We start from the raw sequence: 55,821 nt of genomic DNA, 5'->3' as shown, positions 1-55,821 counted from the left end.
AGCCCCTCGACATGGGCAAGACCTACACGGTCGCGTCCAACTCCTTCCTGGTCGGCGGTGGTGACAACTTCACCGCGTTCGAGGCGGCAGACGCGACGCGTAAGGACTCCGGCCTGATCGACCAGTCGCTGTTCGTCGAATGGTTCAAGGACCACAACCCCGCAAGCCCCTCGTTCGCCAAGAACGGTGTGGCCGTCGAAAACCAGCCGAAGGCGGTCACCCAGGGTGAAGAGGTCACGTTCACGGTGTCCGGGCTCGACATGACCAGCGCGGGTGCCCCGACCACGACCGAGGTCGAGGTCTTCCTGGGCACCCAGTCGCTCGGCACTTTCCCGGTGCAGAAGGTGCTGACCACGGCGCCCCCGTTCCCCACGCGTAACGAGACCGCGACGATCACTGTCAAGATCCCGGCCGACGCGATGACCGGAGCACAGCAGCTCTTCGTCAAGGCCGCGCAGACCGGCACGACCGTCACCATGCCGGTCACCGTGGTGGCCGCGGACCAGCCGAGCCCGACGTCGACCCCGACGGCTTCGCCCACCGGCACCGAGTCGCCGACGGCTTCGCCCACCGGCACCGAGTCGCCGACGGCTTCGCCCACCGGCACCGAGTCGCCGACGGCTTCGCCCACCGGCACCCCGACCAGCACGCCGACCAGCACGCCGACCAGCACGCCGACCAGCACGCCGACCAGCACGCCGACCAGCACCGTGACCGGCCCGCCCGTCGTGACCGACGGTGACCAGAGCGGCGGATCGTCATCGAGCAACGGCGGTCTGTTCGCCGGTGCCGGTGCGCTGTTCGCGATGCTCCTCGCCGGAGCCTGGGTGCTCGGACGTCGCCTGAGCTGACTACGCCCGTAGTCCAGGGAACCAGTCGTAACAGCGACCGCTTCCCGAGGACGTCGAAAACGGACGCCGTCGTGGCTCGACCACGGCGGCGTCCGTGCGTCCACAGCGGTTGTGGATACCGTGACCGGGTGAGCGCGCCGACCCGGATCCACACCCGAAATGCGACCTTCCAGCAGTGGCAGGCGTTGCTGACCAACCGCACCAAGCGGCATCGTCAGGCCCAGTTCCTGGTACACGGGGTGCGGCCGATCACGCTCGCGATCGATGGCGGCTGGGAGCTGCTCGCGCTCATCCGCCCGAACGACGGGCACCGATCGAAGTGGGCGGCGCGGGTGTGGGACGAGGCGTTCTGTCAGCGGGTCGAGATGCCCGCCGACATGGTGCGCGAACTTGGCGACCGTGCCGACACCGCACCGGAACTCGTCGCGGTGGTCGCAATGCCGCCGGACGATCTCGACCGACTCCGCGCACCCGATCCGCTGCTCGTCGTGTTCGACCGGCCGACGCAACCAGGCAACATCGGCACCCTGCAACGGTCTATGGACGCCTTCGGTGCGACCGGTCTGATCGTCACCGGGCACGCCACCGACCCGTACGACCCGAAGGCGGTGCGTGCGTCCACGGGTTCGTGCTTCAACATCCCGACCGTCCGGCTCGATTCGGCCGACGTGGTTCTGAACTGGATTGCCGGACAGTCCGATTCATGGCGAGTGCTGGGCACGGACGAGGGCGGCGAGCAGGATCTGCGCGCGGTCGACCTCACCGGACCGACACTGCTGGTCGTGGGCAACGAGACCCGCGGCATCAGCCACGCTTGGCGCGAGGCGTGCGATCAGGTGGTCAGCATCCCGATGGTCGGAGGCACGAGTTCGTTGAACGCAGCAGTTGCCGGTTCGATCGTGCTGCACGAGGCTCTGCGACAGCGGCAGGTCTGAGAGCGAGCATCGGGTCGCCTGGCAGAGTGGGCGTATGGCCATCCTGTTGCAGACCGAAGCGGTCGAACGCGCCCGGCTGATCGCCGGCATCTCCTACACCGTTGACCTCGACCTCACGCTCGGTGACACCGAGTTCGGGTCTCGCACCGTCGTCCGCTTCTCATGCAGCGAACCAGGCGCGTCCACGTTCATCGATCTCAAGGCAGTGTCGGTCGAGTCGATCACGCTGAACGGCAACGATATTCACCCATCCGCGATCTCGGACGGCCGGCTCACCCTCACCCAGCTGCAGCAGGCCAACGAACTCTCGGTCACCGCTCGCATGGCCTATACCCGCGACGCTCAGGGTCTGCACCGTGCGGTCGACCCGGCGGACGAGAAGGCGTACGTGTACGGGATGTCGTTCCTGGACGCGGCACCGCAGATCTTTCCCTGCTTCGACCAACCCGACCTGAAGGCCGGCTACGACCTGACGGTCACCGCGCCGCAGGACTGGGTGGTCGCCGGTAACAGCGCCGCGAAGCAGACATCCCCTGGTCGCTGGGAGTTCGAGACGTCCAAGCCTCTGGCGACGTACTTCTTCACGATCTGCGCCGGACCCTACGAGACGGTGCGTGATGAGCACCGCGGCATTCCGCTCGCGTTGCACGCCCGAGCCTCGCTCGGGCAGGACCTGCGTCGTCATGCCCCGCAGATGCTGGATGTGACCAAGCAGGGGCTGGACTACTTCGAGGACCTCTTCGGCATCGACTACCCGTGGGGCGAGTACCACCAATTCTTCGTGCCCGAGTTCAATGCCGGCGCGATGGAGAACCCCGGCTGCGTGACCTTCCGCGACCAGTACATCTTCCGCGGTTCTGTCGGTCGCGCCGAGATCATGCAACGCAGCAACACGATCCTGCACGAGATGGCACACATGTGGTTCGGCGACCTGGTGAGCATGAAGTGGTGGGACGATCTGTGGCTCAACGAATCGTTCGCCGAGTACATGGCGCACCGAGCATGCTCCGCGGCAACGGAATTCGACGACGCCTGGGTCGATTTTGGGATCAGTCGCAAGAACTGGGGCTACGCCGCCGACCGTGCGCCGTCCACCCATCCCATCGCCGGCAACGCTGCCGACGACACCGACTCCGCGCTCACCAATTTCGACGGCATCTCCTACGCGAAGGGGTGCTCTGCATTGCGTCAGCTCGCGCTGTATGTCGGTGACGACGCATTCGTCGGGGGAGTGCGCGACTACCTGCGTGATCACTCCTACGGCAACGCGACGCTTGCCGACTTCCTGGACGCGATCAGCGCGCACACCGATGTCGATCTGGACGCGTGGTCCAAGGGTTGGCTCGAGACCGCCGGCACGGACGAGATCGCCGTCGTGGTCGACGGTGACCCGATCGGTGTGGTGGAGGCGGTGCGCACGACGCCCGAAGCGCACCCGGCGGACCGACCGCACATGCTCGACATCGCAGGCTTCTGCGGCGGTAAGGAGGTATGGCGCACACCGGTTTTCACCCTCGGTGCCACGTCAGGAGAGCAGACGCCGTTGACCGGGCTGGAGCGTCCGAAGCTGTTGGTGCCGAACGCCTCCGACCTCACCTGGACGATCCCGGTGTTCGACGACAACACCCTTGCCGCGATGCCGGACGAACTGCCGAAGGTCGAAGACCCGCAGGTGAGGCAGGTCGTCTGGGCCGGCCTGCTCAACGGCATGGCCCTGTCCACCGTCGACCCACAAACCGTGCTGGCGGTGTTCGAGGCGTCGTTCCCGACCGAGGAGAACGAGTCGTTGCGGCACTGGACGGCTCGTCTCGTGCGGCGCAGGCTCGGATACTTCCTGCCGGACGCAGAGAGGCAGGAGGCGACCGAGCGCATCGCGGTTGCAGCGACCGTCGCGCTTGATGCGGCCGACGCGGAGCGCGCGGTCACTCCTGGTCGTCTGCTGGCAGCGACCTCGAGTCACGAGGGTCTGCTGCGCCGGTGGGTGGCTGCAGAGGACCTACCCGACGCACTCGCGGGCGACCTGGACGTGAGGTGGACCGCACTGACCCGTCTCGCCCAACTCGGCCATGCGGACGATGCGGCGATCGACGCGTTCGCGGCGCAGGACCGCACGATGGCCGGCGAACAGAATGCGTTGCGGGCCAAGGCTGTTCGCCCGACTCCCGAGGCGAAGGAATGGGCATGGACCCAGTTGGAGTCCAACTCCTCATTGTCGAACTACGAGGCACTCGCGATCGCAGAGACCATCTTCGTCGCGCCGTCGTCAGAACTGGTTCGTCCTCACGTCGAGCGCTACTTCCGCGTGCTGCCGAAGTTGGCCGACCGCCTCGGCGAGTTCGCCTCGCAGAAGATCGCGGCTGCCGCTTTCCCGGTCGGGGTCACCGAGCAGGCGACGTCGGACGCCGCGCAGGAAGCGTTGCGATCCGGGCGCATGACTGCAAACGTCCGACGAGCCATCGTCGACGGCACCGCCGAACTCGACGAGGCACTCGCCTCGCTGCAGCGGTTCGGTCGATGACGTCGAGGACCGAACACACGCTGCTCGTCGTCGACACGGACGGTCGCGAACTGCACCGCGTCGGTGACGTGGATGCGGTGCGTCCGATCGCGTCCGTCGGCAAGCTGCTGCTGCTCGCGTACGTCGCCGCCGAACTGGATGCCGAGCGGTTGGACGGGGCTGAACTGCTCGCCAAGGAATCCGTACTGCGAGTGCAGGACTCGGGCTTGTGGCAGCACCTCGATGCTGCCGCCCTGTCGGTACTGGACTGTTGCCGACTGGTCGCGGTGGTCAGCGACAACCTCGCCACGAACGTCCTGCTGGAGCGGGCGGGGCTCGACCGGGTGCGTGAGTTCGCCACCGGCCTCGACGTCACCCCGTACGAACTGCTCGACTTCATCCGTGACGAGCGCGGGCCGGACACGGCGCCGACCTTCGCCCTCGGCTCGGCTGCGTCGCTGATCCGGTTCATGGGGTTGGTGCACCACGGTGTGGTGTCGGCAAGGGTGCGTGACTGGATGAAGCTGAACGTCGACCTCAGTCTGTCGGCCGGTGTGCTCGCGCTCGATCCGCTCGCCCACATCGACGACGAACCCGGTCTGCTGAACAAGACGGGTTCGGACGACGGAGTGCGGGTGGACCTCGGCTCGATCACCTCGAACGGACGCACCGTGCACTACTGCGCGATGGCCCACTGGCAGCCGGGGGAGCCGTTCACCCGGCGGATCGCCGGGGAGATGCGCTCGCTGGCGCAGCAGACGCTGCTCGCCTGAAGGACGGACGGCGGCCCCGCCGAAGCGGGACCGCCGTCGTGTTCGGCGAACGTCAGGGAACGATCACCGACAGCGTCTCCGCGACGCAGGCCGGCTTGTCCTGGCCCTCGATCTCGATGACGCACTTGGTCGTCACGGTGAAGCCCAGGGACGACGGTTCGACCGACACGATCTCGAAGCCGCCGCGCACCTTCGAACCCACCGGAACGGGGTTGGGGAAGCGCACCTTGTTCGAGCCGTAGTTGACGCCCATCTTCACGCCTTCGACCGTGTAGACCTCCCACGAGAGCATCGGCAACAGCGACAGCGTCATGTACCCGTGGACGATGGTGCCACCGAACGGTCCCGACTTCGCCTTCTCGACGTCGACGTGGATCCACTGGTGGTCACCGGTGGCCTCAGCGAACTGGTTGACCGCGTCTTGGGTGACTTCATGCCACTCGCTGTAGCCGAGGTGTTCGCCCACAGCGGCCTGGAGGTCTTCGATTCCGTTGAAAACACGCATGATTCAGTCCTTCGGTCCACCGGCGACGTACAGCACCTGGCCGCTGACGAAGCCCGCGTCCTCACGGCAGAAGAACGACGCCGCAGCAGCGATGTCGTCCGGACGGCCCACGCGCGCCACCGGGATCTGGGTGGCCGCGGCCTTCTGGAACTCATCGAAGTCCATGCCGACGCGCTCGGCCGTGGCCGCGGTCATGTCGGTCACGATGAATCCCGGGGCGATGGCGTTGGCGGTGATGCCGAACTTGCCGAGTTCGATCGCGAGGGTCTTGGTGAAGCCCTGCAGACCGGCCTTGGCCGCCGCGTAGTTGGCCTGGCCGCGGTTGCCCAGTGCCGAGGTCGACGAGAGGTTCACCACGCGTCCGAACTTCGCCTCGGTCATGTACTTCTGGGTCGCGCGGGTCATCAGGAAGCTGCCGCGAAGGTGCACGTTCATGACGGTGTCCCAGTCGTCCACGCTCATCTTGAACAGCAGGTTGTCGCGCAGCACGCCGGCGTTGTTGATCAGCGCGGTCGGCGCACCGAGTTCGGACGCGATGCGCTCGACGGCGGCGTTGACGGCCTCCTCGTTCGAGACATCGCAACCGACGGCGAGGGCCTCGCCGCCCGATTCCTTGATCTTGTCGACGACGTTCTGGCAGGCGGCCTCGTCAAGGTCGACCACGGCGACCTTGAAGCCGTCCGAGGCCAGGCGCTCGGCCACGGCTGCGCCGATTCCTCGGGCTGCTCCGGTCACGATCGCGGTGCGTGCTTCAGTCACTGCTGTTCCCTTCGTCGGATGCGCTCCTGGGTGGAGCCGAAAACATGTGATCAGTGTCTCTCATCGGGGCGTGACAAAGACGAAAGGTGGGTTGGGTGCCGACGATCGAGTTCACCGGCTACGTTCGCGCCGTCCCGGCGGCGGGTTGGCTCGCGATCCGGCTGCGGTTGGTCGTGCGTGGATGAATTCGGCTGTTGCGCATGGGCCGCGCCCGCGGGATTCGCGGTGCGTGTTCAGCGACGGCAGGTGCCGTCGGTGCGGTTCGTGTCGCGGTGATCGAAGGTGCAACGAAATTCATCGCTATTCGACCACTGCGGGTGTGCCGGTCCGCGTTTGCTCGGTGGTAGCAAACGAAGGTGGCCACCCCATCGGGTGGCCACCTTCGTCATGGTGGGCTCGCTCCTCAGAGACGCTGTCCAGCATCTTGGGTCACGCTCCGCTCCGGCTGGCGCTCAGAGGCCGAGGTCGCGCCCGATGAGCTCCTTCATGATCTCGTTCGAGCCGGCCCAGATCTTCGTCACGCGGGCGTCTCGCCAGGCGCGGGCCACGCGGTACTCGTTCATGAAGCCGTATCCACCGTGCAACTGGACGCACTCGTCCAGCACCTTGTTCTGCACCTCGGCGGAGAACCACTTGGCCTTCGCCGCGTCGATCGGGGTCAGCTTGCCCTCCGCATGGGCGGCGATGCAGTCGTCGACGTACGCCTCGGTGACCTCGATCTGGGTGACCAGCTCGGCGATCTTGAACTTGTTGTGCTGGAAGGAACCGATCGACTGCCCGAACGCCTTGCGCTCCTTGGTGTACTCGATCGTCTCCAGCAGAATCTGCTTGGCGTGCGCGGTGTTCGACACGGCAGCTCCGACGCGTTCCTGCGGCAGGCGCTGCATCATCGAGATGAAGCCCATGCCCTCCTCGCCGATGCGGTTGGCGTCGGGCACGCGGACGTTCTCGAAGAACAGCTCGGACGTGTCGGACTCGACCTGGCCGACCTTGTCCAGCTTGTTGCCCTTGGTGAAGCCGGGCATGTCGGCCTCGAGCATGAACAGCGTGATGCCCTTCGAACCCCTGCTCGGGTCGGTGCGGACGGCGACGATCGCGATGTCGCACTGGTGGCCGTTGGTGATGAAGGTCTTGGAGCCGTTGATGATCCAGTCGTCGCCGTCGCGAACACCGGTGGTCTTCAGTGCGGCGAGGTCGGAACCGCCGGAGGGCTCGGTCATGCCGATCGCGCAGATCAGGTCGCCGGCAGCCATTGCCGGCAACCACTTCTGCTTCTGCTCCTGCGTGCCCAGGTCGACCAGGTAGGGCGGGCAGACATCGGAGTGGATGCCGAAGCAGCTGGAGACGGCGGCATTGAAGGCGGCGATCTCCTCGGCGGCGACCGCATTGAATCGGTAGTCGTCCGCGCCGGCCCCGCCGAACTCCTCGGGGATGTCGAGGCCGAGCAGGCCCTGGCGGCCGGCTTCCTTCCAGATGTCCCGTGGAATCACCTTCTGCTCGAGCATCTCCTCGGCACGCGGCTTGAGGGTGCGGTCGACGAATTCGCGGACGGAGGCGCGGAAGGCCTCGTGGTCCTCGGTGTAGACGTTGCGGGGCATGGCGTACTTCCTTATACACAGGCGGCTCGGGAGCGCTGACTAAGCGCTTGCTTAGCGTCTCATTCCGGGGAATCCTCGTCAATGAGTGGGGCGCACCCTGTGCGGCGAGCGCGTAGGGTTTGGCCGGCGACAAGGAGCTGCAGCGGATGACTGTCGACACGACGACAACGCGTGACCGGTTACTCGATGCTGCTCGGATCTCTTTTGCCCGCAAGGGATTTCACGGGACGACAACGCGTGACATCGCGTCCGCCGCCGGCTTGTCGCCGGCCGGCGTCTACGTACACCACCGCAGCAAAGAGGCGATGCTGTTCGAGATCAGTCGGGCCGGGCACGAACGGATCACCGATCGTGTGGAGGCGGCAGCGGGTGCCGACGGCGACGCCCGGACGCGGCTGCGCGCGATCGTCCACGAACTCGTCCTCACCCACGCGATCGATCATGAGACGGCCCGCGTCGTGAACTACGAACTCGAAGCACTCACGCCCGAGCACCGCGAGGTCATCGAGCGTCTGCGCGGACGCATCCAGCACAGTCTGCGCCGCACCGTCCAGGACGGAGTCGACGCCGGTGTGTTCAGCATCGACCAGGTGGGTATGACCGCCAACGCGATCAGCGGGATGTGCGTGGACGTCGCGCGTTGGTACGAGGCGGACGCGCGGTGGACGCCGGAGCGCATCGCCGACCATTTCGCCGACATCGCACTGCGGATGGTCAGTTCGTCCTGACCGAAGTCAGCGCAGAAACAAGGAGGGTTTTGCTCCGCGAGAAGGAGACTTTCCCTTCTCGCGGAGCAACTGTCTCCTCGCTGAGTCAGCGGTAGTTCGTGTATTGCAGCGCGACGTCCAGGTCGGACGCCTTGAGCAGGCGCTGCACTTCCTGCAGGTCATCGCGTGACTTGCTGCTGACCTTGAGTTCGTCGCCCTCGATGCGTGCCTTGACCGACTTCGGGCCTTCGTCACGGATGATCTTGCTGATCTTCTTCGCGTTCTCCTGCGACAGGCCCTCCTTGAGAGTGCCCTCGAGTCGGTAGATCTTGCCGAACAGCTTCGGCTCGCCGTCGTTGCTGAGCTCGATCGACTTCAGTGACACGCCCCGCTTGACCAGCTTGGTCTGAAACACGTCGAGCACGGCCAGGCAGCGCTCGGTCGCGTTCGCCTCGATCAGGATCTTCTCGCCCGACCACTCGAGTTTGGCGTCGACGTTCTTGAAGTCGTACCGCGTCGAGATCTCCTTGGCGGCCTGGGTCAGAGCGTTGCTGACCTCCTGCTTGTCGACCTTGCTGACGATGTCGAACGATGAGTCGGCCATGGCGGGCTCCTTCGGGTCGGGGCAGTCGTGATCGGCACCGAGCGTACGCGGACGCCTGGTGGTCGTGCAGGCCCGTCGGCCGCCTCGATCCGATACCGTGCTGCGGGCCACCACAACCGAGAGGCTCCGCTCTTGTCAGACAAGACCACGGCCGTCAACGAGCAGGAAAGCAAGCACGGTCACACCGACGACCTGCATCGCGGACTCAAGGCGCGTCACCTGAACATGATCGCCATCGGCGGTGCGATCGGCACCGGTCTGTTTCTCGCGTCCGGTGGCACGATCAGCGAAGCCGGCCCGGGTGGCGCGCTGCTGGCGTACGCCCTCATCGGACTCATGGTCTTCATGCTGATGCAGAGTCTGGGGGAGATGTCGACCTTCCTGCCGGTGGCCGACTCGTTCCAAGCGTACGGCACCCGCTTCGTCTCGCCGTCCTTCGGCTTCGCGCAGGGCTGGAACTACTGGTTCAACTGGGCGATCACCGTCGCGGCCGAACTCGTCGCCGCCGCACTGGTGATGAAGTACTGGCTGCCGGACGTGCCCTCGTGGGTGTGGTCGGCCGTCTTCTTGGCGATTCTGTTCGGACTCAACGCTTTTCACGTGAAGGCGTTCGGCGAGAGCGAGTTCATCTTCTCCGCGATCAAGGTCATCACTGTGATCGTGTTCCTCGGTATCGGCCTGCTGATGATCCTCGGCGTCATGGGTGGCGACTCGCCCGGATTCTCCAACTGGACGCGTGGTGAGGCGCCTTTCGTCGGCGGTATCGGCGGCATCCTCGCGATCTTCATGATCGCCGGCTTCTCGTTCCAGGGCACCGAGATGGTGGCTGTCGCCTCCGGTGAGGCGGAGAACCCCGAGAAGACGATCCCGAAGGCGATCCGCGCGGTGTTCTGGCGGATCCTGCTGTTCTACATCGGTGCGATCGCGATCATCGGCTTCCTCATTCCCTACACCGACAAGCGACTGCTGTCGGCGTCGGAGAACGAGGACATCACCATCGCCCCGTTCACGCTCGTCTTCGACCAGGCCGGTATCGCGTTCGCGGCCGCCGTGATGAACGCGGTCATCCTCACCGCGATCCTGTCCGCCGGTAACTCCGGTCTCTACGTCTCCAGCCGCATGCTGTTCGGCCTGGCGCGCGACGGCAAAGCACCGGCAATCTTCGGTCGGCTCAACAAGCGGGGCATCCCGATGCCGGCTCTGCTCGCGACCACGGCGATCGGTGGACTCTGTTTCATCACCAGTCTCGCCGGTGACGGCGTCGCCTACACCTGGCTGGTGAACGCGTCCGGACTCGCGGGCTTCATCACCTGGTGCGGAATCGCCTGGAGCCACTACAAGTTCCGCCGTGCGTACGTGGCCCAGGGTGGCGACGTGAACGACCTGCCGTTCAAGGCGCTGTGGTTCCCGCTCGGCCCGGTGCTCGCCCTCGGCATGTGTGTGCTCGTCATCATCGGTCAGAACTACGAGGCCTGGCTGACCTCGACGCCCGACATGAAGGGACTGCTGTCCTCCTACCTGGGCCTGCCGTTGTTCCTGGCTCTCTGGTGGGGGCACAAGCTGGCCACCAAGGCACCCAAGGTGAAGCCGGAAGATGCGGATCTCTCCCGTCACTGACCTGGACGGGTTGGTGGCTGAGTGCGGAGTTGGAACTGCGCCGATGGCCACCGACTCAGGCGGTGGCCACCAACTGCTCACCACGACGTCCGGATCCGATTGGCTCGGACGCGGGCGGATTGCTACCCTTACACGCGCACTACGCCAGGTTGCCCGAGCGGCCAATGGGAGCGGACTGTAAATCCGTCGCGAAAGCTACGAAGGTTCGAATCCTTCACCTGGCACCACGTGCAGAAGGCCCCGGCTCCGTCCGGGGCCTTCGCCTTTTCGAACCAGCAGGGGAGTGGACGTGGAGCGGGCGACGAAGAGCAGCATCTGGTTGCTGCTGGTCGTGTTGGCGGCGTTGTCGATGCTCGGCCCGTTCTCGATCGACACTCCTTTCCCGGCGTTCAGCAGGATGGGGCGCGAGTTCTCCGTCAGCACCGACGACATGCAGTTGGTCGTGACCGCCTACATGCTCGCTTTCGCATTGATGAGTCCCTTCCACGGTCCCATCTCGGACGCGGTCGGTCGCCGCCCGGTCATGCTCGCCGGCCTGTCGATGTACGCCGTCGCGTCGGTCGGTTGTGCCCTCTCGACCAGCTTGCCGATGCTGCTCGGTTTCCGTGTGTTGCAAGGGCTTTCGGCCGGTGGGGGAGTGATCGTCTCTCGTGCCGTGATCCGCGACATGTTCGAGGGCGCCGAGGCGCAGCGGCTGATGAGCCGAGTCACGATGATCTTCGGTGTGGCCCCGGCCGTCGCGCCGATCGTGGGTGGCTGGTTGCTGACGATGGGGTCGTGGCGCGCGATCTTCTACTTCCTGGTGGGCGTCGCTGTCGTGCTGATGGCGTTGGTGATCTTCGTACTGCCGGAGTCGCACCCGCGTGAGCGGCGGACGGCGTTCACCCCCTCGGCGATCTTCGGCGGCCTGGTGGAAGCCGGACGTTCGCCTGCCTTTCACCGGGTGTCCTGGGCCGCATCGCTGAGCTTCGCCGGCCAGTTCCTCTACATCGGCGCCGCGCCGATCTTCGTGATGGACCTGCTCGGCAAGGGCGAGCAGGACTTCTGGATGTTCTTCGTGCCGATGATCTCAGGGGTCGTGCTCGGTTCGTGGATCAGTTCGCGAACGAGTGGCCACGTCACGATCAACCGATTGGTCAGTGCCGCAATGGCATTCGCGTTGTTCGGCGCACTCGTGAACCTGGCGTTCGCGGTCATCCCGGCGACCCAGGGTCTGCCCTACGCGGTCATCGGCCCGGCCCTGATCGCAGTGGGAACCGGCGCGTCCTACCCGGCACTGCAACTGACCCTGCTCGACATGTTTCCCGGCAGCCGCGGGGCGACGGTGTCCCTGTTCACTTTCTTCACCCTGGTGCTGAACGGCTCCATGGCGGGGTTCGTCGCACCACATGTCACGGGCTCGTTCGCGCAGATGGCCCTCATGGCGCTCGCTCTGGAGATCGTCGCGGTCTTGTTCTGGATGAGCCACCTGCGCCACAGGCCGGGTGCGGGAGGCAAGCTGATGCGCCCCAAGGTGCATCCCGTTCCGACTCCGTCGGGCCAGTGAGCAGCTACCTGACTCTCTCCTCGCGCACCGACCGGGTAGCCGCGATCGAGATCAAGCGCTCCCGCTTCCTCGCGGTGGTCCGCCGGGTGGGCGACGAGGACGCCGCCCGCGCATTGGTGGCCGACCTGCGCAAGCAGCACCACGACGCCCGACATCACTGCAGCGCATTCATCCTCGGGCCGACACCCTCGATCGAGCGGTCGAACGACGACGGCGAGCCTGCCGGTACTGCGGGTGGCCCGATGCTCGACGTGCTGCGTGGACGCGAACTCAGCGACGTCGCAGCGGTTGTCGTCCGATGGTTCGGCGGCACGCTGCTCGGAGCCGGCGGTCTCGTCCGCGCGTACGGCGATGCGGTCGCGGCGGCGCTCGACGGTGCACCGCTCGTCCGGCGGGCTCAGGACGACCTTTTCGACCTGTCGGTCTCCCATGCGGACGCCGGCAAGGTCGAGTCGGATCTGCGGGCCCGGGGCGTCGGTGTGCTCGGCGTCGACTACCTCGACCGGGCGTTGCTGCACCTGGCCGGAGACCTCGACGACCTGGCTCCCGCGGTCGCCGAGATCACCTCGGGCGCAGGCATATTGCAACCGGCCGGCACACGTTGGGTGGACCGCCCGACGTGACAGGCGCTCAGTTGCCGGCGTCGGTGACACCCTCGTAGAGTCCGACATCGTTGCCGTCGGGGTCACGGAAGATCGCCCACCAACTCGTCTCGGAGATGGGGTTCTTCTCCATCACGACCTCGCCGCCGGTCTCCTTCACCTTCGCGAGGGTCTGCTCGATCGAGTCGACCTCGACGTACGAGCGCGGCTGGGTGAAACCGTCGCTGCGAGGCGCGAGGCCGCCGCCGCTGATCTTGTTGGGTGCCTGCCACATCGGGTAGCCCTCGTAGCCGGGCACTTCCGCGATCTGCCAGCCGAAGAGGTTGCCGTAGAACTCCGAGGCCTTCTTCGTGTCGGCCACCGGGATGTCGATGTGCGTGATGTCGCCGTGGGGCATGTCGATCCCTCCGCTGAATGGACGCGCCGGTCGGCGACGCCCGAGCCTGCCGATCCAAGGGTACGCGCTCCTTGCTGCGCCCGCTCTCATCATCGGTTCGTCGGTGATGCTGTTGTCCGGCGCGGACGCAGACGGTCAGGGCGGGAGCGTCCGGAACGCCCGGACGGTGCCGGTGGAGTTCGCGTTCGGCTGCCCGCTCTCGATCTACCTGTGCGCGTGTGCCCTGCGCGCACTGCTTCACCAGGACCGTCCGCTACACCCGTAGTCGATGAAGGCGGTCGCACCAACGGCCGCTGCACGGCCGGTCTACGGTGCTTCGGTGTCCACTTCGCTGCGCCTGACCGATCCCGCCGGACGACGGCTGCTCGCGACCGCTGTGACTGGTTCCGGGCTCGTGTTCCTCGACGGCACGGTCGCCAATGTCGCGCTCCCGAGGATCGGCACCGAGCTCGACGCCGAACTCGCCGGACTGCAGTGGGTGGTCAACGGCTACACGCTGGCGCTCGCCTCGCTCATCCTGGTCGGCGGGTCGCTGGGTGACCGACTCGGACGCAAACGTGTCTTCGGCTGGGGCACAGTCGGAATCACCTGGGCGCTGACGGCATGGCCGGGGCAGGGCGCACTCGCCGCAGCGGTGGTGGGTGTGGTCGCGGGGGTCGCGTTCGTGGTGGCGCAGCGGCACGCGTCCCACCCGATGACTCCGCCGCAGTTGTTCGCCAGTCGTGTGTTCACGGTAATCAACGTCGTCACGTTGTTCGTCTACGCGGCGCTCGCGGGAAGCATGTTCTTCCTCGCCGTCTACCTGCAGGTGACCGCCGGGTGGACGCCGCTCGAAGCCGGGGCCGCGACCGTTCCGGTGTCGGTCGTGATGCTGTTCCTCGCCTCCTGGTTCGGCGGGTACGCCGCGAGGCACGGAGCTCGGACGCCGATGGTCGACGGCGCCCTGGTGCTCGCCGCCGGACTCGCACTGCTCGCCCTCGCCCCCGACCGACCGAACTTTCTGCTGCACATCCTCCCCGGCGTCCTGCTGCAGGGCTTCGGACTGTCGATGCTGGTCGCGCCACTCACCGGCACGGTGCTCGCCGCCGTTCCCGACAGCCGGTCCGGGGTCGCGTCCGGCATCAACAACGCGGTCTCGCGGACCGCGGGGCTCCTCGCGATCGCGGCGCTGCCACTCCTGGTCGGACTGTCCGGGGATGATTACCGCATCCCGCACAAGGTGGCGGACGCCTACCGCGCGTCGATGTGGTGGTGCGCCGGGTGGGTGCTCGTCGGCGCTGCACTGACGTTCGTCGGCTTGCGTCCGGACGGGCAGCGCCGATGACGGATCCCGGCCGCTGTTGCGACCGGGATCCTTTACTACGGGTGTAGTCAGCAGTCACTGTCGGGCGCGTAGGCGAACCAACCTGCACCGCCCGGCTCTCCATCGAACCGTGCACGACCGTCGAGGTTCTGGATGCCGGGGAAGTACTCCTTCTGGACCTCGTCGTCGGAGTCGCGGATGTGCTCGTCACCGGCTCCCAGCAACGCACGGGTGACACCCTGGGAGGAGTCGAGCAGATCCGCCAGCGCGGATCGGACGTCGTCGGCAGAGACGGACGGCAAGGACGAATCCCGCTGTGCTGCAGTCAGAACACTGCGGCGAACGAGCTCCTTCAGGAAAGAAGCGGTGACGCCCTCGGTCGCTTCGCTGACCTCGTCCGCAAGTTTCGTCGTCACTTCCAGCGGTGCGTTCGCGGCATACAGGCGGAACAGTTGGGCGCGGGCCTGCGCGTCGGGACGGTCGATGTGCACCGCCACATCGATACGTCCGGGACGCGCGACAAGCGCTTCTTCTCAGGCGTAGCTGGTGGTCTGCTCGCCGGTGGCGATAGGGGCGGTGATGAGTTCTTCGGGAATGCCCATGCCGTCGACGAGGGTGTGCACGTGCGGACGCAGCTCCTTGCACAGGTCGTTGACCGCGGAGGTCACCGCGCGCGATCGGACGGTGTTGAGGCGTCCGTGCTCGAGGAACCATGCCTTGTCGTCCTCGATCGAGGATAGGGCGTAGAGCGAGAGCACCTTGCCCATGAGGTCCTTCGCCTCGCCGTCGGGCATCTGCTCCATCGACTCCAGCGCGTCCTCGAGGATGCACCGGTCGATGTGCGCGCGGGCTGCGAACAGCACGTGGTCCTGGGCGTCGTTGAACAGCTCGAAACCGTTCTCCTTGTTCGCTCGGCGCAGCCGCTTGCCGACCGTCTCGAGCGCGTGGTCGGCGCGCTGCTCGAACATCGACAGGTGCCAGCCGGAGTCGTCCATCGCGGACTCGTGACCCCGACCCTTGGCGATGTCGCGCAGGCGCTGGATTCCGGCGCGGCCGGCGGTGCGCTCGACGAGGCCCTCGGCGACCTGCTTGGTGACCAGACCGGCGAGCTCGGCCATCGCGAGGTCGCCGAACATCTCCTTGTACTCGGTCAGCAGACCCTTGGCGACCAACTGCAGCAGCACGGTGTTGTCGCCCTCGAAGGTCGCGAAGACGTCCACGTCGGCCCGGGCCTGGGTGAGCTGGTTCTCGGAGATGAAACCGGCGCCACCACAGGCTTCGCGCGCCGCCTGCAGCGCGTCGACCGCGTGCCAGGTGCTGATCGCCTTGAGGCCGGCCGCGCGGGTTTCCAGCTCGCGGATATCTTCCTTCGCCGGCGCATCACCGTCGGCGCGGGTGTCACCGTGCAGTTCCTGCAGCGACTCGGTGATCGCGTTCTGCGCGAAGCTCAACGCGTACGCCTTGGCCAGGCGCGGGAACAGCTTGCGCTGGTGGGCCAGGTAGTCCAGGACGACGATCTCCTGGTCGTGGCCCGGCGCCTCGAACTGGCGGCGTCGTGCGCCGTACCGCAGCGCGATCGCCAAGCCCTTCTTCGCGGCGCTCGCGGCCCCGCCACCCACGCAGATGCGTCCGCGAACCAGGGTGCCGATCGTGGTGAAGAAGCGGGCGTTCTCGTTCTCGATGTCGGACTGGTAGTTGCCCTCGTCGTCGATGTCGGCGAACTTGTTGAGCAGCGCCGAGCGGGGGATGCGGACGTTGTCGAACGCGAACGTGCCGTTGTCGACTCCGGGTAGGCCGCCCTTGACACCGTTGTCCTCGATCGTGACGCCGTCGACGACCTTGCCGGATTCGTCACGCACGTCCATCAGCACGGCATGGACGCCGTGCCCGACGAACTCATTGTTTGCCGGAGCGCCTGCGGGAGTGAGCAGTTGACCGAAGACGACAGCCATCCGGGCGTCCTTGGCGGCGTTGCCGATGTAGGTCTTGACCGAACTCGGGGTGGGGGAGTTGACGACGAGCTCGTTCGTCTCGGGGTCGAAGGTGATCGTGGTCTCCAGGCGCTGGACGTTGGAGCCGTGGCCGATCTCGGTCATCGCGAACGAGCCGAGGATCTTTGCGTCCATGATGTCGGTGAGCACCTCGTCGTGGTGGCGCTCGGTGCCCAGGCGCGACACCGCGCCGCCGAACAGGCCGAACTGGACGCCGAGTTTCACCAGCAACGACAGGTCACCGTAACCCTGCATCTCGAACAGTGCGCACGATGCGCCGTAGTCGTAGGTGCCGCCGTACGCCTGCGGGAAGCCCACCCGGCCATGGCCCAGCGACGCCAACCGAACCAGCTGACTGGTCACCCGATCACGCTGAGCCTCAATGGATTCCCCGGGCGTGCCGAGCAGCATGTCGGGTTCGATCTGGTCGCGGAAGTCCTGCCGGACCTGCTGCCACGGACCGTCGAGGGCCTTGCGCAGTTCGAGTGCGATCGGGTCGTTCATGAAAGTGCTCCGTTCATTTCGAGGAGTCTCAGAGGGAAGACTTGGGGGCGGTGTCTTGCGGGGAGCCGAGGACGCCGGCAAGTCCGACGGACGCGAATTCAGCGAGGTGCTGGACGACGTCCGCGCGAGGCGGACGATCGGGGTCGGCGAGCCAGCGGTCAGCTGCTTCGCGCACGTAGCCGACAAGGGCGTGACCCCAGGTCGCGGCGGGGGCCGGGTCGCGATCAGCCGCGATCAATGCGGCGGAGAAGATCTCTGACAGGCGGCCCGCGATGGCGTCGGTCAGGCCGGCGACGGGGTCGGAGTCGGCGTCCAGATCGACCAGCGGACGCCGGACCACGAAGCGGTAGAGCTCCGGGTCGCTCTCGACGAGTGAGAGATAGCTGTCGATCACCGCGACGAGCACTGCATGCGGGTCACTGCTGCGCAGGGACGCCGGATCGTCGAGGTCGACACCGGTCGAGATGGCCTTGTCGAAGTCGTTGAGGATCAGCGAGTCGACCGCTTCGACGACGGCGAGATAGAGCCCGAGCCGGTCGCCCAGGTGGCGGTAGATGACGGTCTTCGAGGTGCCGGCGGTCGCTGCGATCTCGTCCATGCCCACGGTCGCACCGTGCTTGCGGATCGCCTTGATCGCCGATTCGACCAACTGACGACGCCGCTGGACGCGGTGCGTGGTCCAGCGGGTGTCGCGGCCGTCGAGGCGCTCGGTGTGCGAACTCATGATGCTTCGACAGTATCCGAAACTCGGCGTACCTGCTACTGTCGGTATCGGTAAATTTAGGCGAGTTCGACACTCGCCTCCTCGATCGAACCACGGGAGAGTCCTCCATGAGCCTCACCGCAGGCCCGCGTGACGTTTTCGTCCTCGGCGGCAACCGCATTCCGTTCGCCCGCTCGGGCGGCAAGTACCTGAAGGCCTCCAACCAGGACATGCTGACCGCCGTCGTCGACGGCCTTGTCGCACGTTTCGGCCTGGGTGGCGAGCGCCTCGGTGAGGTCGCTGCCGGCGCCGTCATCAAGCACTCGCGCGACTTCAACCTGACCCGCGAGTGCGTGCTCGGTTCGCACCTCGACCCGACCACCCCTGCGTACGACGTCCAGCAGGCGTGCGGCACCGGTCTCCAGGCAGTTGTGTTGGTGGCCAACAAGATTGCGCTCGGTCAAATCGACTCCGGCATCGCCGGTGGTACCGACACCACCTCCGACGCACCGCTCGCGGTGAACGACAACCTGCGCAAGACGCTGATGAAGGCCAACTACGCCAAGACCCCGCAGCAGCGCATCCAGGCGCTGCTCAAGGTGCGCCCCAACCAGCTGACGCCGGAGCAGCCGAAGAACGGTGAGCCGCGTACCGGTCTGTCGATGGGTGACCACATGGCGATCACCGCCAAGGAGTGGGGCATCAGCCGCGAGGCGCAGGACGAACTGACGGTCAAGAGCCACCAGAACCTTGCCGCTGCCTACGACCGCGGGTTCTTCGACGACCTGGTCACCCCCTACCTCGGCGTCACTCGCGACAACAACCTGCGTCCGGACTCCTCGGTCGAGAAGCTCGCCACCCTCAAGCCGGTGTTCGGAAAGGGCGAGGGGGCCACCATGACCGCCGGTAACTCCACCCCTCTCACCGACGGTGCGTCCGCGGTGCTGCTGGGGTCCAAGGAGTGGGCGGCCGAGCACAAGCTCACGCCGCTGGCGCGGTTCGTCGACGCAGAGACCGCTGCGGTCGACTACGTGCACGGCAACGAGGGTCTGCTGATGGCTCCGCCGTACGCCATCGCGCGACTGCTCGAGCGCAACAACCTCACCCTTCAGGACTTCGACTTCTACGAGATCCACGAGGCGTTCGCGTCCACCGTGCTGTGCCACCTGGCCGCCATGGAGGACCCGGAGTTCTGCAAGAACAAGCTCGGTCTCGACACCCCGCTGGGTTCGATCGACCGCAGCAAGCTCAATGTCAACGGTTCGTCGCTCGCGGCCGGCCACCCCTTCGCCGCCACCGGCGGACGCATCGTCGCCTCGCTGGCGAAGATGCTGCACGAGAAGGGGGAGGGCCGCGGCCTGATCTCCATCTGCGCTGCCGGTGGCCAGGGCGTCGTCGCGATTCTGGAGGCTGCCAAGTGAGCGGTATCGACGGTTACACCAAGTTCGTGAACGGCGGGTTCGGCAAGAAGATCGCCGGCACCGTGGGCCTACCGCAGCCGACCGTGTTGCGCCGCTACGCGGTCGGGCAGCAACTGATCGAGGGCCCGGCCGCGATCGCCGGCATCGGCGATGCTCCGGCGCTCGACGCCGTCCGCTCCGTCCTCTCGGATGCGGGTGCGAATGTCGTTGATGCGCAGTCCGACTCGGAGTACAACGAGAAGCTGTCCGCGGTCGTGTTCGACGCCACCGCGGCCCGCACGCTCGACCAGCTCCAGCAGCTGCGTGCCACCGTCGGACCCGCGATGAAGAAGCTCGGCAAGAACGGTCGCATCGTCGTCCTGTCCGCCGTGCCGGCCGAGGAGACCGACGTCGAAGCAGCGGCCACTCAGCAGGCGCTCGAAGGCATCACCCGCAGCCTGGGCAAGGAGATGCGGGCCGGCGGCACCGCCAACCTCCTGCGCATCAGCCAGGACGCGTCCGACGAAGCTCTGAAGGGGCCGCTGCGGTTCTTCCTGTCCAGCCGTTCGGCCTATGTGTCCGGTCAGCCCGTCGCGATCGGCGCCGGCGACGTGCCCACGATCGCTGATGTCCACGTCCCGCTCAAGGGTGAGGTCGCGGTGATCACCGGCGCTGCTCGCGGTATCGGCGCGGAGATCGCCAAGGTCTTCGCCCGTGCGGGCGCGAAGGTGATCGCGGTCGACATCCCGGCCGCGGGCGATTCGCTTGCGAAGGTCGCCAACTCCATCGGTGCGGTTGCGCTCCAACTCGACATCACCGCGCCAGATGCCGGTGAGCGCATCGCGAAGGCCGTGGCTCAGCACGCCGACAAACTGGACGTCATCGTCCACAACGCCGGTATCACCCGCGACAAGTTGTTCGTCAACACTGATGAAAACCGTTGGGGCTCAGTGCTGGACGTCAACCTGCAGTCGCAGTTCCGGATGAACAGGGTGCTGCTCGACCCCTCCGTCCAGGGCGGGCTCAAGGACGGCGGCCGCATCGTGTCCGTCGCATCCATCAGTGGCATCGGCGGCAACCGCGGCCAGTCGAACTACGCCGCGTCGAAGGCCGGTGTCATCGGAATGGTGCGCCAACTCGCCAAGGAGCTCGAGGGACGCAACATCACCGTCAATGCCGTCGCCCCCGGCTTCATCGAGACCGAGATGACCGCGAAGATCCCGATGGGGACCCGCGAGGTCGGCCGACGCCTCAACTCCCTGCTCCAGGGTGGCCAACCCGTCGACGTGGCCGAGGCCATCGCCTTCTTCGCCGAGCCCGCATCCGCCGGTGTCACCGGTCAGGTGCTGCGGGTCTGCGGCCAGTCCCAGCTGGGAGCATGAGTCCATGACGCGCACCATCGAGCTCGACGCCACGCCGACCCTCGGGCCGGTGCTGGCGAAGGCCGCGGCCACTGGGTTCGCCCGCAAGGGCCGCACGCTGCCTGACGTCCGCGTCGTCCAGCGCGGGGTGAAGGTCGACCAGGGCGCGCTCGCCGCCTACGACCAGGTGTGCGGCTTCCCGGTCACACACCTGCTGCCGGCGACCTACCTGCACGTGCTGGTGTTCCCGCTGCAGGTCACGCTCATGGCGGACAAGGAGTTCCCCTTCCCGCTGATGGGCAGCGTGCACCTATCCAACACGATCACCCAGCACCGTCGGGTCGGAGCCCTAGAGGTGCTCGAACTGGAGGTGGGCATCGAGAACCTCCGGCCACACTTCCGCGGCGCGCAGGCCGACCTCGTGTCCACGATCAAAGTGGGGGACGAGGTCGTATGGGCCGAGACGTCCACCTACCTGTTCCGCGGGCAGAAAGTTCCGGGCGAGGTGCCGTCGAAGTCGGACGAGCCGGAGCCGGCCGACGGAGCGGGCGTCACCTGGGCGCTGACTGCCGACCTGGGACGCCGCTACGCCGCCGTCTCCGGTGACGTGAACCCGATCCACATGCACCCGTTGGCCGCGAAGGCGTTGGGCTTCCCGACGACCATCGTCCACGGCATGTGGAGCAAGTCGAAGATGCTCGCCGCCGTCGAGAACCGGCTGCCGGAGAAGTACACCGTCAGCGTCGAGTTCAAGAAGCCGGTGCTCATCCCCGGCAAGGTCCGCTTCATCGCGGACGAGGCCGAGAACGGCTGGGATCTGGTGCTTCGCGCGGCCCGCAAGGGCACCGTGCACGCCGTCGGATCAGTGGTCGTGGAACACATCGGGGAGCACGGGCCCGACTCGATTTCGTGAATCGAAGAGGTGTCCGGTAACCTCTTCGCTGCGCTACCGAACGGTTCGAAACGCAAGGTTTCGACGGTCGGTGGAGGCAGGCCCCTATAGCTCAGTCGGTAGAGCGTCTCCATGGTAAGGAGAAGGTCAACGGTTCGATTCCGTTTGGGGGCTCTGGTCCACGTCAGGGCCTGGAATGATTTTCAGGCGAGACGTGTTCCCCAAGGCGGGGTAGCTCAGCTGGTTAGAGCGCACGACTCATAATCGTGAGGTCGCGGGATCGAGCCCCGCTCCCGCTACCAATCCCAAAGTAGTACCCACATTCATCGTTTCGAGAGCAGGTTGCCCCGTGGCTAGCAAGAGCGCAGACATCCGTCCCAAGATCACCTTGGCGTGCGTGGACTGCAAGGAGCGCAACTACATCACCAAGAAGAACCGCCGCAACAACCCCGACCGGGTCGAGCTGGCCAAGTTCTGCCCGCGCTGCGGCAAGCACACCGCGCACCGCGAGACGCGCTGATTGCATCCGCGGCTCCTTCGCAGTTCGAGACCCCCTGGCGCTTGCGCCCGGGGGTCTCGTGCGCTCTGACGGGGTCGGACGCGGTGACCGCACCCTGTTTCGCGTATCACAGGTGCGCGTCCACGAAGATACCTGTACTATCGGCGCGGGGGGTTGTGACTTACTGCAAACCCTCGTGTAAGTGGGCCCGCGCGGGGCTTGCTGGCACTGCTCGGCCACGGTGACTTCGGCTTCGGCCGGCGAACCCCGAATCACCGCGCGGAAACTTCGGGAAAGTTCAGGGGATAACAACATGGCTGACACTCGTACACCCGGTCGCTCGATCTCACGACGCACGCTCGCCAAGGGGGCCGGGTGGAGCGTCCCGACCGTTGCCCTCGCGTCCGCTGCGCCGGCGCTGGCCAGCTCCCTCCAGACGCCGCCCACCTTCAAGTTGAACGGCTACTGCAAGAGCCCGGGCAAGAGCTGCAAGACCTTCCCGAAGGGGTATGAGTTCCGGTTCACCGTGTGCAACAACTCGCCGGTGCCGATCTGGATCCACGGCGTCAGCTACACGACGGTTGGCACAAACCTCACCCTGACTCACGCTAGTCCGAGCTTGCCGATCGCGCTGGCTGCGAACCAATGCCGCGATGTCGTCTTCCGTGCCGACAGCAGCAACAGTTCAAACCAGGTGTTCGACTTCACGATGACGATCATCTGGAACCACTCGTCGTCGCCGACTGGTGACCCCAATACGCACTTGCCGTACACGACGCCAACCTTCCGTATCCCCGGCACCCCGCCCGACTGCGCCTGCCCTGATGGCATGCCGCCGGCGAGCGCGGCGGCCGAGAGCAGCTCGACGTCGTCCAGCTCGTCCTCGTTGAGCACCTCGAGCGCGAAGTCTGCTTCGGCGACCTCGACCAGCGAGGCACCGGCCTCGACCCAGGCACCCGCTGCGACGTCGAAGTCGGCGGCCCCGGCGTCCGAGGCGCCGACGAGCACCGCCGCCCCGTCGGGTTCCTGATCGACCCCGCACCAAACGCAACACGCACGAAGGGCACCGGCCACGGCCGGTGCCCTTCGGCGTCCGCGGCCATCAAGCGACGGTTGTCGCAGGCGGGGGATAGGGTCGGCATATGCCGGTCAACCACGAAGTCGAGGGCCGCACCTACCCGGCCATCCCGACCTACTCCGTGTCCCGCACGAAGATCGCCGAGTTCGCCGCAGCCGTCGGCGCGAACGATCCCGTGCACACCGATGTCGAGCACGCCCGTTCGCTCGGTTACGCCGGCGTCGTGGCGCCGCCGACCTTCGCCGTGATCATCGCCCAGCAGGCCGAGGGCGCCGCGATCGCCGACCCCGAGGCCGGCATCGACTTCAGCCGGTTGGTGCACGGCGAAGAGAGCTTCGTCCACCACCGCCCGTTGGTCGCGGGCGACGAGGTCATCGCGGCCACGACCGTCGACCGGGTGCGGTCGGCCGGCGGCCACTCGATGGTCACCCTGAAGACCGCCATCACCACCGTCGACGGCGCGGCCGTGTGCGACGTCAACTGTGTCGTGGTCATTCGAGGAGGAGACGACGCATGAGCCCCAAGGCTTCCGAACTCGAGGTCGGCCAGGAGATCGGCCGCACCCAGATCACCGTCGACCGCGCCACCTTCGTGCGCTACGCCGGCGCGTCCGGTGACTTCAACCCGATCCACTGGGACGAAAAGTTCGCGACGTCGGTGGGCCTGCCGAGCGTGATCGGTCACGGCATGTGGACGATGGGCGCCGCGGTCTCGCTGGTCGGCGAGTGGGTGGGCGACCCGGGACGAGTCGTCGAGTACGGAGTGCGCTTCAGCGCACCGGTCGTCGTCGAGTACGACTCGGCCACCCCGCTCGCGGTGACCGGCACGATCAAGAAGATCGACGGCGACCGCGTCACGGTCGAACTCACCGCCACCCAGGGCGGGACGAAGGTGCTCAGCCGCGCGCTGGCCACCGTCGACCTGAGCGGGCGCTGATGCAGGATGCACACGACGTCGCGCTCGCGACGCTCACCACCATGCGCGTCGGTGGGCCGGCGCGCCGGCTGGTCACTGCGGAATCCATCGACGACATCGTCGATGCCGTGCGTGAGGTCGACGACGCCGACGAACCCCTCCTCATCATCTCGGGGGGCTCGAACCTCGTGATCAGCGACGACGGTTTCGCCGGCACGGTCGTCCACATCGCCAACAGCGGTATCCAGGTCGAGTCGAGCGACTCCTGTGGGGGCGCGATGGTGCGGGTCGCAGCGGGGGAGAACTGGGACGAGTTCGTCGCGCGTGCGTGCGCCGAGGGCTGGTCGGGCATCGAAGCGCTCTCCGGCATTCCCGGTCTGGTCGGCGCGACGCCGGTGCAGAACGTCGGCGCGTACGGACAAGAGGTCGCGCAGACGATCGCCCAGGTGCGCACTTTCGACCGCGACACCCAGCAGATCCGCACCTTCACCAACCAGCGCTGCGACTTCACCTACCGGCACTCTGTCTTCAAGCAGACCGGACGCTTCGTCGTCCTCGACGTGCTCTTCCAGTTGACGGTTGCCGACCTGTCGCAGCCGGTCGCGTACGCCGACCTGGCCGCCCAGCTCGGGGTCGACCAGGGCGCTCGGGTGTCGCTCGCCGATGCACGCGAGGCCGTGCTGGCCCAGCGCCGCAAGCGCGGCATGGTGCTGGACACGTCCGATCACGACACCTGGTCCTGCGGTTCGTTCTTCACCAACCCGATCCTGTCCCCGAAACGGTTCGCGGACCTGGAGAAGCGCGCCGCAGAGCGGCTCGGTGCCGACGGCCCGAAGCCGCCGCAGTTCCCGGCCCCCGACGGCATGGTCAAGACGAGCGCGGCATGGCTGATCGACAAGGGCGGCTTCGGCAAGGGCTTCGGGATGCCCGGCCCCGCTGCGCTGTCGACCAAGCACACGCTCGCGGTGACCAACCGCGGGAAGGCGACTGCTCACGACGTCGCCGAGTTGGCACGCACGGTGCGCGACGGCGTCCGGGAGGCGTTCGGCGTGGAACTGGTCAACGAACCCGTCTTCGTCGGCCACGACCTCTGACTCGAGAGTCCGCAGAACTGGCGCGTCAACGCGGCCACCTTGCGGACATTCAGGAGCGGGTGTCCGCAGAACGCGCGGGTCAGCGTGTCAGTTCTGCGGGCTTTCGATGAGCCAGGCGTCGACCTCGGCGAACATCTCGCGCTTGCTGTCGTCCGGTGCGAGTGATGCGCGGATCGAGTGCCGGGCGAGTTCGGCGAGTTCCTCGTCACTGAAGCCGTGCACCGTCCGAGCCGTCTCGTACTGCGCGGCGAGCCGGTTGTCGAACAGCAGTGGGTCGTCGGCCCCGAGCGCGATGGTCGCGCCCGCGTCGAACAATTGGCGAAGTGGCACGTCCTCGGGGCAGGAGTAGACGCCGAGGGCGAGGTTCGATCCCGGGCAGACCTCGAGTGCGATGTCGTTGTTGAGCACCCGCTCCAGCACCACGTCCGACTCCGCTGCCCGGACGCCGTGACCCAGCCGCTGCGGGCCGAGTGAGTCGATGGTCTCGCTGATCGCCTGCGGTCCGAGAAGCTCGCCCGAATGGGGTACGGACGCCAAGCCGCCGGCATGGGCGATGCGGAACGCCGGGGCGAAGTCCTCGGTGTTGCCGCGGCGCTCGTCGTTGGAAAGACCGAATGCCAGGACGTCGCCGGCGTGCTGCACGGCCAGGCGGGCAAGGGTCCGGGCGTCGTAGGGGTGCTTGATGCGGGACGCGGCCACCAGCACTCCGACGCCGATACCGAGATCGCTCGAGGCGGCCTTGGCCTCGTCGATCACGATCTCTAGCATCGGCGTGATGCCACCGACGAATCCGGCGTACGAGGTCGGGTCGACCTGGATCTCCAACCATTTCGAGCCCTCGGCAGCGTCGTCCTGCGCAGCCTCCCGGACGATGCGTCGCATGTCCTGCTCGTCGCGAACGCACGCGCGGGCGGCGTCGTACAGTCGCTGGAACCGGAACCAGCCGCGATCGTCCACCCCGGACAGCTGAGGCGGGTAGTCACGGGTGAGTGCGTTCGGCAGCCGCAGACCGTGCTTGTCGGCCATCTCGCGCACCGTCTCGATGCGCATCGAGCCGGTGAAATGCAGGTGCAGATGCGCCTTCGGCAACGTGAGCAGCGAGCGTCCGCGAGTGGTGTCGTCCGTCGTCGCATCCTTCGTTGCAGCCATGGCGGAACGCTAGTGGCCGAGCCGGGTTGGCTTCCGTAGCGGGGTCTGACGTAGACTCGTCCTTCGGTTGACTGTCAGCCACGCTCAGTCGTGTCCGCAGGCGGCCACCCGGTCAGGATTTCCAACATCCCGACCACAGGGCACTAGCTCAATTGGTAGAGCACCGGTCTCCAAAACCGGGGGTTGGGGGTTCGAGTCCCTCGTGCCCTGCGCATACGTGATCGATCAGGAGAGAGGCGACACCGTGGCCGACACGAGCACCGCGAGCGCTCGCGACACGGAGCAGTCCTCCAAGGGATTCTTCGGTCGGATTCTGCTGTACATCCGGCAGGTCATCGCCGAGATCCGCAAGGTGGTCCGTCCCACCCGCGACGAACTCACCCAGTACACCATCGTGGTACTGGCTTTCATCGTGTTCATCATGTTGTTCGTCCTCGGCCTCGACTGGGTCTTCAGCCGTGCCGTGTCGTTCGTGTTTGGCACCAGCTGACCCGCCGCGACGTCCGCACCGACGCAAACGAAAACGAATCAAGGAAGCAGGTCCATGACTGAGCAGCACAGCCCTGACGTCGACGCACAGGAGACGGCCGAGTCCGTCGAACTGCCCGACGCTGCCCAGGACGTGACCTCGCCGGCACCGGGTGCCGACGCCGACGACGACCTGCGCGTGGCCGATGCCGAGGACGAGGGCATGCCCGCGTACGCCGACGACGTCGACGGCGAGGGCACCCAGGTTGACGCAGAGGCCGAGGACGCTGCCGTCAAGGCTGACGATGTCGCGGATGCCGAGTCCGAGACTTCCGAGGACGAAGGCGCGGCCGAGGCTACGAAGCCGGCCGTCGACCCGCGCGAGGAGTACATGCGCGAACTGCGTTCGCAGTTCGGCGACTGGTACGTCATCCACTCGTACGCCGGATACGAGAAGAAGGTCAAGGCGAACCTGGAGAACCGCATTCAGAACCTGTCGATGGAGGACTACATCTTCCAGATCGAGGTTCCGATGGAAGACTTCACCGAGATCAAGAACGGCCAGAAGAAGATGGGCACCCGTGTCCGGATGCCCGGATACGTGCTGGTGCGTATGGACCTCACCGACGAGAGCTGGGGCGCGGTGCGCCACACCCCAGGTGTCACCGGGTTCGTCGGCAACGCGCACGCGCCGTCGCCGCTGAACCTCGACGAGGTCGTGACGATGCTGAACCCGACCTTCGAGGAGCCCGAGACCGAGGCCGCCGCAGGTCAGAAGACCGGTGGTGCTGCGAAGAAGGCTGCCACGCCGGCCGAGGTCGACTTCAACGTCGGAGAGTCCGTCACCGTCATGGAAGGTCCCTTCGAGACGCTTCCGGCGACGATCTCCGAAATCAACACCGACACCCAGAAGCTCAAGGTGTTGGTCTCCATCTTCGGCCGCGAAACGCCGGTCGAGCTGGGCTTCAACCAGGTCGCCAAGATCTGAGTCGTCGCTCAACCCCTTGCCCGGGCCTCGGGTGAGGACATGCAACCGGGTCATCGCCCACGGCGTAGGCCCACACTGAAAAGAGAGAGGAAGCTACATGCCTCCCAAGAAGAAGGTCTCCGGCTTCATCAAGCTGCAGATCCAGGCCGGTGCGGCCACCCCGGCTCCGCCCGTCGGCCCGGCCCTCGGTCAGCACGGCGTCAACATCATGGAGTTCGTCAAGGCCTACAACGCCGCGACCGAATCCCAGCGTGGCAACGTCATCCCGGTCGAGATCACGGTCTACGAAGATCGCTCGTTCACCTTCATCACCAAGACCCCGCCCGCCGCTGAGCTGATCAAGAAGGCTGCCGGCGTCGCCAAGGGTTCGGGTGAGCCGCACAAGACCAAGGTCGCCAAGCTGTCCAAGGACCAGGTGCGCGCCATCGCCGAGCAGAAGATGCAGGACCTCAACGCCAACGACATCGACATGGCGTCGCGCATCATCGCCGGCACCGCCCGTTCGATGGGTATCGACGTCGAGTCCTGATCGACCAGCAATAACGTTGTGCAGCAACGGGGCTGACGCGATTTCGCGTCAGCCCCGTTCATGCGCGACAATGGACAGGTTGCCTACTGGCAACAGGTGGTTGGGCCGGCGCTGGTCCGCAGAACCACAACTCCCACATCATTCACGAGGAGCACTCATGAAGCGCAGCAAGAACTACCGCGCGTCCGCGGAGAAGATCGGCGAAGGCTCGGTCTACGCGCCGCTGCAGGCCGTCCGTCTGGCCAAGGACTCGGCGAACACCAAGTACGACTCGACCGTCGAGGTCGCGTTCCGCCTCGGTGTCGACCCGCGCAAGGCCGACCAGATGGTCCGCGGCACCGTCAACCTGCCGCACGGCACCGGTAAGACCGCCCGCGTGCTGGTCTTCGCCAACGGTGACAAGGCGGCCGCTGCTGAGGCTGCAGGCGCCGACTTCGTCGGTTCCGACGACCTCATCGAGAAGGTCGCCGGCGGTTGGACCGACTTCGACGCCGTCGTCGCCACCCCCGACCTGATGGGCAAGGTCGGTCGTCTCGGTAAGGTCCTCGGCCCGCGTGGTCTGATGCCGAACCCGAAGACCGGCACCGTCACCATGGACACCGCGAAGGCTGTCAGCGACATCAAGGGCGGAAAGATCGAGTTCCGCGTCGACAAGCACAGCAACCTGCACTTCATCATCGGCAAGGCATCCTTCGACGAGAAGTCGCTCGTCGAGAACTACGCCGCCGCGCTGGAGGAGATCCTGCGTCTGAAGCCGGCCTCGTCGAAGGGTCGCTACATCACCAAGGCGACCATGTCGACGACGATGGGCCCCGGTATCCCGCTGGACTTCACCAAGACCCGCAACCTCACCTCCGAGGAAGCCACCTCCGAAGAGGCCTGAGCCTGCTTCGATCGCGCGACGGCCGTCCACCCGCAGGGTGGGCGGCCGTGTCGTTGTGCGGGGTGTGCTGGACATATGACTGAACTGATGGTGTTGGATAGCGCTGATATCTTACGTGGTCGTTGCCACCCGAACGGAGCCGGGCGAGTTCTTCCGCGTCAACATCGCGATGGAGTTCACCGGTGACGGGCCCGTGGAAGGACACCGCGCGCATCACCGCGGACGGGCGGACGTGGGAGTCGCACCTCACGCTCACCACGTACGACATCGGTGGCGGAGCGACGGTGCTCAGCTTTCGAGGGTTGCCAGCAGCCGCTGCAGGCTGGACGCGAGTTGGGTGCGTTCGCGAGCCGGGAGTGCTGCAAGTAGTGCGCGTTCCTGGCGGAGAAGGTCCTCGAAAGCTGCGTCGACGACTTGGCGGCCACGTTCGGTCAGCCGCACCAGGACACCGCGGCGGTCGTTCGGTGCGGGGCGTCGTTCGACGTAACCGCGCCCGGCGAGCCGGTCGACCCGGTTGGTCATCGTGCCGCTGGTGACCAGTGTTTGCTGGCCGAGGGCGCCGGGGGAGAGTTCGTAGGGTTCCCCCACTCGGCGCAGCGCCGACAACACGTCGAACTCCCACGCTTCCAGCTGGTGAGTGCTGAAAGCAGACGATCGAGCCTGATCGAGGCGGCGTGCCAGGCGCGTGACGCGGGACAGGACAAGAAGCGGGTCGACGTCCAGATCCGGACGCTCGCGACGCCAGGCGTCGACGATGACATCGACCTCGTCGGTGCGCTGGTTGCCCATGGTGCCACCATACTTGATGTAAAGTATCTTGATATCAAGAGATCTGCGAGGGAAGCCGATGCGCTGGGACGCTGTGCAGTACGAGAAGTTCGATGATCACCGCACTCGCCCGTTCGTCGATCTGTTGAGTCGGATCCCGCTCGCTGACCCGGGTTCCATCGTCGACCTCGGCTGCGGGAACGGGCTGGCCACATTGTCGATGCTCGAACGCTGGCCGGACGCAAGGATCATCGGGATCGACTCCAGTTCGGACATGCTCGAGCAGGCGCGGGCGCATGACGGCGACGGTCGAGTGTCGTGGCTGAATGCCGATGTTGTGCAATGGGATCCGGATGTGTCTGTCGATCTGATCGTCACCAACGCCACGCTTCAGTGGGTGCCGGATCATGCATCTTTGATCGAGCGTTGGCTTGACGCTGCGTCGCAGGGAGCGGTGTTCGCGATGCAGGTGCCCGGGAACTTTGCTGCTGACTCGCATCGGATCATCCGGGAGGTCGTCTCGTCGCATTCACGAGCGCAGGAGCTGACGCCGCTCCTGCGGCACGACCCGGTACTCGAACCCGAGGAGTATGCGGATCTGCTCTCGACGCGCTGTGGTCACGTGGACGCGTGGGAGACCACCTATGTGCAGATCCTGGATCCCGCTGGAACGCAGGAGAATCCGGTGCTCGAGTGGGTGAAGGGCACGGCGCTGCGTCCGATCCTCGGTGCGCTTCGACCCGACGAGGTCGACCCGTTCCTCGCGAGCCTGGGTAACGAGTTGGCAGTCGCCTACCCGCGTCGCCCGTACGGTGTGCTGTTCCCTTTCCGACGCATCTTCGCGGTCGGCGCGAAAGGCGGTACACGATGACCGTTCTAGGCCTTCATCACGTGCAGATCGCTTGCCCCGCAGGGGCGGAGGATCGTCTGCGCGCGTTCTACGGCACCGTGCTGGGTCTGCCCGAGATCCCCAAGCCCCCGGTGCTCGCTGCGCGCGGGGGAGTGTGGTTCCAGGTGGGACCACAGGAGTTGCATTGCGGCGTCGAGGACGGCTTCATTCCCGCGCGCAAAGCGCACCCGTGCTTCCTGGTCGACGACCTGGACGCGGTTGCCGCCCGGATCGAAGAGTCCGGCGGCCCAGTGCGGCCGGACACGAACGTCCCGAACGTTCGCCGTTTTCATACCGACGATCCATGCGGCAATCGGATCGAGATTCAGCAGGTCTGACCTCGTCGGATACCCTGGACGCCGCGCCCGCTCGGGCGCATTCCCCGGTTGCTCTGCTGGCAGGGGCCGCCTGACTTTGAATCAGGATTAGCGACGAAGGTTCGATTCCTTCCCGGGGAGCGCGCGCAGCCAGCGCCGTACACGCCTCACGAGCCCCGCGAGCAATGCACGCGCCGTCCGCGAGATGTGCACGCCTACCCGTGGAGTAGTCCTACTTCGCCGAGCTCGGCACCACGACGGAAGATCCCGACGACGGCCAGCAGCTGAATCCGGCCGGCGGGGTGAACTTGCCCGACTCCAGCAGGTCGAAGCACTTGCTCACCAACACGTTCGGGTCCTTGCTCACCGAGTCGGCGAGCGTCTTGTTCGCCTGAGCCTGTTGCTTGCTGGTCTGCACCGACTGCGCCGCGATGCGCGTCTGAGCCACCTGCGAGAGCAGCGCGTTGACCTTCGACTGGGTATTGGCATCGAAGTGCATCACCGGGATGATCACCGACAACACCTCCACTTGGTCGCCGATCGTGCCACTCATCTCCTTCTGCACCTGCTGCGACAACGCTGCGAGTGCCGGAGCCTGCGAGACGCCGTTCTCGTCGACGGCCAGCGGGTCGTAGGAGTCCATCGCGGTGTTCAGCGCCGAACGCAACTCGCGCACGATGAGCGAGCCGCGAATGTTGCCGAAGTCGCGGTAGTCCTTGAACAACGCCTCCGTCGCCTGCTGCTTGATCCGCCAACGGATCGACACGTCGACGCACGCGGTCGCCTGGTGCGCAATGCGCACCTGCACGCAGGTCGAACCCTTGTCGGACTGTTCGTAGCTGTCGGTCTGGATCGCCGCGTCGATATCAGTGACCTTGTGCCAGGGCGCCTTGAGGTGCAGGCCGTTCGGCAACACGTTGACGGGTTTGCCGAAGCTGGTGACAACGCCGTACTCCTTGGTCGGCACCTGCACCAGGCACGACGAACCTGCCACCAGGAGAGTCAGCAATCCGCACACCGTGCTCGCCGCGAAAGCCATCCGGCTACGGCTGCGGAGCATTGCGCGTTCGCTGGGCGACTGGTGCTTGATCGGCAGGCTCTTTCGCCGTTCGCCGGCGGCGCGCGGAGCATCGTCCGAACCGTCGACCTCATCGGACGCCGATTTCGCTCGCCGACGCAAGCTCAGCCCGACGGCGAGCGCGATGACGGTCAGCAGCGCGAACAGGACGATGAAGATGGTGCTGCCCATCGAAGCCCCCTTGGTGTGTGGATCTCAGCTGAATCCTGCCTCACTGCGGAGGCAGATCAGTGCTCCCGTGCGGACGAAGGTGGCTGCGCTAGGTCGGGGGGCGGGGATTGGGTGCGAATCCCGCTGCGCGAGAAGCTGATCGGGTGACGCACCTGGCGCGGGTGGTCAGGACCGAGATGGACGGTGGGGTTGAGGCCCAGTTGCTCAGCGAGCTCGATCGCGGAGCCGATGTCGCCGACCTCGCCGGCCGGCACCCCGGCAGCCGTCAGACGCCTCACCCAACCGGATGCAGTGTCGCCTGCGAGTCCGGCTTCAAGTTCGGCAACCAGCTCAGCCCGGTGCGCTACCCGGGCGGGGTTGCTCGCAAACCGCGGATCGGTCGCCAGCTCCGGTCGGCCGATCTGCGCCGCCAACCGCGCGAACTGTCCGTCGTTCCCGCACGCAATCGCGATCGAACCGTCCGTGCACCGCAGCGATTCGTACGGGGCGATCGAGGGGTGGGCGTTGCCCATGCGGCCGGGTGAGCGGCCGGTCGTCAGGTAGGAGGACGTTTGGTTCACCAGCGAGCCGAGCAGGCTGGTCAGCAGACTGACCTCCACGAGTTGGCCCCGCCCGCTACGGTGGCGCTCCTGAAGCGCGGCGAGCACTCCGATCACCGCGTCCTTGCCGGTGAGCACGTCGACGAGTGCGACACCGACCTTCGTCGGTTCTCCGTCAGCCGCACCGGTGATGCTCATCAACCCGCCCACGGCCTGCACCAGAAAGTCGTAGCCCGCCATGCGAGCGCCTGCGCCCGAACCGAATCCGGTGATCGAGCAGTAGATCAAACCTGGGTTTTCGGCAGCCAACTGCTCGTACCCGAGACCGAGTCGATCCATCGTCCCGGTCGTGAAATTTTCCACCACAACGTCTGCTTCAAGAGCGAGTTGCCGTGCGATCTCCAGATGAGAGGGGTTCTTCAGATCGAGCGCGACGCTCCGCTTGCTGCGATTGACGCTCTCGAAATACGCCGAACCACGTGGCGTCCACGGCGGCCCCCACTGGCGCGTGTCGTCGCCCGTGCCCGGATGCTCTATCTTCACCACCTCGGCGCCGAGGTCGGCGAGCATCATCGTGGCCAGCGGTCCAGCAAGCACCCGGCTGAAGTCGGCGACCTTGATGCCCTCGAGCGGTGGGGTGGCGTCGAGCGCGGTCGTCGGCCTGGGGGAATCGTCCAACTCACTCATGCTGTCCTCCACGCGTTCGGTCTCGGAATGTCAGCCTGCCGCAGCCATGCCGGTCGACGCGAACCGGCGGAGGGTGGCCGAAGTGCCACCCGGACGGGTGCCTCATCCGGCCGACGCGGCCTGCGCCGCGCCAATAGGCTCGGGAGCGACCGGACGCGTGAGCCGGGCAGGTAGTGGCAGGTGGTGGCAATGAACTCGAAATCTTCCGGGCGCGCGCTCGACCAAGATCCGCCCGATGACCGAAGCGGCGGCGAGCACCGCATCCCACCGGCGCTCGCGGTCGTGCTCGCGGCGGTCGCTTACGCCACCTTGCCCAGTGAAATCCGCTTCGGGCCGCGCTTGGTCGTGCCCGGCCTCGAACTGCTGCTGCTCATGGCGCTGCTTTGGACCAATCCGTTGCGGATGAACCGGCACACCCGCTTGTCCAGAGCCGTCTCGGTGGTCCTTGCCTGCCTGATCATCGCCGCGAATTTGACCGGCCTCGGTCTGCTGCTCGCCACGCTGCCCGACGAAAAGGCGTCCGGCACTGCGCTGCTCATCGGCGGCATGCAGGTGTGGTTGACCGGCGTCATCGGCTTCGCCCTTTTGTACTGGGAACTCGACCGCGGTGGGCCGGTAGCGAGACGGCGGGTGACGCGCGAGGAACTCCCGCCCGCCGACTGGCGCTTCTCTCAGGACGAGAACCGGGAGACGGTCGCTGAAGTGCGCGCCTCGTCGAGCGAGACCGCAGGTTGGATGCCTACCTTCGTCGACTACGCCTACATGTCCCTCACCAACTCCAGCGCATTCAGCCCGACCGACACGATGCCGTTGTCGGCGCGGGCAAATGTCTGATGGGTCTGCAGGCATCGGCCGCGTTGTTCACCAGCCTGCTGGTCGTGGCCCGGGCCGTCGGATCACTCGGCGGCGGGGGCGGCTGAGCGGGGTCACCGTCTGCTTCGGGGAGGAAGAGAGCACAGGCTGTCACGCCATAGCATCGTCGCTCGGAGGCCTGGCCTCGAGCCGGCTCCCCGAACCCCAGGAGTTGTCGCGTGACTGCTGTGCCCGTAGCCGTGATCGTGCTCGCCGCCGGTGACAGCACCCGCATGAAGTCCGACCTCAACAAGATGCTGCACGCATCGTGCATGACCTCGACCCGGCATCGCTCGGCCTGTCGACGTGCTCGTATCCCGACCCCGCCACGGGTCGACCCTGAGCCGCTGACCGGCCGCCCGTCTCCTCCCGGTGCGCGGCCGGTCATCCAACCGAAGGAACCACCCATGACCGACCCGACCGCAGCCGCTGAACTCGCAGCGTTGCCGTACTACGTCCGAGCGCACGTCCAGATAATGCGCGGGTACTTCGTGTGGACGGGTGCCATGACCGGGCCCGACGCGTCGCAGCCCCGTGCATGGGATCCCGAGCTTCGCCGGCTCGTGACCGTCTCGCGCCACGTCTTCGAAATCACCCGGGGCCGACCCGTCGACCGCGCCCGTGTCGTCCTCCGACGTTGCGGGAACCCGCGATGCGTCCGACCTAGGCACCTCGTGACCGCTTGGCGTGGCGAGCACCGGGCACCGATCATCGTCGGTCGTGCGTTGGCCCGACGGTGGCCGTCGTGACCGCATCGACGCTGACCGAGTCGCAGCAACGCGCCGCCGAGATGCTTGCCGTTGGTGGCGACCCGGGATCCGCTGCCGTCGCCGTGGGCGTGTCCGCGCGGACGCTGCGACGGTGGCGGGCCATGCCCGAGTTCGCCGAAGCGATCGGAACCGCTGCCGCTGACACGTTCGCCGAAGCCCGAACGGCCGTGCTCGGTGCCGCCGTTGCCGCAGCGACAACCGCCCGCGCGCAATCGAACTGATCCTGGCGACGAGAACCCACCCGGTGGCCAGGCTCAGGGTCAGCGAGACCGACCTGCTCCCGCGGGACGGAATGCGTGGTGTTCCGGCGGTGGTCCACGGTCCGGTCGCCGACGGCGGCTGGCGAATCGGTCCGCCGGGTGCTGACCTGGCGGCGTCGACCGTCCGGACGGCATGCTGTCGGTGGGGCTCAGTAGCCCTGGTCGCCGACTGCCAGCTGAGATGCGTATCTCGAAATGTGAGCGTAATGGCCTCCTCGACGCACGCACGTCTGTCTGAATACCACTGGCATACAACAGTATTCGACTGATCAGGTAAGCCTTCGTGACGTCGACGACTTCGGCATCGACCTGAAACAACGACTTGGAGTAGTAGTTGGTTTGTCAACTACTATCGAACGTAGGAACATAGTGATCAGCCCCGAGAACAACCTGGGATCACTTTGAAGAAGGAAACTCCCATGCGCAGTGCGCTCGATCGTCTCGTCTCCTGGTTCGGCTTCGCCCTCGCCGCCGTCCTGCTCGTCGCTGGTGCCCTGCTGGCCTACGGCTCCTCGTTCATCAACAACAACGTGGAGGAGCAGCTGAGCCAGCAGAACATCACCATGCCGGCGAAGGACCGCCTCGAGACCCCCGAGCAGAAGGCCGCCCTGGAGAAGTTCGCCGGTCAGAAGATGACCACCGGCGACCAGGCCAAGGCTTTCGCCGACCAGTACATCCTCGTCCACATGAACACTCAGTCGAACAACAAGACCTACGAAGAGGTCAGCAGCGAGTACATGAAGGCCAACAAGTCGGCCCCGAACGCCGAAGAGACCAAGAAGCTCGGCGAACTGCGCCAGTCGCTGTTCATGGGCAACACCCTGCGCGGCATGCTGCTGAACGCCTACGCCTTCGGCACCATGGCCAAGGTCGCTCTGTGGGCCGCGATCGGCGCCTTCCTCGGAGCGCTCGTTTTCCTGGTGCTGGCCCTGATGGGTCTGCGTCACGCCAAGCGCGTCGCGCGTCCGGCCACCGCCTGATCAGCAGCACTCCGAACGGTCCGGCCCCCACTCGGGGGGCCGGACCGTTACTCATTGTTCGAGGATGCCTGGTCCGTCTCTTCACCTGATGCAGTGCGGTCCGTGCTTGCGTAGTCTCGCGGACCTTCGTGCGGCTCGTGTCCCGAGTCGGCTGCTGACGGGGTACCTTCCTCGGTTCCCGGAGTCTGGTCGGCGCCGGCGTCCGGCACCGCCATCGAGGTCTCCGAGATCTGGCCATCGTTGTCGCTGGACACCATGTCTGCTCCTGTTCGTCGGTCGGTCCAGCCAACTACATCGACCGGCACAGATGTGCTCGCGGAGACACTTCGATCGCTGCCTGGCTGCAGAATCGGGGAAGTCCTTGCACCTACGACCGGGATGCCGACTCCACTCGCTGCGTGATCGGGCATGACCCGACCGACCGAGCGCGAACGAACGGCAGGTGACGGAGCGGTAGCATCGGCCTCGGAACGAGACCACCCTCCCGACCGCATTCAGGAGTCTCCGCGTGCGCGCACCCCTTGCAGCCGTCATTGTCATGTCCGCCGGTGACGGCACTCGGATGAAGTCGAACATCAACAAGGCTCTGCACCGCATCGGTGGACGGACCCTCGTCGGTCACGCGGTGAGCGCGGCTTCCGGTGCGGGCGCCGAGCACGTCGCCGTCGTGGTCCGGGCGCAGGGCGAGAAGGTCGCCGCCGCAGCTCGGGAGGCTCTGCCCGAGATCGTGGTCGCGTTCCAGGACGACATCTACGGCACGGGGCGCGCAGCCGAGTGTGGTCTGCTGGCGCTCCCGGAACACCTGCACGGCACCGTCATCGTGACCACCGGTGACACCCCGTTGCTCGAGGCCGGCACGCTCCGCCACCTGGCCGAAACCCACGCCGACAACGACGCCGCCGTCACCGTGATCTCCGGAATCCTCAGCGACGCAGCGGGATACGGGCGAATCGTGCGCGATGAGTCCGGCGACGTCGTCGCGATCGTCGAGCACAAGCAGTGCACCCCGGAGCAGTTGGAGATCCGTGAGTTCAACTCGGGCATCTTCGCCTTCGACGCCGATCTGCTGCGAGAGGCGCTCGCGAGCCTCGGGATCAACGAAGCCGCGGGGGAGAAGTACCTGACCGACGTCGTCGAGTTCGCCGTCTCCCGGGGGCGGCGCGTGATCGCCGATGTGCTGACCGACCTCGTTCAGGCCGAAGGCGTCAACGACAAGGCCCAGCTGGCCAAGCTCGGCCGCGAACTCAACCGCCGCCTGCTCGACAAGCTGATGCGCGAGTCGGGTGCGATCGTGGTCGATCCCGAGTCCACCTGGATCGACGCGGACGTCACCGTCGGACGCGACACCGTGATTCACCCCGGCTGTCAGTTGCAGGGCGCCACCACCGTCGGCGAGAACTGCGAGATCGGTCCGGACACCACGCTCAAGGACGCCGAGGTCGGTGACGGCGCCAGCGTCGTCCGTGCGCATGTCGACCTCGCGGTGATCGGCGCGGACGCCACCGTCGGTCCGTACTCCTACCTGCGTCCGGGCACCGAACTGGGCACCGGCGGCAAGATCGGCGGGTTCGTGGAGACCAAGAACGCCAAGATCGGTGACGGCGCCAAGGTGCCGCACCTGACCTACTGCGGCGACGCGACGATCGGTGAGGGCGCCAACATCGGGGCGGGCACGATCTTCGCCAACTACGACGGGGTGGCCAAGCACCACACGAACGTCGGGGCGCACAGCTTCGTCGGATCCGACTCGGTGCTGATCGCGCCGGTCACCATCGGCGACGGCGCGTACGTCGGTGCCGGTTCCGCGGTCGAGAAGGACGTCGAGCCCGGACAGATCGCGGTGGCCCGCGGGCGCCAGCGCAATATCGACGGTTGGGTGGAGCGCCGCCGTGCCGGAACCAAGACGGACGAGGCTGCCAGGGCCGCCCGTGCACGCAGCACCACTGAAGGGAACTGAACACATGAGCGGAATGAAGGCCACCACCGAGAAGAACCTGATGGTCTTCTCCGGCCGTGCTCACCCCGCGCTGGCGCAGGCGGTCGCCGACTCGCTCGGCACGACGCTCGTGCCGACCGAGGCGCGCGACTTCGCCAACTCCGAGACCTACGTGCGATTCGACGAATCGGTCCGTGGCTGTGACGCGTTCGTCATCCAGTCGCACACCGCACCGATCAACCACAACATCATGGAGCAGCTGATCATGGTGGACGCGCTCAAGCGCGCCTCCGCCAAGCGCATCACCGTGATCACGCCGTTCTACGGCTACGCCCGCCAGGACAAGAAGTCCCGGGGTCGTGAGCCGATCAGTGCGCGTCTGATGGCCGACATGTTCAAGGTCGCCGGAGCGCACCGCCTCATGGCGGTCGACCTGCACACCGACCAGATCCAGGGCTTCTTCGACGGTCCGGTCGACCATCTGCAGGCGCTGCCGATCCTCACCGATTACGTCGGCAAGAAGTACGAGGGCGAGGATCTCGCGGTCGTCTCCCCGGACGCCGGCCGCATCAAGGTCGCCGAACAGTGGAGCAAGCGTCTCAACGGGGCGCCGCTGGCGTTCATCCACAAGACGCGCGACGTCACGCGTCCGAACCAGAGTGTCGCCAACCGGGTGATCGGAAATGTCGAGGGCCGCACCTGCGTGCTGGTCGACGACATGATCGACTCCGGCGGCACCATCTGCAACGCGGCCGAGGCTCTCATGAACGACGGGGCGGCCGGCGTGATCATCGCGGCTACGCACGCCATCTTCTCCGGTCCCGCGGTGGAGCGACTGCGGGACTCGGTGGCCCGCGAGGTCGTCGTCACCGACACCCTGCCGATCACCCCGGAGAAGCAGTTCGACAAGCTCACCGCGCTGTCGATCGCGCCGCTGCTGTCCGAGGCGATCCACCAGGTGTTCGAGGACGGCTCGGTCACCTCGATGTTCGACGGACTCGGCTGACCGATCGTATTTGGGCGTATTTGGCGGGTGCGGGCCGCGCCCGTAGGATGGTCGGCGTTGCCTCGGCGAGGGACGTCGCGTGCGTATGCAGGCGGTCCGTGATCGACGCGGTGGAATCAGCTCCATCGAGCAGTGCTCGACGTCGAGCCTTCTACCCGTAGCGTCACGGAACCCACCTGTGTCCCGCGCGAGCTTCCCGTGCCGAGGGGACGACCCTCATCCCGACTCCCGCTAAGGAACAGATCATGGCCAAGGAAATCAGCCTCCGCCTCGAGGCGAAGGACCGTACCGAGTTCGGCAAGGGCGCGGCTCGCCGCATCCGTCGCGCCGACCAGATCCCGGCCGTTATCTACGGCCACGGCGCCGACCCCGTGCACATCACCCTTCCGGGCCACGCCACGATGCTCGCGCTGAAGAACCCGAACGCCGTTCTGACCATCGTGATGCCGAACGGTGAGGAGCAGCTCGCTCTCGCCAAGGACGTCCAGCGTGAGGTGCTGCGTCCGTTCATCGAGCACATCGATCTGGTCACCGTCCGCAGGGGCGAGAAGGTCACCATCGACGTCCCCGTGCACGTCGAGGGCGAGGCTGCTGTCGAGACCAACGTCATCGTCGAGAACAGCGTCCTGTCTGTCGAGGCAGACGCGCTGGCCATCCCGGAGTCGTTCACCGTCTCCGTCGAGGGTCTCGAGGCCGGCTCGCAGATCCTGGCCAAGGACGTCGAGCTCGGTTCGGGCGTCACCCTGATCGCCGACGAGGAACTGCTCGTCGTCAACGTCACTCAGCAGGTCTCCGCCGAAGCGCTGGAAGCCGAGCTTGCCGAGGCCGAGGCCGAGGCCGGCATCGAGCACGAGGAGTCCGACGAGGAGGCCGCCGAGGACGAGTCCACCGCGGGCGAGGGCGACGGCGAAGAGAAGTCCGAGGGCGAGGGCGACAAGGGCGAGGACGCCTGACCTTCACCTCATCGGTTGCGGCCCGGGTATCCACTGGATGCCCGGGCCGCAGTGCATTTCGGGTGCACGTTCGGCGCTCCCCACCCACCGGGCATACTGACTGCCCGTGGAACCTTGGCTCATCGTCGGACTCGGCAACCCCGGCCCCGAATACGCCGGCAACCGGCACAACGTCGGCGTCATGGTGATCGAGGAGATCGCTCGACGCACCGGTTCCACCCTCAAGGCGCACAAGGCGCAGGCCCTCGGTGCGTCCGTGCGTCTCCCGCAGCCCTCCGGTGCTCCCGGTGGTCCGGCCGCGATCATCGCCCGTCCGACGACGTACATGAACGTGTCCGGCGGCCCGGTGAAGTCACTGATGAACTTCTTCAAGGTGCCGGTCGAGAAGCTGATCGTGATCCACGACGAACTGGACATCGACTTCGCCGACGTGCGCCTGAAGAAGGGTGGCGGTGAAGGCGGGCACAACGGATTGCGTTCGATATCAAGCGCATTGGGCACCAAGGACTACCTGCGGGTGCGCGTCGGTATCGGCCGACCGTCCGGACGACAGGATGTCGCCGGCTTCGTGCTGAAAGATTTCAACGCCACCGAGAAGAAGGAACTGCCCTTCCTCATCGACGATGCAGCGGACGCCACACAGACCTTGGTCGACCTCGGGCTCGCCGACGCGCAGAACAAGGTCCACGCACGCTGAGCCGGCCGTTCCGGGCTGTCTGTTCACCCGGCTGACAGGCGTAGAATGGGTGCTCAACCCCTGGTCATTTCCTGATCCGGGGCGTTCTGTGTTGTCTGCCCGAAGGGTCCCTACGCTGTGAGTGCGCTGCAACCGATGCTCGACCTGCTCGCTCAGGACGAGGGGGTCAAGCGAGTTCTGGGTCATCGCGGCAACGCGAACATGGTCGACATCGCATCGGCACCCGGCCTGCGCCCGCCGTTGCTCGCGCTGATGAACACGATCGGCGCGCGGACGCCGCTGCTCGTCGTGACCGCCACCGGCCGTGACGCGGGCGACATGGTGACCGCGCTGCGCGGCCTGATCGGCGAGGACAAGGTCGCAGAGTTCCCCAGTTGGGAGACCCTCCCGCACGAGCGGCTGAGCCCACGCTCTGACACCGTCGGACGCCGATTGGCCGTTCTGCGCCGGCTCTCGCACCCCGACCAGAACGACGTCACTCACGGAGCCCTCGACGTCGTGGTCGCGAGCGTGCGGGCGGTCATGCAACCCATCGCCAAGGGCCTGGGCGACCTCGTGCCGGTGAGCCTTGTCGCCGGTCAGGACGCCGAACTCGAGGACGTCGTCAAGGCGCTCGTCGACGCCGCGTACACCCGCACCGACCTGGTCGAACGCCGTGGCGAGTTCGCGGTGCGCGGAGGCATCCTGGACGTCTTCCCGCCCACCGAACAGCACCCGTTGCGCGTCGACTTCTTCGGGGACACGGTCGATGAGATCCGTTGGTTCAAGGTCGCCGACCAGCGTTCGATGGAGATCGCCGAACAAGGACTGTGGGCACCGCCGTGCCGTGAACTGCTGCTCACCGACGACGTACGCAAGCGGGCCGCGGTGCTCGCCAAGCAGTTGCCCGGTGTTGCCGACATGCTGCACAAGGTCGCCGAGGGCATCTCGGTCGAGGGCATGGAGTCACTGTCCCCGATCCTGCTGGGCGACAAGATGGAGACCATGCTCGACGTGCTGCCGCAGGGCACTCACGTCGTGCTGTCCGACCCCGAACGCGTCCGTACCCGTGCACACGACCTCGTCGCGACCAGCAACGAGTTCCTGGAGGCCAGCTGGTCCAACGCCGCTGCCGGCAATGTGATCCCGGTCGACCTGCAGAGCGTGCTCGGCACCGCCTCCTACTGGTCCTTGGTCGAACTGCGCGACCACGCCCTCGATCACGGACTGCCGTGGTGGTCCATGTCGTCGTTCGCGACGGATGAGGAACTCATCGAGTTCAGCGAGGACGAGATGCCGGGGGAGCGGGTCACGATCCGCACCGAGGAGGTGCCGCAGTACCGCAGCGACACCGAGGCCGCCATCGCCGACATCCGCACCTGGGCGGCAGCGGGTCTGCGGACACTGATCCTCACCGACGGTCCGGGTCTTGCCAAACGCGTTCGCGAATTGCTGATCGAACACGAGGTGCCGCTCGACGAGCACCTCACCGAGGGACGCGTCACGACCGCCGTGGCTACCCTCGGGCGTGGATTCGCGCTGCCGTCAAGCGAATTCGTGTTGGTCACCGAGTCCGACCTGATCGGTTCGAACCAGCCCGGAGGCGGTTCCACCAAGGACATGCGCCGCATGCCGTCGCGTCGACGCAACCAGGTCGACCCGCTGCAACTTCGCCCAGGAGACTTCGTCGTCCACGAACAACACGGTGTCGGCAAGTTCGTCGAGATGATGCAGCGCACTGTCGGCGGCGCGACCCGCGAGTACCTCGTGCTGGAGTACGCGCCGTCCAAGCGCAACCAGCCCGGGGACCGGTTGTTCGTCCCGACCGACCAACTCGACCAGATCACCCGGTACGTCGGCGGCGAGGCGCCCACCCTCAACAAGATGGGCGGATCCGACTGGCAGACAACCAAATCCAGGGCGCGTCGACACGTCCGCCAGATCGCCGGCGAACTGATCCGGCTCTACTCGGCACGCATGGCCACCCCCGGCCACGCATTCGCCACGGACACCCCGTGGCAGCGCGAACTGGAGGACGCGTTCGCGTTCGTCGAGACGCCCGACCAGCTGTCGTCGATCGACGAGGTCAAGGCCGATATGGAGAAGACCGTGCCGATGGACCGCCTGATCTGCGGCGACGTCGGCTACGGAAAGACCGAGATCGCCGTCCGCGCCGCGTTCAAGGCGATCCAGGACGGCAAGCAGGTCGCTGTGCTCGTCCCGACGACGCTGTTGGTCAAGCAGCACTTCAGCACCTTCTCCGAGCGGTACGCCGGCTTCCCGGTCACCGTCAAGGCACTCTCGCGTTTCCAGAGCGACAAAGAAGCGCGCGAGGTCATCGACGGATTGGCAAGTGGCGCAGTCGATCTCGTGATCGGTACACACCGGTTGCTCAGCAAGGAGATCCAGTTCAAGGATCTCGGGCTGGTTGTGGTCGACGAGGAGCAGCGCTTCGGGGTCGAGCACAAGGAGCAGCTCAAGCAGATGCGGACGGCGGTCGACGTGCTCGCGATGTCGGCCACGCCGATCCCCCGAACGCTCGAGATGGCGGTCACCGGGATCCGTGAGATGTCCACGCTCGCAACACCGCCCGAGGAGCGGCACCCGGTGCTGACCTTCGTCGGTGCCTACGACGAGAAGCAGATCGTCGCCGCGATCCGACGTGAACTGATGCGCGAGGGACAGGTCTTCCTGGTCCACAACAAGGTGCAGACGATCGAGAAGACCGCCTCTCGACTGCGCGAACTCGTGCCCGAGGCCCGCATCGGTACCGCCCACGGAAAAATGTCCGAGAACCGTCTGGAGGACGTCGTCGTCGACTTCTGGGAGCGGCGCCTCGACGTACTCGTCTGCACCACGATCGTCGAGACCGGGCTCGACATCTCCAACGCCAACACCCTGATCGTCGAACGCTCCGACGTTCTCGGTCTGTCCCAGCTGCACCAGTTGCGTGGACGCGTCGGACGCGGGCGCGAGCGCGCGTACGCCTACTTCCTCTACCCGACAGAGAAGCCGCTCACCGAAACTGCGCACGACCGGTTGCAGACCATCGCACAGCACACCGACCTCGGGGCGGGCATGCAGGTGGCGATGAAGGACCTCGAGATCCGTGGCGCGGGAAACCTGCTCGGCGGCGAACAGTCGGGCCACATCGCGGGCGTCGGGTTCGACCTGTACGTCCGCATGGTCGGTGAGGCCGTCGCCGATTTCCGCGGGGACGAACCCGATCGCGGCCCGGCCGAGATCAAGATCGAACTCCCGGTCGATGCCCACCTGCCGCACGACTACGTGCCCGGGGAGCGGCTGCGTCTGGAGGCGTACAAGAAGCTCGCGACGGTCACCACCGAGGACGAACTCGCCGAGATCGCAGAGGAACTCCTCGACCGTTACGGTGCACCGCCCGAGCCCGTGCAGCACCTGCTCGAGGTCGCACGACTGCGCGTGCTGGCCCGTCAGGCAGGTATCGGCGACGTAGGGACGCAGGGCAAGTTCATCCGGTTCGGTCCGGTGGAGTCTCTTCCGGAGAGCCGGCAGCTGCGGCTCGAGCGGCTGTACAAGGGCGCGAAGCTCAACCCGGCACTGAAGACCATCCTGGTGCCGGCGCCGATGACCAGCCCGGTCGGCGGCAAGCCGGTGCGCAACACCGAAGTGCTGCAGTGGGCGGCGCACTTCATCCGCAGCATCCTGCTGGACGACCCCAAGGGCTGATCGGTGCAGTCACACCTTCGTGGCAAGATGAAGCCGCTCGATCATCCCGGAGAGGAACCCATGTCCCGTCGCACGATGCGCGTCACCACCGCTGTTGCAGCTCTGGCTGTCGCGACCGCACTTTCCGGGTGCGGCACGTCCCCCGGCACCGCCGCCAGTTACCGGGGCGAGAAGGTCACCACCGAACAGGTGCAGGACGCGGTCACCGACATCACCAAGGAAGCACCGAGCTCCAACTTCGACGGCACGTCCGCCGCTGTGTTCATGGTGCTCGGTCCGCAGATGGAACAGATCGCCAAGAAGTACGGCGTCTACTCCTCGGTCGATGCCGCGAAGGCAGCGTTCAAGACCGTCAAGGACCCTTCGCAGTCCGCGATCCGCACCGTCCAGGGAAGCATGCACTTCTCCAATCTGCGCGAGTCTCAGCAGGGCGGCCCCGCGCTGCAGAAGCTGTTCAAGGACGCCGACGTGAAGCTCAACCCGCGCTACGGCACGTGGAAGAAGGGCGAGGGTCCGGTCTCCCAGACCGGCAACTGGATCAAGCAGGGCGCACCGCAGGAGCAGGCGCGCTGATCGGGCAACCCGGTGCCCGGTGACAACGCCGGCAGCCTGACGCTGCTGGTCACGAGTCCGCGTGTCCCGGCCGGCGTGCTGACGCGAGACGCCTGGCGTGCACTCGACGAGGCCGACCTCGTGCTGGCCGGCTCGGTCGACGACCCGGTGGCCAGCGCGATCGCGAGCTCCGGTGTCGCCGTCGAGGATTCACAGGCCGCATCGACGATGGAGCTCGGTCGCGAGCTCGCGCAGCGCGCAGTCGGGCAGAAGGTCGTCTGGATCGTCTCCCCGGACGGAGATCCCGGGCTCACCGATGCGCTCGCCGGCGAACTGACCCGGGCGGCCGATCCTGCCCCGGTCGAGATGCTCGTCGGCTCGTGGGACCAACCCGGCGCTCGCCTTGCCGACGCCGTGGCCGTGATGGACACCCTTCGCTCGCCCGGCGGTTGTCCCTGGGATGCGCAGCAGACCCATGAGTCCCTGGCCAAATACCTGCTCGAGGAAGCTCACGAGACCGTCGAGGCCATCGACTCCGCGGATCGAACGCATCTGCGCGAGGAACTCGGCGACGTCCTGCTGCAGGTGCTGTTCCACTCCCGTATCGCCGCCGACGACCCGGACGACCCTTGGGACATCGACGACGTCGCAGCAGCCTTGGTGGACAAGCTGATTCGGCGTCACCCCCACGTTTTCGCCGACGGGGACGCGTCCACGCCCGAAGAGGTCGAGGCGGCCTGGGAGCAGATCAAGGCGGCGGAGAAGGCCGAGCGTGCGGACAGTGAGACGCCGCTGCTCGAAGGCGTCCCCAAGTCGCTGTCGACCCTCATCGTGGCCGACAAGGTGCTCGCGCGTCGCGAGCGCGCCGGTCACCAGGATGTGCCCACGGGGGACGGAATCGGCGACCGGCTGCTCGCTCTCGTGGCTCGGGCGCGCGCCGAGGGCGTCGACGCCGACCAGGCTCTGCGGAACGCCGTCCGCCGCCTCGCTTCCGGCTGAGCCGGCTGCCACAGGCATCGAGCCTGTCGCTACCTGCCCGTAGAACCGCACGCCGTTAGGGTGGAGTCGTATCCGTGACTTCCATAGTTCAGGAGCCTGTCTTGGCCAGCATTGACGCCATCATCGCCCGCGAGATCCTCGATTCCCGCGGTAACCCGACCGTCGAGGTGGAGGTCGTCCTGGACGACGGCGCCCTCGGCCGCGCGGCGGTTCCGTCCGGAGCGTCCACCGGTCAGTTCGAGGCCGTCGAGCGCCGCGACGGGGACAAGAAGCGTTACCTCGGCAAGGGTGTCGAGGACGCCGTCGACTCCGTCGTCGAGCAGCTTGCGCCGGCCCTGCTCGGTTACGACGCCGACGAGCAGCGCCTCATCGACACCGAGATGATCGAACTGGACGGCACCCCCAACAAGGGCAAGGTCGGCGCGAACGCCATCCTCGGCGTCTCGCTCGCGGTCGCCAAGGCGGCAGCGGAGTCGGCCGGCCTGCCACTGTTCCGTTACGTGGGCGGCCCGAACGCCCACGTGCTGCCGGTCCCGATGATGAACATCCTCAACGGTGGAGCGCACGCCGACTCCAATGTCGACATCCAGGAGTTCATGATCGCCCCGATCGGCGCCGACTCCTTCCGTGAAGGTCTGCGCTGGGGCACCGAGGTCTACCACGCCCTCAAGAAGGTGCTGCACGACAAGGGGCTGTCCACCGGCCTCGGCGACGAGGGTGGCTTCGCCCCCAACCTGGAGTCCAACCGCGCCGCACTCGACCTCATCATCGAGGCGATCAAGGCCGCCGGTTACGAGCCGGGCAAGGACATCGGGCTCGCGCTCGACGTCGCGGCCAGCGAGTTCGGCGACAAGAAGGGCTACACCTTCGAGGGCAAGAAGAAGTCCTCGAAGGACATGATCAAGTACTACGCCGAGTTGGTCGACGCGTACCCGCTGGTCTCGATCGAGGACCCGCTGGACGAGGAGGACTGGGACGGCTGGGCGGCCATGACCGCCGAACTCGGCGACAAGGTGCAGCTGGTCGGCGATGACCTGTTCGTCACCAACCCCGAGCGCCTGCAGCGCGGTATCGACACCGACACCGCGAACGCGCTGCTGGTGAAGGTCAATCAGATCGGCTCGCTCACCGAGACGCTGGATGCCGTCGACCTGGCCCACCGCAGCGGCTACCGCTGCATGATGAGCCACCGCAGCGGTGAGACCGAGGACGTCACGATCGCCGACCTCGCCGTCGCCACCAACTGCGGCCAGATCAAGACCGGCGCTCCGGCCCGTTCCGACCGCGTCGCGAAGTACAACCAGCTGTTGCGCATCGAGGAGGAGCTGGACGACGCCGCGAAGTACGCCGGCGGCGCCGCCTTCCCACGTTTCGCCAAGAAGAAGTGATGAACCGGCTCGGGCGTCGTTCGCGGCGCCCGAGCCGAGTCACACCCTGACCCGACCGATCCACAGATTCGACGAAAGTTGTTCCGATGACTCGCGATTCGCGACCCGCCGGTCGAAACACCGGCCGTGACCGCGGTAGGTCGACGTCTCGTCCTGCCGCCGCGCGACGGGGCAGCACGCGTCCGGAACACCGCGACGCCTCGCGCGGCAGTTCGGCCACCGGTCGTCTCGCCGCGATGCGCGAGCGCACTCGTCGGCGTCCGCAGTCGATGAAGAGGATGACGATCCTCGGTGTCCTGCTGCTATTCCTTACCGTGATCATCACGCCCACGCTGAACAGTTACCTGCAGCAGAAGCACCAGATCAACGAGCTCGGTGCGCAGGTCACCCAGAAGCAGAAGGACGTCTCCACCAAGGAGACCGAACTGAAGAAGTGGACGAACGACCCAAAGTTCGTCAAGCAGCAGGCACGTGACCGCCTCGGCTTCGTCAGCCCGGGAGAGACGCTGACCGTCCTCGTCGACGAGAACGGCAAGCCGGTCGGCACCGTCGACCCGTCGGGAAAGAAGGTCTCCACCAACCCCTGGTACGGCCAGGTGTGGCAGTCGACACTCGCGGCCAACCGGGGCGACAAGAAGTGACCGCAGAGAGCCACCCCGACATCGACCGAGCGGATCTGGACGCCGTCGAACGCCAACTCGGACGCCTGCCGCGGGGTGTCGTCGAGATCGCCGGGCGCTGCCCGTGCGGCTGCCCGACCGTCGTCCGCACCCTGCCGCGGCTGCCGGACGGCACGCCGTTCCCGACCTCGTTCTACGCGACTTGCCCGCGCCTGACCGGAGCGATCAGCACGCTCGAGGCGAACGGGATGATGCGCGAGATGACGCAGGAACTCAAGGACGATCCCGAACTCGCCGCCGCCTACCGCGCGGCCCACGACGACTACCTGCGTCGCCGCACCGAGCTCGGTCAGGTCGAGGAGATCGACGGCATCTCCGCCGGCGGGATGCCCGACCGGGTGAAGTGCCTGCACGTGCTGGTCGCTCACTCGATCGCCGTCGGACCCGGCGTGAATCCATTGGGGGACAAGGCTCTTGCCGCACTGCCGAACTGGTGGGAGAACGGCTGCTGTTCCAACATCGACCACCGGGAGAACGCATGAGGGTCGGCGCCGTCGACTGTGGCACGAACTCGATCCGACTGCTGGTCGCCGACATCGACGACGGCGTGCTGACCGATGTCGAGCGCACGATGCGCATCGTGCGCCTGGGGCAGGGCGTCGACATCACCGGTCGCATCACCGATGACGCGATGGAACGCACCCTCGACGCCGCGAACGACTACGCCAAGGTCTGCGAACAACTCGACGTGGAGGCGGTGCGCTTCGTCGCGACGTCCGCCTCCCGTGATGCGTCCAACGCGCAGGACTTCATCGCCGGAGTGCGCGCGGCCTTCGCCGTGTATGGCATCGCCCCGGAGGTCGTCTCCGGGCTCGAAGAAGCCTCGCTGTCCTTCCGTGGCGCCACCGGCGATCTCATCGCCCAGGACGCTGCGTCGCCATACCTCGTCGTCGACCTCGGCGGCGGCTCGACCGAGTTCGTGCGCGGCACCGACGAGGTGGAGCGTTCGATCTCGATGGACATCGGATGCGTCCGGATGACCGAACGCCACCTGAAGTCCGACCCGCCCACCCCGGACGAGATCGAGGGCGCGTTGCGCGACATCAACACCGCGATCGACGAGGCGCAGGACGCGGTCGGATTCGACGGCATCGGGTCGCTGGTCGGTCTCGCCGGGTCCATCACCACGATCACCGCGAACGCATTGCACCTGCCGACCTATGACAAGTCAGCGATCCACGGCGCACGTATCCCGATCGGGGACGTCGAACGCTCTGCCACCGAACTGCTGACCGCGACCCGGGAGCAGCGGGCGGCCATGCCGTTCATGCATCCCGGCCGGGTCGACGTCATCGGCGCCGGGTCCCTGATCTGGCGCACCATCGTCCAGCGGGTCAGTGAGCACAGCGCGATCGAGCACACGGTCACCAGCGAGAAGGACATCCTCGACGGAATCGCCCTCTCCATCGCGAACAACTGAGTGCCCCGACCGGACTCGAACCGGGATGTTTTCTACCGGCTCCTGCGCCGGTCGTGGTCGGAGCTCGTTCCTCGCGCCGACCACGAGGCGCCCCGCCTGCGCGAGCCTGGCCGTGTGGTCATCCAGGTGCCACCACTGGCATGGCAGGGCAGCTCGCACTGACCGTCTAATCTGTGTCTGCCCCCGTAGCCCAATGGCAGAGGCAGGCGCCTTAAAAGCGCTTCAGTGCGGGTTCGAGTCCCGTCGGGGGCACTGTCTCGAGGCGGTCACAATCCACAATCGCGGTGTGCGTGGGGATGATTTCGCACATCCGAACGCTTTACTTGTGTAGAGAACTGAGCCCACACCCCGTGGGACGCGATCATCGACGGAGGAGAGCGATGGCAACCAACCCGGTGTTCGACCGGTTCGAGAAAGACATGCAGCGCGGTGAGTATGCCGGTTTCGGCAACCGCCAGCAGCCGCAGTACGGACAGTACGGCCAGGGCGACCCCTATGCGGGTCCGCAGAACAGCCAGCAGGCTTACGGAACGCCGGGCCAGTACGGACAGATCAACCCGAACGCGATGCAGCAACCGCAGGCTCCCGGCTACGGCAGCCCTGAGTTCGGAGCGCCGATGGCACCGGAGGCCACCGGTCGGCGGATGACGCTCGACGACGTCGTCGCCAAGTCGCTCGGCCTGTTCGGTCTGCTGTTGATCAGCGCCGGTGCGGGTTGGATGGTCGCGGCCAACAACCGTCCGGCCGGCATGGCGATCTGGATGGGCGGCATGATCGCCGGCATCGTCCTGGGCTTCGTGATCAGTTTCAAGAAGACGATCTCGGTGCCCCTGATCGTGGCCTACGCGGTCATCGAAGGCGCCTTCCTCGGTGCGATCAGCCAGTTCTTCAACACGATGTTCGACGGCGTCGTCCCGCAGGCGGTGCTGGCGACCCTGTGCGTGTTCGCCGGCATGTTCGCCGGCTGGAAGTTCGGCCTGATCAAGGTCAACGACCGCACCCGCAAGATCTTCGGCTTCGCCGCGCTCGGCTACTTCCTGTTCGCCATGGTCAACCTGGTGCTGCAGTTCACCGGTGTCCTCGACCAGTTCGGGTTCTTCAGCATGGGCACCTTCGGCATGATCCTGTGCCTGTTCGCTGTCGCCCTTGCGTCGTACTCGCTGGCGATCGCGTTCGACACCATCCAGTACGCCGCCAATGCCGGTGTGCCGGAGAAGACCTCGTGGCTGCTGGCTCACGGTCTGATCGTGTCGATCGCGTGGCTCTACCTGGAGTTGCTGCGGCTGCTCGCGATCAGCCGCGACTGATCACCACCGCATCAAGAAGGCCCGCACCATTTTTGGTGCGGGCCTTCTTCGTCGGTGCGTTCAGCCGATGGCGTGACGCAGTCGGAGGAGTTCCTGCGCCGCCGCGTCGCCGTGCCCGGACGCGGACGCGTCGTACGCCGCGACCTTCAACTGGTCCATGGTCGCGACCGGTCCCAGCTCCGCGAAGTCGTCGGTCGGGCCGCTGAGGTCGAACAACGCACGTGCCGACGCACGAACCCGCGGACACAGCGCGGACGCGCGGTCCAACGGCAGCTGTTGCCACCGTCGGACCACGCGTCCGAGTTCGAGGCGTACCGCCTCGGGTCTGGGGTCGATCAGGACAGACGCTCGTAGATGATCGCCATGCCCTGGCCGCCACCGACACACATGGTCTCCAGACCGTAGGTGCCGTCGACGGTCTGCAGGCCGTTGAGCAGCGTCGTCGTGATGCGGGCGCCGGTGGAGCCGAACGGGTGGCCGAGGGCGATCGCGCCACCGAACTTGTTCAGCTTGTCGAAATCCATGCCTAGGTCGTCGGCCGAGGGCAGCACCTGAGCGGCGAACGCCTCGTTGATCTCGTAGAGGTCCATGTCGCCGATCGTCATACCGGCGCGCTTCAGCGCCTGCTTGGACGCCTCGACCGGGCCGAGGCCCATGATCTCGGGGGAGAGGCCCGAGACGCCGGTGGAGATGACGCGAGCGAGCGGCGTCAGACCCAGTTCCTTGGCCTTGGTGTCACTCATGACGACGACCGCTGCGGCGCCGTCGTTCAGCGGGCAGCAGTTACCTGCGGTGACGGTGCCGTTCTCCCGGAACACCGGCTGCAGGCTCGAGACCTTCTCCAGGGTGACGCCGGCACGTGGACCGTCGTCGGTGGAGACGACGGTGCCGTCAGCCAGGGTCACCGGCGCGATCTCGCGCTCGAAGAAGCCGTCCTTGATGGCCTGCTCTGCACGGTTCTGGCTCGAGACGCCCCACTCGTCCTGGCGCTCCCGGCTGATGCCGCGGGAGGTCGCGACGTTCTCGGCGGTCTGGCCCATCGCGATGTAGACGTCGGGCAGCATGCCCTCGTCGCGCGGGTCGGTCCAGGGGGTGTTCTCGGCTGCGATCTTCGCCGTGCGAGCCACGGAGTCCTTGAACTTGGAGTTCTGGATGTCCTCGCGCGACGAACCGGCGCTGGAGAAGTCGAGGTAACGGCTCACGCACTCGACGCCCGCGGAGACGAAGATGTCACCTTCGCCGGCCTTGATCGCGTGGTACGCCATGCGCGTGGTCTGCACCGATGAGGAGCAGAAGCGGTTGACGGTCGCACCGGGGACGGTGTCGAGGCCGGCCAGCACCGCGACGACGCGTGCCATGTTGTTGCCGTGCTCGCCCCAGGGCTCGGCGCAACCGAGGTAGAGGTCGTCGATCAACGTCGGGTCGAGATTCGGCACCTTGGCCAGTGCGGCCTGGACGACCTGGGTCGCGAGGTCGTCCGGGCGGACGTCCTTCAACGAACCCTTGAATGCGCGACCGATCGGCGTGCGGGCGGTCGAGACGATGACTGCTTCGGGCATGGGTCCTCCGATGTCGGTGGGTTCACGGCACGCGCGGGCGCGGTGGTGCCGGGGCTTCCTCCGAGTCTACGACTCGGTAACGTCCGATGTGACGGGCGTCTCGTGGTCGCTCATCCCGGTCACGGATGCGTCCGGCGCAGGCGGTTCGACGGCGGCCGGAAGCGGTTCATGGTGGCGTCGCAACAGCACCGCCCAGCGTCCGCGGTGGCCCGACTCCTGTCCGCCGATCGCGGTGGCGCTGACCTCGGTTCCCGGATCTCGCACGGCTCGCATCGCCGCGACGGAGACCGGACCGATGCTCTCTCCGCGGCGGCGATCGGGCGCACGGCCGGTGTCGGTCGAGGCCTGGCCGAGCGCGTCCAACACGGAGGGGATCAACGCCGATGCCGCGCGCGCGTAGCCGGCTGCGGAGGGATGGAAGCGGTCCTTGCTGAACATCACCGACGGCGTCTGCTCGAACTCGTGACCGAGCAGGTCGCCGAGGGACACCGTGCGGCCGCCGTGCTCGACGACCGCGACGGTCTGGGCTGCGGCGAGGTCACGCGACCACTTGCGGGTCAGGAAGCGCAACGGCTGGGGGACGGGTTCGATCACTCCGAGGTCGGGACAGGTGCCTACGACGACCTCGCACCCGACCGCGCGCAAGGCTGCGACGGCCGCGGCGAGGTGGCGTATCGAGGTGGCGCGCTGGACACTGCGCGTGACGTCGTTCGCGCCGATCATGATCAGCGCGACGTGCGGTCGGTCGACAAGTTCGAGGGCGCGCTCCACCTGGGCGCCGAGGTCGGTCGAGATCGCTCCGACGGACGCGACGTTGGTCAAGTGCACCGGACGTCCCGCAATGGCGGCAACCGCGGTGGCGACGATCGCACCGACGGTCTGGGTCGACCGGTCGGCACCCATCCCCTTGGCGGTGGAGTCGCCGACCACGAGCAACTCGACCGGCGCGCCGGGTGCGTGCCCGTAGGTGCCGGAGTCCTCCGGCGCTCCTTCGAAGGGCTGGCCGACGACCCGACGGGCGATCATCGCCTCGATCCGCAGCAGCCCGTACGCGCCAAGACCGACACCTGCCAGGCCGGCGGCCCCGATCGATCCTGCGTACGCCGCAGTGGAAGCGATCTTGCGTGCCCCGGTCATGCCTCACCCCGTTCGATTCGGTTGCTTCGCTTTCGGTGGATCCTCTCACCACGGGTCCCCGGACGCGTGCTCACAGGTCAACGTCCCGCAGCCGGGCGACGTGACCGCTACTTCGTATTCCGACCACGATGTGAGACATTCGCGGCATGAAGTATGCGGAGCACATCGTGGACCTCGTCGGCGGCACACCCCTCGTCAAGCTCAACAGCGTCACCGACGGCGTCGCGTGCACGGTGCTGGCCAAGGTCGAGTACATGAACCCGGGCGGGTCGGTGAAGGACCGCATCGCGCTCAAGATGGTCGAGGCTGCCGAGGCGTCGGGAGAGTTGCAGCCGGGTGGCACCATCGTCGAGCCCACCTCAGGCAACACGGGGGTCGGTCTGGCCCTCGTCGCACAGCGCAAGGGCTACAAGTGCATCTTCGTCTGCCCGGACAAGGTCAGCGAGGACAAGCGCAACGTGCTGCGCGCCTACGGGGCGGAGGTCATCGTCACCCCCACGTCAGTGGCGCCTGAGCACCCGGACTCCTACTACAGCGTGTCGGACCGCATCGCCCAGGAGACCGAGGGTGGTTGGAAGCCGGATCAGTACTCCAACCTGAACGGGCCCGCGTCGCACTACGAGACGACCGGCCCGGAGATCTGGAACGACACCGACGGCAGGATCACCTCCTTCGTCGCCGGCATCGGCACCGGAGGCACGATCACCGGCACCGGCCGCTACCTGCGTGAGATCTCCGCCGATCGGGAAGGCGGACGGGTCCGGATCATCGGCGCGGACCCCGAGGGCTCGGTGTACTCCGGGGGCACCGGACGGCCCTACCTGGTGGAGGGCGTGGGTGAGGACATGTGGCCGCGTGCCTACGACCCGAAGGTGGTCGACGACGTGATCGCCGTGAGCGACGCCGAATCCTTCGAGATGACGCGCCGGTTGGCCCTGGAGGAGGGCCTGCTGGTCGGCGGGTCGTGCGGCATGGCCGTCGTGGCCGCGTTGCGTCACGCGAAGGACTTGCCCTCCGACGCGGTCGTGGTCGTCCTGCTTCCCGACTCCGGGCGGGGATACATGTCGAAGATCTTCGACGACAACTGGATGTCCTCGTACGGCTTCATGCGGGGGCAGGAGAGCCGCACGGCCGGCGATGTGCTGGCGGCCAAGAGCGGCGACATGCCTGCGCTCGTCCACACCCACCCGAACGAAACCGTGCGGGACGCCATCGAGATCCTGCGCGAGTACGGCGTCTCGCAGATGCCGGTCGTGAAGGCCGAGCCGCCCATTATGGCCGGAGAGGTCGCCGGCTCCGTGAGCGAGCGTGCACTGCTGGATGCGATCTACGCCGGCAAGGCCCACCTCGCCGACTCCGTCGAGAAACACATGGAGCCGGCGCTTGCGTTGGTCGGTGCTGGCGAACCGGTCGAGCACATGCGCGCACAGCTGGCCGAGAGCGACGCCCTGATGGTCGTGGACGGCGGTAAACCGATCGGCGTGCTGACCCGTGCGGATCTGCTGGGCATCCTGGCCGCCTGACGTACTGGTTTCGTCGGGGTGCGCCCAGGTGCGATCAAGCGAAAACAGCCTCTGACCTGCGGATTTGGAAGTTTCCGCGATGGTCACCTAATGTTTACGACGTCAGCCCGACAGGGAGGCGGGAACACCGGAAGGTGGGGCCGCACCGCAGGCTGGCAGGCCGGTTTGACTCTCGCCTAGAGCGGAGCTAAGCTGGACACTCCTTCCGGAGCCAAGCGCGCGAGGATCCACGGATCTGACGCCCAAGATTCGGAAGAACCAGAAAATCAGCTTGAAAGAAGATGCTTCATCGCATTTTCGACGATGTCTGATCGTTTCTTGAGAACTCAACAGCGTGTCGAGTGATTGATGCCAAATGTTTGTTTGGTTGAGATTGTACTCAGTAGCATTTTTTATGGATGCTCTTGATCAATTTCGGCCAGGATGGTTTTTCTGTTTTTTACGGAGAGTTTGATCCTGGCTCAGGACGAACGCTGGCGGCGTGCTTAACACATGCAAGTCGAACGATGAAGCTCCAG

56 protein-coding genes, 6 tRNA genes and 1 rRNA gene (1 of these 63 only partly in view) are annotated in these 55,821 nt (G+C 66.5%); 47 read left to right on the top strand and 16 right to left on the bottom strand.

Features of this window, described 5'->3' with window-relative positions:
- The 4 genes from EU513_RS03735 to EU513_RS03720 all read left to right on the top strand — a co-directional run.
- Nucleotides 1–851 carry the end of a bifunctional UDP-sugar hydrolase/5'-nucleotidase gene (locus tag EU513_RS03735; RefSeq protein WP_129624562.1) on the top strand. The gene continues 1,459 nt to the left of window position 1, outside the view, so 851 of the gene's 2,310 nt are visible here — the last part of the coding sequence; its start codon lies beyond the left edge, outside the window; its stop codon occupies nt 849–851.
- Nucleotides 852–979: 128 nt separating this feature from the next.
- Nucleotides 980–1,786: an RNA methyltransferase gene (locus EU513_RS03730; protein ID WP_205744663.1), complete on the top strand. Its 807-nt coding sequence runs from the start codon at nt 980–982 to the stop codon at nt 1,784–1,786.
- Nucleotides 1,787–1,820: 34 nt separating this feature from the next.
- Nucleotides 1,821–4,304, top strand: coding sequence for an aminopeptidase N (gene pepN / locus EU513_RS03725; protein ID WP_129624561.1), 2,484 nt, complete (start codon nt 1,821–1,823; stop codon nt 4,302–4,304).
- Nucleotides 4,301–5,056, top strand: coding sequence for a serine hydrolase (locus tag EU513_RS03720; protein WP_129624560.1), 756 nt, complete (start codon nt 4,301–4,303; stop codon nt 5,054–5,056). Before pepN ends, EU513_RS03720 begins: the two co-directional genes overlap by 4 nt.
- Nucleotides 5,057–5,108: 52 nt before the next feature.
- Here the strand turns inward: EU513_RS03720 and EU513_RS03715 are convergent, their stop codons facing one another.
- From EU513_RS03715 to EU513_RS03705, 3 genes are all read right to left on the bottom strand, one after another.
- Entirely contained in the window at nt 5,109–5,561 is a 453-nt protein-coding gene (locus tag EU513_RS03715; RefSeq protein WP_129624559.1) for a MaoC family dehydratase, read from the bottom strand.
- A gap of 3 nt (nt 5,562–5,564) precedes the next feature.
- On the bottom strand, nt 5,565–6,320 hold the full coding sequence (gene fabG / locus EU513_RS03710) for a 3-oxoacyl-ACP reductase FabG (protein ID WP_205744662.1): 756 nt from the start codon (nt 6,318–6,320) through the stop codon (nt 5,565–5,567).
- A 452-nt stretch (nt 6,321–6,772) separates the two neighbouring features.
- Nucleotides 6,773–7,918, bottom strand: coding sequence for an acyl-CoA dehydrogenase family protein (locus EU513_RS03705; RefSeq protein WP_129624557.1), 1,146 nt, complete (start codon nt 7,916–7,918; stop codon nt 6,773–6,775).
- Nucleotides 7,919–8,064: 146 nt separating this feature from the next.
- Here EU513_RS03705 and EU513_RS03700 point away from each other — a divergent pair, with 146 nt between their 5' ends.
- A complete protein-coding gene (locus tag EU513_RS03700) occupies nt 8,065–8,646 on the top strand; it encodes a TetR/AcrR family transcriptional regulator (protein WP_129624556.1) in 582 nt (193 codons plus the stop codon).
- A gap of 85 nt (nt 8,647–8,731) precedes the next feature.
- Here the strand turns inward: EU513_RS03700 and EU513_RS03695 are convergent, their stop codons facing one another.
- Nucleotides 8,732–9,229, bottom strand: coding sequence for a YajQ family cyclic di-GMP-binding protein (locus EU513_RS03695; RefSeq protein WP_129624555.1), 498 nt, complete (start codon nt 9,227–9,229; stop codon nt 8,732–8,734).
- A 132-nt stretch (nt 9,230–9,361) separates the two neighbouring features.
- Between EU513_RS03695 and EU513_RS03690 the strand changes: the two genes are divergently transcribed.
- The 4 genes from EU513_RS03690 (at nt 9,362) to EU513_RS03675 (ending at nt 13,015) form a co-directional block, all read left to right on the top strand.
- Nucleotides 9,362–10,846, top strand: coding sequence for an amino acid permease (locus EU513_RS03690; RefSeq protein ID WP_275578163.1), 1,485 nt, complete (start codon nt 9,362–9,364; stop codon nt 10,844–10,846).
- A 143-nt stretch (nt 10,847–10,989) separates the two neighbouring features.
- Nucleotides 10,990–11,073, top strand: a tRNA-Tyr gene (locus tag EU513_RS03685).
- Nucleotides 11,074–11,135: 62 nt separating this feature from the next.
- On the top strand, nt 11,136–12,392 hold the full coding sequence (locus tag EU513_RS03680) for a multidrug effflux MFS transporter (RefSeq protein ID WP_240795906.1): 1,257 nt from the start codon (nt 11,136–11,138) through the stop codon (nt 12,390–12,392).
- A complete protein-coding gene (locus EU513_RS03675; RefSeq protein ID WP_205744661.1) occupies nt 12,389–13,015 on the top strand; it encodes a YigZ family protein in 627 nt (208 codons plus the stop codon). The genes EU513_RS03680 and EU513_RS03675 overlap by 4 nt, the downstream gene beginning before the upstream one ends.
- Before the next feature lie 7 nt (nt 13,016–13,022).
- Here EU513_RS03675 and EU513_RS03670 read toward each other — a convergent pair whose 3' ends face one another.
- Nucleotides 13,023–13,391, bottom strand: a complete 369-nt coding sequence (locus tag EU513_RS03670) for a VOC family protein (RefSeq protein ID WP_129624554.1) — start codon at nt 13,389–13,391, stop codon at nt 13,023–13,025.
- Between EU513_RS03670 and EU513_RS03665 the strand changes: the two genes are divergently transcribed.
- Complete coding sequence (locus EU513_RS03665; RefSeq protein WP_129624553.1) at nt 13,390–13,656, top strand: hypothetical protein; 267 nt, start codon at nt 13,390–13,392, stop codon at nt 13,654–13,656. The two genes, EU513_RS03670 and EU513_RS03665, sit on opposite strands and share 2 nt — an antisense overlap.
- A gap of 54 nt (nt 13,657–13,710) precedes the next feature.
- The gene (locus EU513_RS03660) at nt 13,711–14,715 is read left to right on the top strand and encodes an MFS transporter (protein ID WP_168990128.1); all 1,005 of its coding nucleotides are present in this window, start codon (nt 13,711–13,713) and stop codon (nt 14,713–14,715) included.
- A 47-nt stretch (nt 14,716–14,762) separates the two neighbouring features.
- On the opposite strand, the gene EU513_RS03655 is transcribed toward EU513_RS03660, so the two are convergent.
- Genes EU513_RS03655 through EU513_RS03645 form a run of 3 tightly spaced genes read right to left on the bottom strand, consistent with a single transcriptional unit; the run spans nt 14,763 to nt 17,913 of the window.
- Entirely contained in the window at nt 14,763–15,185 is a 423-nt protein-coding gene (locus tag EU513_RS03655) for a hypothetical protein (RefSeq protein WP_129624551.1), read from the bottom strand.
- A gap of 42 nt (nt 15,186–15,227) precedes the next feature.
- Nucleotides 15,228–17,189: an acyl-CoA dehydrogenase gene (locus tag EU513_RS03650; RefSeq protein WP_129624550.1), complete on the bottom strand. Its 1,962-nt coding sequence runs from the start codon at nt 17,187–17,189 to the stop codon at nt 15,228–15,230.
- 28 nt (nt 17,190–17,217) lie between these two features.
- Nucleotides 17,218–17,913 carry a TetR/AcrR family transcriptional regulator gene (locus tag EU513_RS03645; RefSeq protein WP_129624549.1) on the bottom strand — a complete coding sequence of 232 codons (696 nt, stop codon included), beginning with the start codon at nt 17,911–17,913 and terminating at the stop codon, nt 17,218–17,220.
- A 107-nt stretch (nt 17,914–18,020) separates the two neighbouring features.
- Between EU513_RS03645 and EU513_RS03640 the strand changes: the two genes are divergently transcribed.
- From EU513_RS03640 to rpmG, 6 genes are all read left to right on the top strand, one after another.
- On the top strand, nt 18,021–19,313 hold the full coding sequence (locus EU513_RS03640) for an acetyl-CoA C-acetyltransferase (protein WP_129624548.1): 1,293 nt from the start codon (nt 18,021–18,023) through the stop codon (nt 19,311–19,313).
- Entirely contained in the window at nt 19,310–20,674 is a 1,365-nt protein-coding gene (locus tag EU513_RS03635) for a 3-oxoacyl-ACP reductase (protein ID WP_370447334.1), read from the top strand. The genes EU513_RS03640 and EU513_RS03635 overlap by 4 nt, the downstream gene beginning before the upstream one ends.
- 4 nt (nt 20,675–20,678) lie before the next feature.
- A complete protein-coding gene (locus tag EU513_RS03630) occupies nt 20,679–21,566 on the top strand; it encodes a MaoC/PaaZ C-terminal domain-containing protein (RefSeq protein WP_129624547.1) in 888 nt (295 codons plus the stop codon).
- Nucleotides 21,567–21,646: 80 nt separating this feature from the next.
- Nucleotides 21,647–21,719: transfer RNA gene (locus tag EU513_RS03625), tRNA-Thr, on the top strand.
- Nucleotides 21,720–21,770: 51 nt separating this feature from the next.
- Nucleotides 21,771–21,847: transfer RNA gene (locus tag EU513_RS03620), tRNA-Met, on the top strand.
- Nucleotides 21,848–21,894: 47 nt separating this feature from the next.
- Nucleotides 21,895–22,065: a 50S ribosomal protein L33 gene (gene rpmG / locus EU513_RS03615; RefSeq protein WP_141929217.1), complete on the top strand. Its 171-nt coding sequence runs from the start codon at nt 21,895–21,897 to the stop codon at nt 22,063–22,065.
- A 582-nt stretch (nt 22,066–22,647) separates the two neighbouring features.
- Here rpmG and EU513_RS03610 read toward each other — a convergent pair.
- Nucleotides 22,648–23,052, bottom strand: a complete 405-nt coding sequence (locus tag EU513_RS03610; protein WP_129624545.1) for a hypothetical protein — start codon at nt 23,050–23,052, stop codon at nt 22,648–22,650.
- A gap of 134 nt (nt 23,053–23,186) precedes the next feature.
- On the opposite strand from EU513_RS03610, the gene EU513_RS03605 reads away from it, so the two are divergent.
- From EU513_RS03605 to EU513_RS03595, 3 genes are read left to right on the top strand one after another with little or no spacing between them, the layout of a single operon-like run.
- Nucleotides 23,187–23,639, top strand: a complete 453-nt coding sequence (locus EU513_RS03605) for a MaoC family dehydratase N-terminal domain-containing protein (RefSeq protein WP_129624544.1) — start codon at nt 23,187–23,189, stop codon at nt 23,637–23,639.
- On the top strand, nt 23,636–24,058 hold the full coding sequence (locus EU513_RS03600) for a MaoC/PaaZ C-terminal domain-containing protein (RefSeq protein ID WP_129624543.1): 423 nt from the start codon (nt 23,636–23,638) through the stop codon (nt 24,056–24,058). Before EU513_RS03605 ends, EU513_RS03600 begins: the two co-directional genes overlap by 4 nt.
- Nucleotides 24,058–25,131: a UDP-N-acetylmuramate dehydrogenase gene (locus EU513_RS03595; RefSeq protein WP_129624542.1), complete on the top strand. Its 1,074-nt coding sequence runs from the start codon at nt 24,058–24,060 to the stop codon at nt 25,129–25,131. Before EU513_RS03600 ends, EU513_RS03595 begins: the two co-directional genes overlap by 1 nt.
- Before the next feature lie 87 nt (nt 25,132–25,218).
- On the opposite strand, the gene EU513_RS03590 is transcribed toward EU513_RS03595, so the two are convergent.
- On the bottom strand, nt 25,219–26,280 hold the full coding sequence (locus EU513_RS03590) for an adenosine deaminase (protein WP_129624541.1): 1,062 nt from the start codon (nt 26,278–26,280) through the stop codon (nt 25,219–25,221).
- Between the two features lie 137 nt (nt 26,281–26,417).
- Here EU513_RS03590 and EU513_RS03585 point away from each other — a divergent pair.
- The 5 genes from EU513_RS03585 to rplA all read left to right on the top strand — a co-directional run bounded on the left by EU513_RS03585 (nt 26,418) and on the right by rplA (nt 29,148).
- Nucleotides 26,418–26,490 (top strand) — tRNA-Trp (locus EU513_RS03585).
- Between the two features lie 34 nt (nt 26,491–26,524).
- Complete coding sequence (gene secE / locus EU513_RS03580; RefSeq protein ID WP_168990127.1) at nt 26,525–26,770, top strand: preprotein translocase subunit SecE; 246 nt, start codon at nt 26,525–26,527, stop codon at nt 26,768–26,770.
- Nucleotides 26,771–26,824: 54 nt separating this feature from the next.
- Nucleotides 26,825–27,736, top strand: coding sequence for a transcription termination/antitermination protein NusG (gene nusG, locus EU513_RS03575; protein WP_168990126.1), 912 nt, complete (start codon nt 26,825–26,827; stop codon nt 27,734–27,736).
- A gap of 97 nt (nt 27,737–27,833) precedes the next feature.
- Nucleotides 27,834–28,265 carry a 50S ribosomal protein L11 gene (gene rplK, locus EU513_RS03570; protein WP_129624539.1) on the top strand — a complete coding sequence of 144 codons (432 nt, stop codon included), beginning with the start codon at nt 27,834–27,836 and terminating at the stop codon, nt 28,263–28,265.
- A gap of 157 nt (nt 28,266–28,422) precedes the next feature.
- Complete coding sequence (rplA, locus tag EU513_RS03565; RefSeq protein ID WP_129624538.1) at nt 28,423–29,148, top strand: 50S ribosomal protein L1; 726 nt, start codon at nt 28,423–28,425, stop codon at nt 29,146–29,148.
- A 288-nt stretch (nt 29,149–29,436) separates the two neighbouring features.
- Here rplA and EU513_RS03560 read toward each other — a convergent pair whose 3' ends face one another.
- Nucleotides 29,437–29,937 carry a MarR family winged helix-turn-helix transcriptional regulator gene (locus tag EU513_RS03560; RefSeq protein WP_129624537.1) on the bottom strand — a complete coding sequence of 167 codons (501 nt, stop codon included), beginning with the start codon at nt 29,935–29,937 and terminating at the stop codon, nt 29,437–29,439.
- Between the two features lie 58 nt (nt 29,938–29,995).
- Here EU513_RS03560 and EU513_RS03555 point away from each other — a divergent pair, with 58 nt between their 5' ends.
- The 3 genes from EU513_RS03555 (at nt 29,996) to EU513_RS03545 (ending at nt 31,263) form a co-directional block, all read left to right on the top strand.
- Nucleotides 29,996–30,787, top strand: a complete 792-nt coding sequence (locus tag EU513_RS03555; protein ID WP_129624536.1) for a methyltransferase domain-containing protein — start codon at nt 29,996–29,998, stop codon at nt 30,785–30,787.
- Complete coding sequence (locus EU513_RS03550) at nt 30,784–31,143, top strand: VOC family protein (RefSeq protein ID WP_129624535.1); 360 nt, start codon at nt 30,784–30,786, stop codon at nt 31,141–31,143. Before EU513_RS03555 ends, EU513_RS03550 begins: the two co-directional genes overlap by 4 nt.
- A 41-nt stretch (nt 31,144–31,184) precedes the next feature.
- A tRNA-Gln gene (locus EU513_RS03545) sits at nt 31,185–31,263 on the top strand.
- A gap of 91 nt (nt 31,264–31,354) precedes the next feature.
- On the opposite strand, the gene EU513_RS03540 is transcribed toward EU513_RS03545, so the two are convergent.
- Together EU513_RS03540 and EU513_RS03535 are read right to left on the bottom strand one after the other, a co-directional pair.
- A complete protein-coding gene (locus EU513_RS03540) occupies nt 31,355–32,371 on the bottom strand; it encodes an SPFH domain-containing protein (RefSeq protein ID WP_129624534.1) in 1,017 nt (338 codons plus the stop codon).
- Nucleotides 32,372–32,427: 56 nt separating this feature from the next.
- The gene (locus EU513_RS03535) at nt 32,428–33,597 is read right to left on the bottom strand and encodes a CaiB/BaiF CoA-transferase family protein (protein ID WP_129624533.1); all 1,170 of its coding nucleotides are present in this window, start codon (nt 33,595–33,597) and stop codon (nt 32,428–32,430) included.
- 189 nt (nt 33,598–33,786) lie between these two features.
- Between EU513_RS03535 and EU513_RS03530 the strand changes: the two genes are divergently transcribed.
- The 17 genes from EU513_RS03530 to EU513_RS03450 all read left to right on the top strand — a co-directional run bounded on the left by EU513_RS03530 (nt 33,787) and on the right by EU513_RS03450 (nt 51,084).
- Nucleotides 33,787–34,431 carry a hypothetical protein gene (locus EU513_RS03530; protein ID WP_205744660.1) on the top strand — a complete coding sequence of 215 codons (645 nt, stop codon included), beginning with the start codon at nt 33,787–33,789 and terminating at the stop codon, nt 34,429–34,431.
- A 197-nt stretch (nt 34,432–34,628) separates the two neighbouring features.
- Entirely contained in the window at nt 34,629–35,198 is a 570-nt protein-coding gene (locus tag EU513_RS03525; protein WP_129624532.1) for a hypothetical protein, read from the top strand.
- Nucleotides 35,195–35,440 carry a hypothetical protein gene (locus EU513_RS03520; protein ID WP_129624531.1) on the top strand — a complete coding sequence of 82 codons (246 nt, stop codon included), beginning with the start codon at nt 35,195–35,197 and terminating at the stop codon, nt 35,438–35,440. The genes EU513_RS03525 and EU513_RS03520 overlap by 4 nt, the downstream gene beginning before the upstream one ends.
- 458 nt (nt 35,441–35,898) lie before the next feature.
- A complete protein-coding gene (locus tag EU513_RS03515) occupies nt 35,899–36,459 on the top strand; it encodes a hypothetical protein (protein ID WP_129624530.1) in 561 nt (186 codons plus the stop codon).
- Between the two features lie 508 nt (nt 36,460–36,967).
- On the top strand, nt 36,968–38,416 hold the full coding sequence (gene glmU, locus EU513_RS03510) for a bifunctional UDP-N-acetylglucosamine diphosphorylase/glucosamine-1-phosphate N-acetyltransferase GlmU (protein WP_129624529.1): 1,449 nt from the start codon (nt 36,968–36,970) through the stop codon (nt 38,414–38,416).
- Between the two features lie 4 nt (nt 38,417–38,420).
- Nucleotides 38,421–39,401, top strand: a complete 981-nt coding sequence (locus EU513_RS03505; protein WP_129624528.1) for a ribose-phosphate diphosphokinase — start codon at nt 38,421–38,423, stop codon at nt 39,399–39,401.
- Nucleotides 39,402–39,646: 245 nt separating this feature from the next.
- Nucleotides 39,647–40,354: a 50S ribosomal protein L25/general stress protein Ctc gene (locus tag EU513_RS03500; RefSeq protein ID WP_129624527.1), complete on the top strand. Its 708-nt coding sequence runs from the start codon at nt 39,647–39,649 to the stop codon at nt 40,352–40,354.
- Between the two features lie 100 nt (nt 40,355–40,454).
- The gene (pth, locus tag EU513_RS03495) at nt 40,455–41,051 is read left to right on the top strand and encodes an aminoacyl-tRNA hydrolase (RefSeq protein ID WP_129624526.1); all 597 of its coding nucleotides are present in this window, start codon (nt 40,455–40,457) and stop codon (nt 41,049–41,051) included.
- 135 nt (nt 41,052–41,186) lie between these two features.
- Nucleotides 41,187–44,738 carry a transcription-repair coupling factor gene (gene mfd / locus EU513_RS03490; RefSeq protein WP_129624713.1) on the top strand — a complete coding sequence of 1,184 codons (3,552 nt, stop codon included), beginning with the start codon at nt 41,187–41,189 and terminating at the stop codon, nt 44,736–44,738.
- 60 nt (nt 44,739–44,798) lie between these two features.
- Complete coding sequence (locus EU513_RS03485; RefSeq protein ID WP_129624525.1) at nt 44,799–45,311, top strand: hypothetical protein; 513 nt, start codon at nt 44,799–44,801, stop codon at nt 45,309–45,311.
- A gap of 12 nt (nt 45,312–45,323) precedes the next feature.
- Complete coding sequence (locus tag EU513_RS03480; protein ID WP_129624524.1) at nt 45,324–46,289, top strand: MazG family protein; 966 nt, start codon at nt 45,324–45,326, stop codon at nt 46,287–46,289.
- A 101-nt stretch (nt 46,290–46,390) separates the two neighbouring features.
- Nucleotides 46,391–47,677 (top strand): phosphopyruvate hydratase, encoded by a 1,287-nt coding sequence (eno, locus tag EU513_RS03475; RefSeq protein WP_129624523.1) that lies wholly within the window; start codon nt 46,391–46,393, stop codon nt 47,675–47,677.
- Between the two features lie 236 nt (nt 47,678–47,913).
- Entirely contained in the window at nt 47,914–48,318 is a 405-nt protein-coding gene (locus tag EU513_RS03470) for a septum formation initiator family protein (protein ID WP_168990125.1), read from the top strand.
- Complete coding sequence (locus EU513_RS03465; protein WP_239701157.1) at nt 48,315–48,839, top strand: DUF501 domain-containing protein; 525 nt, start codon at nt 48,315–48,317, stop codon at nt 48,837–48,839. The genes EU513_RS03470 and EU513_RS03465 overlap by 4 nt, the downstream gene beginning before the upstream one ends.
- On the top strand, nt 48,836–49,777 hold the full coding sequence (locus EU513_RS03460) for a Ppx/GppA phosphatase family protein (protein WP_129624520.1): 942 nt from the start codon (nt 48,836–48,838) through the stop codon (nt 49,775–49,777). Before EU513_RS03465 ends, EU513_RS03460 begins: the two co-directional genes overlap by 4 nt.
- A 179-nt stretch (nt 49,778–49,956) precedes the next feature.
- A tRNA-Leu gene (locus EU513_RS03455) sits at nt 49,957–50,029 on the top strand.
- 128 nt (nt 50,030–50,157) lie between these two features.
- On the top strand, nt 50,158–51,084 hold the full coding sequence (locus EU513_RS03450; RefSeq protein WP_129624519.1) for a Bax inhibitor-1/YccA family protein: 927 nt from the start codon (nt 50,158–50,160) through the stop codon (nt 51,082–51,084).
- Between the two features lie 60 nt (nt 51,085–51,144).
- On the opposite strand, the gene EU513_RS03445 is transcribed toward EU513_RS03450, so the two are convergent.
- The 3 genes from EU513_RS03445 to EU513_RS03435 all read right to left on the bottom strand — a co-directional run bounded on the left by EU513_RS03445 (nt 51,145) and on the right by EU513_RS03435 (nt 53,780).
- The gene (locus tag EU513_RS03445; protein WP_168990124.1) at nt 51,145–51,378 is read right to left on the bottom strand and encodes a hypothetical protein; all 234 of its coding nucleotides are present in this window, start codon (nt 51,376–51,378) and stop codon (nt 51,145–51,147) included.
- 41 nt (nt 51,379–51,419) lie between these two features.
- On the bottom strand, nt 51,420–52,643 hold the full coding sequence (locus EU513_RS03440; protein WP_129624517.1) for an acetyl-CoA C-acetyltransferase: 1,224 nt from the start codon (nt 52,641–52,643) through the stop codon (nt 51,420–51,422).
- 66 nt (nt 52,644–52,709) lie between these two features.
- Nucleotides 52,710–53,780: an SGNH/GDSL hydrolase family protein gene (locus EU513_RS03435; RefSeq protein WP_129624516.1), complete on the bottom strand. Its 1,071-nt coding sequence runs from the start codon at nt 53,778–53,780 to the stop codon at nt 52,710–52,712.
- Nucleotides 53,781–53,926: 146 nt separating this feature from the next.
- Between EU513_RS03435 and EU513_RS03430 the strand changes: the two genes are divergently transcribed.
- Both EU513_RS03430 and EU513_RS03425 read left to right on the top strand, forming a co-directional pair.
- The gene (locus EU513_RS03430) at nt 53,927–55,303 is read left to right on the top strand and encodes a cystathionine beta-synthase (protein WP_129624515.1); all 1,377 of its coding nucleotides are present in this window, start codon (nt 53,927–53,929) and stop codon (nt 55,301–55,303) included.
- A gap of 438 nt (nt 55,304–55,741) precedes the next feature.
- A 16S ribosomal RNA gene (locus EU513_RS03425) occupies nt 55,742–55,821 on the top strand; the annotation flags it as partial.

This window comes from Yimella sp. RIT 621 (assembly GCF_004146205.1).
In the GTDB taxonomy this organism is placed as follows: domain Bacteria; phylum Actinomycetota; class Actinomycetes; order Actinomycetales; family Dermatophilaceae; genus Yimella; species Yimella lutea.
This window is presented reverse-complemented; position numbering and strand designations above follow the sequence as displayed.

What these genes read in the sequence shown, in the direction of transcription:
- pepN (WP_129624561.1), top strand. Translation starts at nt 1,821, where the DNA reads ATGGCCATCCTGTTGCAGACCGAAGCGGTCGAACGCGCCCGGCTGATC.
- EU513_RS03720 (WP_129624560.1), top strand. Translation starts at nt 4,301, where the DNA reads ATGACGTCGAGGACCGAACACACGCTGCTCGTCGTCGACACGGACGGT.
- EU513_RS03715 (WP_129624559.1), bottom strand. Translation starts at nt 5,561, where the DNA reads ATGCGTGTTTTCAACGGAATCGAAGACCTCCAGGCCGCTGTGGGCGAA.
- EU513_RS03705 (WP_129624557.1), bottom strand. Translation starts at nt 7,918, where the DNA reads ATGCCCCGCAACGTCTACACCGAGGACCACGAGGCCTTCCGCGCCTCC.
- EU513_RS03700 (WP_129624556.1), top strand. Translation starts at nt 8,065, where the DNA reads ATGACTGTCGACACGACGACAACGCGTGACCGGTTACTCGATGCTGCT.
- EU513_RS03695 (WP_129624555.1), bottom strand. Translation starts at nt 9,229, where the DNA reads ATGGCCGACTCATCGTTCGACATCGTCAGCAAGGTCGACAAGCAGGAG.
- EU513_RS03665 (WP_129624553.1), top strand. Translation starts at nt 13,390, where the DNA reads ATGTCGATCCCTCCGCTGAATGGACGCGCCGGTCGGCGACGCCCGAGC.
- EU513_RS03670 (WP_129624554.1), bottom strand. Translation starts at nt 13,391, where the DNA reads ATGCCCCACGGCGACATCACGCACATCGACATCCCGGTGGCCGACACG.
- EU513_RS03650 (WP_129624550.1), bottom strand. Translation starts at nt 17,189, where the DNA reads ATGAACGACCCGATCGCACTCGAACTGCGCAAGGCCCTCGACGGTCCG.
- EU513_RS03645 (WP_129624549.1), bottom strand. Translation starts at nt 17,913, where the DNA reads ATGAGTTCGCACACCGAGCGCCTCGACGGCCGCGACACCCGCTGGACC.
- EU513_RS03640 (WP_129624548.1), top strand. Translation starts at nt 18,021, where the DNA reads ATGAGCCTCACCGCAGGCCCGCGTGACGTTTTCGTCCTCGGCGGCAAC.
- EU513_RS03630 (WP_129624547.1), top strand. Translation starts at nt 20,679, where the DNA reads ATGACGCGCACCATCGAGCTCGACGCCACGCCGACCCTCGGGCCGGTG.
- EU513_RS03605 (WP_129624544.1), top strand. Translation starts at nt 23,187, where the DNA reads ATGCCGGTCAACCACGAAGTCGAGGGCCGCACCTACCCGGCCATCCCG.
- EU513_RS03600 (WP_129624543.1), top strand. Translation starts at nt 23,636, where the DNA reads ATGAGCCCCAAGGCTTCCGAACTCGAGGTCGGCCAGGAGATCGGCCGC.
- EU513_RS03595 (WP_129624542.1), top strand. Translation starts at nt 24,058, where the DNA reads ATGCAGGATGCACACGACGTCGCGCTCGCGACGCTCACCACCATGCGC.
- EU513_RS03590 (WP_129624541.1), bottom strand. Translation starts at nt 26,280, where the DNA reads ATGGCTGCAACGAAGGATGCGACGACGGACGACACCACTCGCGGACGC.
- nusG (WP_168990126.1), top strand. Translation starts at nt 26,825, where the DNA reads ATGACTGAGCAGCACAGCCCTGACGTCGACGCACAGGAGACGGCCGAG.
- rplK (WP_129624539.1), top strand. Translation starts at nt 27,834, where the DNA reads ATGCCTCCCAAGAAGAAGGTCTCCGGCTTCATCAAGCTGCAGATCCAG.
- rplA (WP_129624538.1), top strand. Translation starts at nt 28,423, where the DNA reads ATGAAGCGCAGCAAGAACTACCGCGCGTCCGCGGAGAAGATCGGCGAA.
- EU513_RS03560 (WP_129624537.1), bottom strand. Translation starts at nt 29,937, where the DNA reads ATGGGCAACCAGCGCACCGACGAGGTCGATGTCATCGTCGACGCCTGG.
- EU513_RS03555 (WP_129624536.1), top strand. Translation starts at nt 29,996, where the DNA reads ATGCGCTGGGACGCTGTGCAGTACGAGAAGTTCGATGATCACCGCACT.
- EU513_RS03550 (WP_129624535.1), top strand. Translation starts at nt 30,784, where the DNA reads ATGACCGTTCTAGGCCTTCATCACGTGCAGATCGCTTGCCCCGCAGGG.
- EU513_RS03540 (WP_129624534.1), bottom strand. Translation starts at nt 32,371, where the DNA reads ATGGGCAGCACCATCTTCATCGTCCTGTTCGCGCTGCTGACCGTCATC.
- EU513_RS03535 (WP_129624533.1), bottom strand. Translation starts at nt 33,597, where the DNA reads ATGAGTGAGTTGGACGATTCCCCCAGGCCGACGACCGCGCTCGACGCC.
- EU513_RS03530 (WP_205744660.1), top strand. Translation starts at nt 33,787, where the DNA reads ATGAACTCGAAATCTTCCGGGCGCGCGCTCGACCAAGATCCGCCCGAT.
- EU513_RS03515 (WP_129624530.1), top strand. Translation starts at nt 35,899, where the DNA reads ATGCGCAGTGCGCTCGATCGTCTCGTCTCCTGGTTCGGCTTCGCCCTC.
- EU513_RS03505 (WP_129624528.1), top strand. Translation starts at nt 38,421, where the DNA reads ATGAGCGGAATGAAGGCCACCACCGAGAAGAACCTGATGGTCTTCTCC.
- EU513_RS03500 (WP_129624527.1), top strand. Translation starts at nt 39,647, where the DNA reads ATGGCCAAGGAAATCAGCCTCCGCCTCGAGGCGAAGGACCGTACCGAG.
- mfd (WP_129624713.1), top strand. Translation starts at nt 41,187, where the DNA reads ATGCTCGACCTGCTCGCTCAGGACGAGGGGGTCAAGCGAGTTCTGGGT.
- EU513_RS03485 (WP_129624525.1), top strand. Translation starts at nt 44,799, where the DNA reads ATGTCCCGTCGCACGATGCGCGTCACCACCGCTGTTGCAGCTCTGGCT.
- EU513_RS03470 (WP_168990125.1), top strand. Translation starts at nt 47,914, where the DNA reads ATGCGCGAGCGCACTCGTCGGCGTCCGCAGTCGATGAAGAGGATGACG.
- EU513_RS03460 (WP_129624520.1), top strand. Translation starts at nt 48,836, where the DNA reads ATGAGGGTCGGCGCCGTCGACTGTGGCACGAACTCGATCCGACTGCTG.
- EU513_RS03450 (WP_129624519.1), top strand. Translation starts at nt 50,158, where the DNA reads ATGGCAACCAACCCGGTGTTCGACCGGTTCGAGAAAGACATGCAGCGC.
- EU513_RS03440 (WP_129624517.1), bottom strand. Translation starts at nt 52,643, where the DNA reads ATGCCCGAAGCAGTCATCGTCTCGACCGCCCGCACGCCGATCGGTCGC.
- EU513_RS03435 (WP_129624516.1), bottom strand. Translation starts at nt 53,780, where the DNA reads ATGACCGGGGCACGCAAGATCGCTTCCACTGCGGCGTACGCAGGATCG.
- EU513_RS03430 (WP_129624515.1), top strand. Translation starts at nt 53,927, where the DNA reads ATGAAGTATGCGGAGCACATCGTGGACCTCGTCGGCGGCACACCCCTC.